Below are 54,840 nucleotides of genomic sequence, written 5' to 3' on the forward strand. Positions count from 1 at the left end.
CCTTGGTGGCGGCGGGCTTGCGGGCGGTCTTGGCGGCAGGCTTGGCCGCGGCCGCGGTGGTCTTGATGCTCGTCTTCTTGGCGGCAGGCTTGCCAGCCGGCTTGGCGGACTTGGTCGCGGCGGACTTCGTCGGCGCGGCCTTCGTCGCCGACTTCGCGGCGGCGGACTTCGTGCCGGTCGCGCGCGTCGGGGCCTTCTTGGACGCGGCGCCGATCGCCTCGCCGTCGACGGACTTGAGCTTGGTGGACTTCTTGTCGGCCTTCTCAGCCTTCTGGGCCTTCTTGTCGGCCTTCTTGTCCGCGCCCTTGTCAGCCTTGTCGGCCTTCTTGGCGGAGGACTTCTTCGCCTTCGGCGCGTCGTCCTCGTCGTCCATCGGCTCGGACGCCTTCACCAGCTTCGTGCCGCTGTTGCCCAGCTTGAGCTTCACCGGCTTGCCGCCCCAGATCTCTTCCAGGTGGTAGTACTGGCGGATCGCCGGCTGCATCAGGTGGACCACGGCGGCGCCGCAGTCGACGATGATCCATTCGCCGTTGTCCTCGCCCTCGGTGCGCATGACCTGCATGCCGCGCTTCTTGACCGTCTCGCGCACGCTGGAGGCCAGCGCCTTGGTCTGCCGGTTGCTCGTGCCCGAGGCGATGATCACGCGCTCGAACAGCGGCGACAGGCGCTCGGTGTCGAAGACCAGGATGTCCTGGCCCTTCACATCCTCAAGACCATCGACGATGGCACGTTCCAGTTTCTTGATGTCCATTCAGTTCTCACTGTAGAGACGGTGCCGGGCAATATAACCCGCCACCTCGTCGCCCACCACGGGCCCTACGTCAGCGCCCTCGGCCGCCAGTCGGCGGGCCTCGGTGGATGACCATTCCAGCGCCGGCATCGTCAGCCGGACCAGCCGATGCGGCCGTTCCAGCAGCGCCGCCGGCGCCTGTACCTTGTCCTGCGCGCGGGCCGCGACTGCCAGCCCCATGCGCTCGACCAGTTCCTCCCAGCCGTTCCAGCTTGGGAAGCCGGCCAACTGGTCCTGCCCGAGGATCAGCCAGAGCGCGTCGTCGGGGCGCTCCTGCTGATACTCGCGCACCGAGTCGAGCGTGTAGCTCGGCCCGGCGCGTGTCATCTCGCGATCGTCGAGGACGAAGCGGGGATCCCCCGCCCACCCCCCGCGATCGTCAACCGCACCATCTCGGCGCGGTCCGCGGCGTCCGCCATCTGGCGGCCCGACTTCTGCCACGGCCGCCCGGCGACGATCCAGCGGACCTCGTCCAGCGCCAACTGGTCGAGCGCCGCATGCGCCAGCGCCAGGTGCGCGCGGTGCACCGGATCGAAGGACCCGCCGAACCATCCGACCTGCCGTGCCCGGTCCGGGCGGTCCGGGTGGTTCAAGCCGTTCGAGGGCCCCTCGGCAGCGCTGTCGCTCACTCGCGTCCCTTCAGAACCACAGGTGCGTCGGCACTTCGTCCGCCCAGTCGCGGGGGCGGAGGAAGTCGCTGTAGAGCTTCGCCTCGGGCGAGCCTGCCTCCGGCTGCCAGTCGTAGCGCCAGCGCGCCACCGGCGGCATCGACATCAGGATGGACTCGGTGCGCCCGCCCGACTGCAGCCCGAACAGCGTGCCGCGGTCGAAGACCAGGTTGAACTCGACGTAACGTCCGCGCCGGTATTCCTGGAAGTCGCGCTCGCGTTCGCCGTAGGCCAGGCCGTGCCGACGATCGACGATCGGCTCGTAGGCGGGCAGGAACGCGTCGCCGACGGATTGGACCATGCCGAACGCCTTTTCGACGCCGCCCTCGGCGAAATCGTCGAAGAAGATGCCGCCGACGCCGCGCGGCTCGTTGCGATGCTTCAGGTGGAAGTACTCGTCGCACCACTGCTTGAAGCGCGGATAAAGCGCGTCGCCGTGCGGCTCCAGCGCCGCGCGGCAGGTGCGATGGAAGTGCTGCGCGTCGCGCTCGAAACCGTAGTACGGCGTCAGGTCCATGCCGCCGCCGAACCAGATGACCGGTTCGCGGTCGGGCGGCAGCGCCGCGAACATGCGCACGTTCATGTGGACCGTCGGCACGAACGGGTTGTGGGGGTGCAGCACCAGCGACACGCCCATCGCCTCGAACGGCGCGCCGGCGAGCTCGGGCCGATGCGCCGTCGCCGACGGCGGCAGCACGCGGCCGCGCACATGCGAGAAGTTGACGCCGCCGCGTTCGAACACGGCGCCGTTCTCGATCAGGCGCACCAGGCCGTCGCCTTCGAGGCGGCCGCCGGGCTCGCGCTGCCAGGCGTCGGTGATGAAGTCCTGACCGTCCAGACGCTCCAGCGTCGTGACGATCCGCTGCTGCAGACCGAGCAGGTAATCGCGCACCAATTGCGTATTCATCGGGGATCTCCGTCCTTGGCGGCTTCGGGGTGGAATGCGGGTGGGCGGCCGGGGGGGACGCCGGTCGGGGGTCAGTCTTCAACCGGATCGCTCCGGCGTTCCCGGGGTGCTTGCCCTGGCGGCCGCCCAGCACCTCGGCGAACAGCGCGAAGTCCTGCGCCGGATCGCCGCTGACCTCGACGAAGTCGGTGAACAGCACGCGCTTCGTCGCGAAGTCGAACGAGGCCAGCCCGACCGGCACGCCGGCCTGGACGGCGACGTGGTACGCGCCGGACTTCCAGTGATCGACATAGCCGCGCGTGCCCTCGGGCGCCACGATCAGCCAGAAGGAGTCGTCGCGCGCCTTGGCCTCGAGCATCTGCTGGACCGTGTCGGCGACCATGCCGTTGGCCGAGCGCCGGTTCACCGGCACGCCGCCGATCGCGCGCATCCAGCGGCCGACGACCGCCGGCTTGAACAGGCTGTCCTTGGCCCAGAACTTCAGCTGGAAGCCCAGGCTCCACTTCGTCAGCACGCCGACCGGGAAGTCCCAGTTCGACGTGTGCGGATAGACCATCACGACCCCCTGCTTCGCCGGCAGGCCGTCGCAGACGATGCGCCAGCCGAAGGCGCCCAGCACGGCGCGCGCCAGCGCGCTGCCGCCGGGCATCGGCGTCAGCGCGCCGGTCCATCGGCGGGGAGCGGAAGGGGCCACGTCAGGTCAGCGCTTGATGGCGCGATGGCCGATGTCCTGGCGGTACTGCTTGCCGTCGAACTGGATCGATTGCGCGGTCTGGTAGGCCAGCTGCTGCGCGTGGCGCACGGCTTCGCCCAGCGCCGTCACGCACAGCACGCGGCCGCCGCTGGTCACCAGCTGGCCGTCGTCCTGCATCGTGGTGCCGGCGTGGAAGACCATGGCCTCCTCGCCGTCCTCCGGAAGACCGGAGATCGCGTCGCCCTTGCGCGGCGACAGCGGATAACCGCTCGCGGCCATCACGACGCCCAGCGCGGCGCCGGCGGTCCCACTGCAGCTCGACCTGGTCGAGCGTGCCGTCGGTCGCGTGCATCAGCACCTCGAACAGGTCGCTCTTGAGCCGCATCATGATCGGCTGCGTCTCGGGGTCGCCCATGCGGGTGTTGAACTCGACGGTGCGCGGCTGGCCGTGCGCGTCGATCATCAGCCCGGCGTACAGGAAGCCGGTGAACGGGGCGCCGTCGCGGGCCATGCCCTGGATCGTCGGCATGATGATCTCGTGCATCGCCTTGGCGTGGACGTTGGGCGTCACGACCGGCGCGGGCGAGTACGCCCCCATGCCGCCGGTGTTCGGGCCCTGGTCGCCGTCGAGCAGGCGCTTATGGTCCTGGCTGGTGGCCAGCGGCAGGACGTTGCGGCCGTCGCACAGCACGATGAAGCTGGCTTCCTCGCCTTCGAGGAACTGCTCGATGACGACGCGCGCGCCGCCTTCGTTGTGCACGACACCGAGCTTGTTGTCCGCGAGGATCCAGTCGATCGCCTCATGCGCCTCGGCCAGCGTCATCGCGACGACCACGCCCTTGCCCGCCGCCAGGCCGTCGGCCTTGATGACGATCGGGGCACCCTGCGCGTCGACATAGGCATGCGCCTGGGTCGCGTCGCTGAAGGTCTCGTACGCGGCGGTCGGGATGCCGTGGCGCTTCATGAACTCCTTGGCGAAGGCCTTGGAGCTCTCCAGCTGCGCGGCGGCCTTGGTCGGGCCGAAGATGCGCAGGCCGCGGGCGCGGAACTCGTCGACGACGCCGGCGGCCAGGAAGGCTTCCGGGCCGACGACCGTCAGCGCGATCTTCTGCTCGATGGCGAAGTCGGCCAGCGCCTTCACGTCGGTGATCGGGACGTTCTTCAGCAGCGGGTCGCGCGCGGTGCCGCCGTTGCCGGGGGCCACGAAGACCTGGGTGACACGCTCGCCCTGCGCCAGCCGCCAGGCCAGCGCGTGTTCACGGCCACCATTGCCAAGGACCAGGACCTTCATTCGGACAGGCTCGCGTTGTTGTAGACGTCCTGGACGTCGTCCAGGTCCTCGATCACATCCAGCAGCTTCTGCATGCGGGCGGCATCTTCGCCGGTCAGCTCGATGGTGTTCTCGGCGCGCATCGTGACTTCGGCGATCTCCGGCTTCAGGCCGGCGGCCTCGAGCGCGTTCTTGACGGCTTCGTAGTCGGCGGGCGCGGTCAGCACCTCGATGGCGCCGTCGTCGTCGGTCAGGACGTCCTCGGCGCCGGCTTCCAGCGCGACTTCCATGACCTTGTCCTCCGACGTGCCCGGCGCGAACACCAGCTGGCCGCAGTGCTTGAACTGGAAGGCCACCGAGCCTTCGGTGCCCAGGTTGCCGCCGTACTTGCTGAACGCGTGGCGGACTTCGGCCACGGTGCGGACGCGGTTGTCGGTCATGCAGTCCACGATGATCGCGGCGCCGCCGATGCCGTAGCCCTCGTAGCGGATTTCCTCGTAGGTCACGCCGTCGAGATTGCCGGTGGCCTTGTCGACGTTGCGCTTGATGTTGTCGGCCGGCATGTTGGCGGCCTTGGCCTTCTCGATGGCCAGGCGCAGGCGGGGATTCATCGCCACGTCGGCACCGCCGGCGCGGGCCGAGACGATGATTTCACGCGTCAGACGGGTCCAGACCTTGCCGCGCTTCTCGTCCTGGCGGCCCTTGCGGTGCTGGATGTTCGCCCATTTGGAATGCCCTGCCATGTCCTCGTTCTCCTGTGACGCGGCCTGGAACAAATTCTCCGGGCCGGCGCGGTGGTTGCTTCGTTAGACTGCGATTTTAGCTTTTTTGCCTCTGGAGACTTCCGCATGGCCGACCCGATCCTGCTGGCCCGCCACGGCGACATCGAGTGCCAGTTGTTGCCCGCGCTGGCCAACCGCCACGGTCTCATCACCGGCGCGACCGGCACCGGCAAGACGATCAGTCTGCAGAAACTGGCCGAATCGTTCAGCCAACTGGGCGTTCCGGTCTTCATGGCGGACGTCAAGGGCGACCTGACCGGCATCTCGCAGGCCGGCGCGCCGTCGGCCAAGCTGCTGGCGGTGCTGAAGGAACGCGGCTTCGAACCGCCGGCGCCCATCGCCTGCCCGACGACGCTGTGGGACGTGTTCGGTGAACAGGGCCATCCGGTGCGCGCGACGGTCTCCGACATGGGACCGCTGCTGCTGTCGCGGATGCTGGGGCTCAACGAGACCCAGGGCGGCGTGCTCCAGATGGTGTTCAAGATCGCCGACGACCACGGCCTGGCGCTGCTGGACCTGAAGGACCTGCGCGCGATGCTGCAGCACGTGGGCGACAACGCCAGCGAGTTCACGACCCAGTACGGCAACGTCTCCGCGGCCAGCGTGGGCGCGATCCAGCGCGGGCTGCTGCAGATCGAGGCGCAGGGCGGCGACAAGTTCTTCGGCGAGCCGATGCTCGATATCCACGACTTCATGCAGACGTCGGATGGACTCGGGGTCATCAACATCCTGGCGGCCGACAAGCTGATGGCCGCGCCGCGGCTGTACGCGACCTTCCTGCTGTGGATGTTGTCGGAGCTGTTCGAGGCGCTGCCCGAGGTCGGCGACCTGGACAAGCCCAAGCTGGTGTTCTTCTTCGACGAGGCCCACCTGCTGTTCAAGGACGCGCCGGCGGCGCTGGTGGAGCGCATCGAGCTGGTGGTCCGGCTGGTGCGCTCGAAGGGCGTCGGCGTCTACTTCGTGACGCAGAACCCACTGGACATCCCCGACACGGTGCTGGGCCAGCTGGGCAACCGGGTGCAGCACGCGCTGCGCGCGTTCACGCCGCGCGACCAGAAGGCGGTCAAGGCGGCGGCGGACACGATGCGTCCGAAGCCGGGGCTGGACATCGCGACGGCGATCACCGAGCTGGGCGTCGGCGAGGCGCTGATCAGCCTGCTCGACGAGAAGGGCCGGCCCGCCATCACCGAGCGGGTGTTCGTGCTCCCGCCGGGCAGCCAGATCGGACCGATCACGCCGGAGCAGCGCAAGGCACTGATCGCCGGGTCGCTGGTCGCCGGCGTCTACGAGAAGCACGTCGACCGCGAGTCGGCGTATGAAAAGCTGACCGGCCGGGCCGCCACGTCCGCCGACGCGGCGCCGCAGCCGTCGCAGGCCGGCTCGCCGCGCGGTGGCGCCGGGGCCGGGTCGATGGCCGACGAGGCGGACCAGGCCTTGCGCCACGCGCCGACCACGGGCCGCGGCGGGTCGCCCGCCCCCGCACCCGCGCAGGACGACGGCGGCGGCCTGCTCGGCGGGCTGAAGGACGTGCTGTTCGGCAGCACCGGCCCGCGCGGCGGGCGTCACGAGGGGCTGGCGGAGACGGCGGCCAAGTCGGCGCTGCGCAGCATCGGTTCGTCGGTGGGTCGGGAGATCGTCCGGGGCGTGCTGGGCAGCCTGCTGGGCGGCGGGTCGACCAAGCGTCGACGCTGAGATCCCCGCTCCAGCGGTAGACCGCCCACCTGCCTCGAGCGGGGCGTAGGCCGCCGAGGTATGGGGCCCCCGCGGCCAGCGCGGAAACCCCACACCTCATCGTCCCCGACCACTGTCGCACTTCCCCGGATCTGCGACCGAGGACTTCGGGTGGCGACGTACGGAGGTCGTTCGCGCCGGTTTTCGGCGCTTCGTCGCCAGACGCTGGGCAAGGGAGCACCGTTTCGGGACAGTCGCGTCCATCGACAACGCCTGTTCCACCGGAGCCCGCCATGCACCCCACCCCGCTTCAGATCCTGTCCCACATCCCCGGCTTCGTCTGGGCGATCCTCGGGGTGATCCTGTACTTCGGCCTCAAGCAGAGCACCGCCACCGCGGTGCGCGCCAAGCGCCTGATCGTGCTGCCGGCGCTGTGGCTGGTGTTCGGCGCCTGGGGCGTGGAAAAGAGCTTCGGCCTGGACGGCCTGCCGGGCCTGGCCTGGCTGGGCGGCATCGTCGTCGGCGTGCTGGCGCTGCGCGCCCTGCGCTGGCCCGGCAACGTGCGCTACGACGCCACCAGCCGCCGCTTCCTCGTCCCCGGCAGCTGGGTGCCGATGGGGCTGATGCTGGGCATCTTCGTCCTGAAGTTCGCCTCCGGCATGAGCCTGGCGCTGCACCCCGACTACGCCCACAACACCGCCTATGCGATCGGGTTCAGCGCCGCCTTCGGCCTGTTCAGCGGCGCCTTCCTGGGCCGGGCGATCAACATCCTGGGCCACCGTCCCCAGACGTCGGACGCGGTCGCTGCCTGACTGCCGGCCTGAGTTCCGACCCTCGCCGCGATCGCCGACACTCCGACCCCATGAGCACCCTGCCCCTCTCCCCGCCCGTGCGCTGGATCGTCCGGCACGTGCTCATCGTGCTGACACTGACCCTGGTCATCTCCCTGGCGCTGACCATCGTGTTCAGCCAGCCCTTCGGCCCGACGCTGATCTACTGCTTCTTCATCTCGCTGTTCTGCGCCGCCAGCATCAACCTGCTGCGCTACGGCCTGGGCTGGATCCGCTGGCGGCTGCTGGACCGCCTCGGCCGCGCGCCGGCCGAGCCCTTCGACTGGCCGGGCTGGCCGCTGATGGTGCTGTGCCTGCTGCTGGGCACCGGCGTGGGCTACAGCTTGGGCGTGGAGGTCGGCAACATGGTGACCGGCCTGCAGGAGAAGAGTCTGCTCTCCAGCCCCTTGCGTCGCGTGCTGAGCGTGATGGTGATCGCGCTGATCCCCGGCTTCGGCGCGACGCTGTTCTTCCTGTCCCGCCATCGCATCGCCGCCGCCGAGGCACGCGCCGAGACGCTGCGCCGCCAGGCCGCCGAGACGCAGCTGCGGCTGCTCGAATCGCAGCTCGAGCCGCACATGCTGTTCAACACGCTGGCCAACCTGCGCGTGTTGATCGGGATGGACGCGGACCGGGCGCAGGCGATGCTGGACCACCTGATCGCCTTCCTGCGCGCGACGCTGTCGGCCTCCCGCGCCGAACGCCATCCGTTGAAGGACGAGTTCGCCCGCCTGGCCGACTACCTGGCGCTGATGCAGGTCCGGATGGGGTCGCGGCTGCGCTTCGAGTTCGACCTGCCCGAGGCCCTGCGCGAGGTGCCGGTGCCGCCGCTGCTGCTGCAGCCGCTGGTGGAGAACGCCATCAAGCACGGCCTGGAACCGCACGTCGGCGGCGGCACGCTGCGGGTGCGGGCGGCCGAGGTCGAGGGTCAGTTGTTGCTCGACGTCGAGGACGACGGCGCGGGCTTCGACGCCGCGGCGGCGCGGTCGCCGGAGGGCGGCTTCGGCACGGTGCAGGTGCGCGACCGGCTGGCCGTCGCCTGCGGGCCGCAGGCGCGGCTGGAGCTGTCGCGGCTGGACCTGTCCCGCCCGGCGGGCGGCGGCACGCGGGCGAGGATCCGCATGCCGCTGCCCTCGCCTACGCCCGCATCCGGGGCTGCATCCGGGTCCGCCTCGGAATCGGCGTCCAGGCCCAGCCCCTGCGTCACGCGCTGAATCGATCCGTCCCTTCTGGAGGAAAACATCCATGCCCACCGCCCTGATCGCCGAAGACGAGGAACTGCTGGCCGCGCACCTGCGGCAGGAATTGAAGGCGCTCTGGCCCGAGCTGGAGGTCGTCGCGATGGCCACGCACGGCGAGGAGGCCGTGACGCTGGCGCTGCGACACCGGCCGGAGGTCTGCTTCTTCGACATCCGCATGCCCGGCATGACCGGCCTGGAGGCGGCGGCGCAGCTCGCCGACGATTGGGACGACGAAGGACCCGGCGGCGCGGCGTTTCCGCTGCTGGTGTTCGTGACCGCCTACGACCAGTTCGCGCTTCAGGCGTTCGATCGCGCGGCGGTGGACTACGTCCTCAAGCCCGTGCAGCGCGAGCGGCTGGGGCAGACGGTCTCGCGATTGAAAGCGGCGCTCGCGCAGCGGCAACAGCCGCCCGCGGCGCTGGAGTCGGCCATCGAGCAACTGCGTGGGCTGCTGGGCGTCGGGGCGCCCTCGACGGCGGGCGGGGCGACGGCCTCCGCGCCGTCCGGCGCGCCTGCCGCGGCCGGGAGCGTGGCAGCGACGCTGCGCCACCTGCAGGTCGGTGTCGGCGAATCCATCGTGCTGGTGCCGGTCGACGACGTCGTCTACCTGGAGGCCGCGGACAAGTACGTCCGCGTGCTCACCGCCGATCAGGAATACCTGGTGCGGATCTCCCTGCGCGAGCTGCTCCCGCAGCTCGACGCGAACCGCTTCTGGCAGGTGCACCGCGGGCACATCGTGCACGTGGACGCCATCGAGCGCGTCCTCCGCGACGACACCGGCAAGCTCACCCTCCGGCTGCGCCGCCGGCCCGAGAAGCTGGCGGTGAGCCGGATGTACGGGCACCTGTTCCGGGCGATGTGAGACGCCGGACGGCGCTGACCCGTCCCCGGTGCGCGCCAGTCACTGGCCCGATGAGCGCTGAGGTCAGAGGACGAAGGTCGCTCCGGACGCCAGGTGGATCGTCAGGTCCGTGCCGTGGTTCGCCGTGACGAGGGTCCGCGAGTCGAAGCGGGTGGAGATGTCGTCCCCGGGATAGGGATAGGTCTGGCCCTTCCCGTCCTTGTCGATGCCATCGACACGCACCTCGACGTCCGCCCCCAGCAGGCGATCCATCGTCGCGTGCGGCGAATGCAATGCCAGTTCCGGCGTGGCGGGCAGCGGCCGGCCCCGGCGACTTGTCATCCATGTCCGGGATGGCATCGGACGTGGCGTCGGCCTTCCGATCCGGTGGGGATCGGGCGCCGACTCCGGCTTCGGCTCCGGCGTGGGATCGGGCTTCGGCCTGGGCAGCCGTTCCGGCCTCGGCTCCGGCGTCGGCTTTGGCATGGGCGGCGTCGGCCCCGATCCCCCGGCCAGGACTGTCGCGGAGCCCGCGGTCAACGCGGCACCCACCAGCCCGGCCACCAGGGCGGGAACGGCCTTGTCGATCGCGCCATCGGCGTTGCAGGCGGACCCTGACGCAGCCTCGCGATCGGCCTGTTCAGGCGCGTCGCCGGCGACTGGAGCGACGCGCTCCGGTTCCGTGCCTGCCGACGCCTCGGCTTCGGGCTCGTCGGAAGGCGCTGGGGCGGACGCGGACTCAGCCGGCTGGTCGACGACGCGGCGCTGGGGCGGATCCGGTGTTTGAAAGCGCAAGGAAGACGTCGGGGTCGCAGTTCTGGAAGCTCGCATCGGCGTGTGTTCAGGTTGTCGCATGAAGAACCTGGCAGTCTCAAAGAGATGCTGATCCGCCTCCATGACCCTCACCGCCCGTCGCCGGATACGCCGCCCGCTCATCGAAGGGTGTCACCGGCTTCGATGCGGCATCCGCCCCAGGCGAACGCCGGCAGCGACGCCGCTGATCGAACATCTGCCCATTGAGAGTGAGCGCGTCGGCCCCCACGTAGAATCCACGGCCTTCCTTGAGACTTCATCCACCGATGTCCAGCCACGACAAGACCGCCGGCGCTCCCGCGCCCGACAAGACGGACGCCGCCGTCAAGCCCAGCAACTTCCTGCGCGCCATCATCGAGCGCGACCTGGAACAGGGCTTCCAGCCGGCGCGCCACTTCGGCGGCAGCCCGGGCGACGCGGCGCATCACGCCGCCGGTCCGCTGGACCCGGCCAGGATCCGCACCCGCTTCCCGCCCGAGCCCAACGGCTACCTGCACATCGGCCACGCCAAGTCGATCTGCCTGAACTTCGGCCTCGCGCGCGACTACGGCGGCATCTGCCACCTGCGCTTCGACGACACCAACCCGGAGAAGGAAGAGCAGGAGTACGTCGACGCGATCAAGGAGATGGTCGCCTGGCTGGGCTGGCGCTGGGACGCCGCGGACGCCGGCGGCCACGAGACCAGCCACCTGTTCTACGCCAGCAACTACTTCGACCTGATGTACCGGGGCGCGGAGTACCTGGTGTCGCAAGGCCTGGCCTACGTGGACGAGCAGTCCCCCGAGGACATGCGCGCCAACCGCGGCGACTTCGGCACCCCGGGCAAGAACAGCCCCTTCCGTGACCGGACGCCCGAGCAACACCTGACCCGCCTGCGCGAGATGCGCGACGGCAAGCACCCCGACGGCTCGATGGTGCTGCGCGCCAAGATCGACATGGCGTCGCCCAACATCAACCTGCGCGATCCGGCGCTGTACCGCATCCGCCGCGCGACGCACCACAACACCGGCGACCAGTGGTGCATCTACCCGATGTACACCTACGCGCATCCGATCGAGGACGCGCTGGAGTGCATCACGCACAGCGTCTGCACGCTGGAGTTCGAAGACCAGCGCCCGTTCTACGACTGGCTGGTCGAGCACCTGGCCGAAGGCGGCCTGCTCGCCCGCCCGCTGCCGCACCAGTATGAATTCGGCCGGCTGAACCTGACCTACGTCGTCACCAGCAAGCGCAAGCTGCGCCAGCTGGTCGAAGAAGGCCACGTCGACGGCTGGGACGATCCGCGCATGCCCACGCTGGTCGGCATGCGCCGGCGCGGCTACACGCCCGAAGCGATCCGCGCGATGGTGGAGAGCACCGGCGCGTCCAAGACGAACGCCTGGATCGAGTACTCGGTGCTGGACGGCTACCTGCGCGCCGACCTCGAGGGCAAGGCCGCCCGCGCGATGGCGGTGCTGGATCCGGTCAAGCTCAAGCTCGAGAACTACGCGGAGATCTTCGGCTCGACCGATCACCGCGAGCCGTGCTCAGCCCCCGCCCATCCGCATGTGCCGGAACTCGGCACGCGCGCCTTCAGCCTCGGCCCCGAGCTCTGGATCGAGCGCGAGGACTTCATGGAGGTCCCGTCCAAGGGCTACCACCGCCTGTTCCCCGGCAACAAGGCGCGGCTGAAGTACGGCTACGTCATCGAGTGCACCGGCTGCGAGAAGGATGCCGACGGCACCATCACCGCGGTGCTCGCGAAGCTGGTGCCGGACACGAAGAGCGGCACGCCCGGTGCGGACGCGGTCAAGGTCAAGGGCGTGATCACCTGGGTCGGCGCGCATGAAGGCATCGCCACCGAGCTGCGCCTGTACGACCGCCTGTTCACCGAGGCCCAGCCGGACGCCGGCGACCGCAACTTCCTGGAGTTGCTGAACCCGGACGCCAAGCGCGTGACGCGCGGCTACCTGGAGCCCTCGCTGAAGGACGCCGCCCCGGACACCAAGGTCCAGTTCGAGCGGCACGGCTACTTCGTCGCCGATCGCGTCGACCATCGGGCCGACGCGCCGGTGTTCAACAAGATCACCGGGCTGCGGGACAGCTTCGGGAAGTAAAGGCGGCGCGCCGCGCCGCTCAGACCACCGGGTAGGCAGGGACGGCGAGCGTGTCCATCACGCCCGCCGTCACGCCACCCGCCGCCACATACGCGAGCTCCGCCGCCTTCTCGACGGCGTGCTCATGCTCGGCCGGTCGGCTCAGGGCCGGCTCCCCCTTGGACCGGCGGAACATGTCGGGCGTTTCCTTGACGAGGATCGGCGGCAGGGCCACCTCATTCACGTCGACGGCATCGACGCCCTTCGTCGAATGCTGCGCGCGCACCCAGGCGCCCAGCTGGCTCAGCGCCGAGGCGAAGGTTTCCAACGCCTGCTCCAGACGGGGAGCGCCCGCGGCGAAGCCATCCTGGCAGGCGCCGGATCGAAAGTCCAGGCCCGTGTAGGGACCGAAGTCCCAGGTGGTCGGCGTGTACGTCGACCCAGGCTCGTACCTGTTGAACCCGCATCCATGGGAGAACAGGACGGGCATGACCGGCGTGACCGGCGTGACCGGCGTGACCGGCATGAGCGGCATGAGCGGCATGAGCGGCATGAGCGGCACGAATGGGACGGGCGGTCCAAAGAAGAAGTTGTTGAACATGGCGATGCTCCATGCAGTGGGACAAGCCGCCAGTGTCCGGAGCGTTCCAGCGATGCGCCATCGCGCGAGCATGCCGCGCCCCGAGGGGCGGCTCCCATCGACGGGTCAGCCGATGCCCTGTCCGGGCCGCGGACGTTCGCGCGGACACACGACCTGTCCGGGTCTGTCCACCCAGCGTCCGCCGACTGTCCGCGGACACTGACGCGCGCCGGGTGCCGATCGACAACCTGTTGATTCCAAACGGGAATCCACGGGTCCGCCGTGTGGCACGCCCCTTGCGAACAAGTGCGGCATCGATCACACGGACCACCCTCGGACACCTTCATGATTCGCGACACCTCCGGACAGGACGTTCCCCTCGCCCGCCCCCAGGGACGCCGCCGCCTGTGGCTGGCGCTGGCCGGCGCGGGGCTGCTGATCGCCGCGGTCGCCGCCGCGCCCGCCGTGCAGCGGATGATGGGCAGCGGCAACTCGGTCAGCCTGCAGCGCCTGTCCGTCGCCCCCGTCGAGATCGGCCCGCTCGTGCGCGACGTGGCCGGCGAAGGCAAGGTCGTCGCCGCGATGAGCCCCACCGTCTACGCGCTGCACGGCGGCAACCTGGTGCTCAAGGTCAAGGCCGGCGACAAGGTCGCCAAGGACCAGTTGCTGGGCGTCATCGACAGCCCGGACCTGCGCGCCAAGCTCGCCCAGGAGCAGAGCAACGCCGACGCGCTGCGCACCGAGGCGCTGCGTGCCGAGGTCGACGGCCGCGAGCAGCGCGCCGCCCTGCGCTCCACGTATGAGAACGCCGCGATCGACCTGCAGACGGCCCGCAACGACCTCGACCGCCAGACCAAGGCCTACGAGGCCGGCGCCGTCGCCGGCATGCAGGTCGAGAAGGCCCGCGACGCGATGGAGAAGGCCCGCATCACCGCCGCCCACGCGCAGGCCGGCCTCGGTCTGAAGGACGACAGCCTGAAGTTCGAGCTCCAGTCCAAGCAGCAGGCGCTGCAGCGTCAGCAACTGCTGGTCAAGGACCTGGAACGCCAGGTCGCGGAACTCGAGCTGCACTCGCCGGTCGACGGCCAGGTCGGCCAGCTGCTGGTGGCCGAACGCGCCAACGTCGCCGCCGGCACGGGCCTGCTGTCCGTCGTCGACCTGAGCGCGCTGGAAGTGCAGATGCAGGTGCCCGAGAGCTTCGCCCGCGACCTCGCCATCGGCATGCCCGGCGAGATCTCCGGCAACGGCCGGCAGTGGAAGGGCCTGGTCAGCACGGTGTCGCCGGAGGTCGTCAACAACGAGGTCGCCGCGCGCCTGCGCTTCGACGGCGCCACGCCCGACCAGCTCCGCCAGAACCAACGCCTGTCGGTGCGCGTGCTGCTGGACCGCCGCGACAAGGTGCTCACCGTCGCACGCGGCAGCTTCGTCGAGGACGGCGGCGGCCGCTTCGTCTACGTCGTGCAGGACGGCCAGGCGGTCAAGCGCCCGATCCGCCTGGGCGCGCAGAGCCTGTCCAAGGTCGAGATCCTGGAAGGCCTCAAGCCCGGCGAGCAGGTCATCGTCTCCGGCACCCAGGCCTTCGAGGGCGCCGAGCGCGTGACGCTCAGCCCGTGATTCCCGAGGCATCGCCGCCCCGATCCCACGCCCCCTTTTCAACGATTTCCACCCATCACCGCCCGCGAGGAACCTCATGCTGAAGATGCAATCGCTCTCCAAGGTCTACCGCACCGAAATGATCGAGACCTACGCCCTGCGCGAGTTCAACCTGGACGTGCGCGAAGGCGAGTTCGTCGCGGTGACCGGGCCGTCGGGCTCGGGCAAGACGACCTTCCTGACCATCGCAGGCCTGCTGGAAGCGTTCACCGGCGGCCGCTACCAGCTCGACGGTATCGACGTCAGCGGCATGGACGACACGCAGCGCTCGCGCATGCGCAACGAGAAGATCGGCTTCATCTTCCAGGCCTTCAACCTGATCCCCGACCTCAACGTGCTGGACAACATCGAGGTCCCGCTGCGCTACCGCGGCATGAAGGCCGCCGAGCGCCAGCAGCGCGCCCGCGACGCGCTGGCCCGCGTGGGGCTGTCCGCGCGCGAGCGCCACTACCCCGCCGAGCTGTCCGGCGGCCAGCAGCAGCGCGTGGCCATCGCCCGCGCGCTGGCCGGCTCGCCGCGCCTGCTGCTGGCCGACGAGCCGACCGGCAACCTCGACAGCGCGATGGCGCGCAGCGTGATGGACCTGCTCGAGGAACTGCATCGCGACGGCGCCACCATCGTCATGGTCACGCACGATCCGCAGCTCGCCGCGCGCGCGCAGCGCAACGTGCATGTGATCGACGGCCAGGTCGTCGACATCGCCGCCGAGCTCCACATGGACCCCGAGCTGCTGCGCGCCGCCAAGCCCGTCACCCCGACCACGCCGACCTCGGCCTGAGCCTCAGCCTGACCATGAGACTGCCCATCCCTTCGAGGCGCGCGGTGCTGCCGGCGCTCGCGGCAGCCCTGCTCTGCGCGGGCTGCTGCCTGCCGGCCGCGGCCGAGGACCTGCTCGAGATCTACGCGCAGGCCCGCGCCGCCGACCCCGTGCTGGCCGGCGCCCGCGCCGTGCGCGGCGAGCAGCAGGAACTCGCCGTCCAGGCCCGCGCGCAGCTGCTGCCGCAGTGGTCCGCGCAGTTGAGCGAATCCCACACCCGCGACGACGGCCGCCAGCACCAGCTGACGCACAGCCTGAACCAGGTCCTGGTCGATCTGAGCCGTCTGCGCAGCTGGGATGCGGCCAAGACGCTGGTCACCGCCGAGGACGCCCGCGTGCGCGCCGCCGAGGCCGACCTGTGCGCCCGCGTCGCCCGCGCCTACTTCGGCGTGCTGAACGCGCAGGCCACGCTGCAGACGGCGCAGGCGATCGAGGACGTGTACGGCCAGCAGGTCGCGCAGGCGCAGTCGCGCTTCGATGCGCAGCTGTCCGCGTCGCTGGACGTCGAGCAGGGCCGCGCGTATTACGAGCTCGCGCGCGGCAACACGGCGTCGGTGCGAGAGGACCTCCTCGACGCGCGCCAGGCGCTGGCGCAGATCACCGGCCGCATGCCGGGCGAGCTCAAGCCGCTCGCGCCCGACCTCGCGATGCTGATGCCCGATCCGGCCGATCCCGAGGCCTGGGTGACGCAGGCGCTGCGCGACAACCCGTCGCTGCAGGCCGCCGCACTGGCGGTGAGCGCCGGCGACCAGCGCATCGCCGCCGCGCGTGCCGCGCACCTGCCGACACTGAGCGCCGGCCTGGACGGCCAGCGGCTGTCCGGCCCGGCCGTCGCGCCGCAGGATGCCGGCCGCTACACGACGACCGTGGGCCTGCGCCTGACGATCCCGCTCTTCGCCGGCGGCGCGACGGAGTCGCAGAAGCGCCAGGCGATCTTCCAGCGCGAGCAGTTGCGCGACGACCTCGAGAGCGCCCGCCGGGCCATGACGCGCGAGACGCAGGCGCAGTACCAGGCGGTGCTGTCCGCGCTGAGCCAGATGCGCACGGCCGGCGCCGCGGTGCAGGCCGCCGAGAAGGCGCTGGCCTCGACGCGCAGCGGCCTGGACCTGGGCCTGCGCACGATGACCGACCTGCTGCTGGCGATCCAGACGCAGAGCAACGCCCGCAACGCCTGGGAGCAGGCGCGCCACCGGTACGTGCTGTCCAAGCTGCTGCTGCAGCAGGCGGCCGGCGCGCTCGGCGAACCCGAGCTGGCGTCCGTGAACACGCTGCTGAATCCCGTGCCCGTCAAGCCGTGAGCTGAGAGAGGACCCCCATGCTGACCTACTACCTCGAACTCGCCCTGCGCGCCATGCGCAGCCACCGCGGCCTGACCGCGCTGATGCTGCTGTCGATCGCGATGGGCGTGGCCGCCTGCATGACGACGCTGACGGTGTTCCACGTCATGTCCGGCGATCCGATCCCGGACAAGAGCGGCCGGCTCTTCAACGTGCAGCTCGACGCCGAGACCAAGCGGGACTGGAAGCCCGGCGACGAACCGGTGCTTCAGCTGACCCGCTTCGACGCGGAATCGCTGCTGCGCGAGAAGCGCGGCGTGCATCAGGTGGTGATGACGGGCGCGTTCCTGGCGATCGACCCCGCCGGTTCCGGCGATGCGGCGCAACCGCCGTTCTTCACCGGGGCGCGATTCACCTCCGCCGACTTCTTCGCGATGTTCGAGACGCCCTTCAAGTTCGGCAACGGCTGGACGGCCGCGGACGACGGCGCCGAGGCGCGCGTGACGGTGATCTCGAGCGAGCTCAACGACAAGCTCTTCGGCGGCGCCGACAGCCGCGGCAAGATGCTGCGGCTGCGGGACAAGGACTTCACCATCGTCGGCGTGCTCAAGCCGTGGCGGCCCGCGCCGCATTTCTTCGACCTGACGCTGGGCGCCTACGCCAAGCCGGCGGACGCCTACATCCCGCTGTCCACCTCGCTGGGACTGCGCTTCGGCGGTGCCGGCAACATGAGCTGCTGGGGCGACACCAACGGCCAGGATCCCCGCGCGCTCAACACGCCCTGCGCTTGGCTGCAGTACTGGGTCCAGCTGGACACGCCGCAGCAGCTCGCGGACTACCGGACCTACCTGACGCAGTATTCCAACCAGCAGCGCGAGGCCGGCCGGTTCGAGCGGCCCGCCAATCCGAAACTGAGTTCGGTGATGGACTGGCTGAACCAGCGCAAGGTCGTGCCCAGCGACATCCGGCTGCAGGTGTGGCTGGCCTTCGGTTTCCTGGTCGTCTGCCTGACCAACACCGTGGGCCTGCTGCTGGCCAAGTGCCTGCGCCGCAGCGGCGAGATCGGCGTGCGTCGCGCGCTCGGCGCGCCGCGGCGGCAGATCTTCCTGCAGTTCCTCGTCGAGGCCGGCACGCTCGGCCTGGTGGGCGGCCTGCTGGGCCTGGCGCTGACCTGGGTCGGGCTGTGGGTGGTGCGGCAGAACCCATCGGACTACGCCCAGCTCGCGCAGCTGGACTGGGAGATGCTCGCGACCACGCTGGGCGTCTCGTTGGCGGCCAGCGTGATGGCCGGCCTGCTGCCCGCCTGGCGCGCGTGCCAGATCACGCCCGCCATCCAGCTCAAGACGCAATGACGCACTGACGGCGCCGCTGCACGGACGCGCCGCCGCACTACCGACGAGTCAAGGAGACCGCCCCATGGACATCCTGCCCATCCTCTCGACGCTGAAGCGTCACAAGACCGCCGCCGGGCTCATCGTGCTGCAGATCGCGCTGACCTGCGCGATCGTCTGCAACGCCCTGTTCCTGATCGCGCAGCGCATCGAACGCATCTATGCCCCCACCGGCATGGCGGAAGACGCGCTGGTGGTGCTCTCCCTCTCCAGCATGGCCCGGGTCGAGAACCCCGAGCCGCAGACGCAGGCCGACCTCGTCGCGCTGCGGCAGGTCCCGGGCGTGGTGTCGGCGAGCCTGACCAACCAGTACCCGTTCGGCCGCAACTCCAACAACTCCAGCGTGCGCCTGACCGCGGACCGCAACACCTCCAGCCGCGTGGTGGCCGGCCACTACACGGCCGGACCGGGCTTCCTCTCGACGATGGGGCTGCGCCTGGTGGAGGGACGCGATTTCCAGCCCGAGGAATTCGTGCTGGGCTCGACCCTGGACACCAACCCCGACCCGCGCGTGCCGGCGACGATCATCAACAAGCGCATGGCGGAACGGCTGTTCCCCGGCGAGTCGGCGCTGGGCAAGGCGATCTACGTCTACGGCAACGAGCCGCAACGCATCGTCGGCGTGGTGGAGAACCTGGCTTCGCCGAGCCCGGGCTCGCAGGACGAGAACGCACTGCACACGATGCTGATGCCGGTGCAACCGAGTTTCCGCGGCGGCACCTTCATGATCCGTGTCGCGCCCGGCGCCAACCCCGAGGCCGTGCTGAAGGCGGCGGGCGAGAAGCTGCTCGGCAACAGCCCGGGCCTGCGTCGCGTCATCCGCGAGCAGGAGACCTTCATCAAGCAGCGCAACGACTACTACCGCCAGGACCGCTCGATGATCCAGCTGCTGGCCGGCGTCTGTATCGGACTGCTGGTGGTGACCGCCTTCGGCATCGTCGGCCTGGCCAGCTTCTGGGTGCAGCAGCGCACGCGGATGATCGGCACGCGGCGCGCGCTGGGCGCCACGCGCGGCCAGATCCTGCGCTACTTCCAGACCGAGAACCTGCTGCTGTCCACCGTCGGCATCGTGCTGGGCATGATCGGCGCGTACGGCATCAGCCTGCTGCTGATGCGCAGCTACGAGCTGCCGCGCCTGCCGCTCGTCTACCTGCCGCTCGGGGCGGTGGTGCTGTGGGCGCTCGGGCAGATCGCGGTGTTCGCGCCGGCGCGTCGGGCCGCGGCACTGCCGCCGGTGGCCGCGCTGCGCGGAGGCTGACGACCGACGGCCCGCACGCGGCCGTTCCGCTTCCCTCGCTCAGCGCGGGAACCTCACCGGCGCGAGGCCCTTCGCGCCGGTTTCCACTTGATATGCTGCGCCTCCAATGAGAACCGTCCTGATCATCGATGACCACGCCGGTGTCGGCGAGGCGCTGTCGCTGCTGCTCTCGCTGCACGACATCGAGGCGCTCTACGCGGCCTCGCCGGCCGAGGGGCTGGCGCTGCTGGCGCAGCGCCGCGTCGACCTGGTGATCCAGGACATGAACTTCAGCGCCGACACGACCTCGGGCGAGGAAGGCCGCGAGCTCTTCCAGCAGCTGCGCGGACGCCATCCCGACCTGCCCATCATCCTGCTGACCGCCTGGACGCAACTGGAGCAGGCGGTGGCGCTGGTGAAGGCCGGCGCGGCGGACTATCTCGCCAAGCCCTGGGACGATGCCAAGCTCCTGGCCACGGTGGAGAACCTGCTGGAGCTGGCCGAGAACGGCCGCGCGCTGCGCGAGAGCCGGCACGAGCAGCGCCAGCGTCGCGACGAGCTGCGCCGCCGCTACCGGCTCGACGGCCTGGTCTTCGAGTCGTCGGCGCTGCTGCGCTGCCTGGAGCTCGCCTGCCAAGTCGCGCGCTCGGCGGCGCCGGTGCTGGTCACCGGCCCGAACGGCAGCGGCAAGGAACGCGTCGCGGCCATCGTGCATGCCAACTCGGCGGTGGCCGACGGGCCCTTCGTCGCCATCAATTGCGGCGCGCTCCCGGGCGAGCTGATCGAGGCCGAACTCTTCGGCGCCGAGAGCGGCGCCTACACCGGCGCGGCGCGCGCCCGCGAGGGCCGCTTCGAGACCGCCGACGGCGGCACGCTGTTCCTTGACGAGATTGGCAACCTGCCGCTGGCCGGCCAGGTGAAGCTGCTGCGCGTGCTGGAGACGGGGCGCTTCGAACGCCTCGGCTCGAGCCGCACGCGGCAGACGACGGTGCGCGTGATCTCCGCGACCAACGCGGACCTGCGCGCGATGGTGCGCGCCGGCACCTTCCGCGAAGACCTCTACTACCGGCTCAACGTGATCGAGGTCGCCCTGCCGGGACTGGCCGAGCGCGTGGCCGACATCCTGCCGCTGGCGGAACACTTCCTGGCCGGCCGCGCGACGCTCAGCGACGGCGCGCGGGAGGCGCTGATGGCGCATCCCTGGCCGGGCAACGTCCGCGAGCTGAAGAACGCCATCGAGCGCGCCGCGCTGCTGGCGCCGGGCCGCGTCATCGGAGAGCAAGACCTGGCACTGCCGGCCCTCTCGCCGCTGACCTCGCCGCTGGCCTCGCGCAACCTCGACGAGCCCAGCCGCGAGGCCGTGGTGGCCGCGCTGGCCTCGGCGTCGGGCGTGGTCAGCCGCGCGGCGCAGTCGCTGGGGTTGTCGCGCCAGGCGCTGTACCGGCGCATGGAACGCTACGGGCTGGACGCCGGATGAAGGAGGCGCCGCCGGGCCCGACCGGGCACGCCACGGCGCGCGCCAACCGGCACGCGAGTTGGCATCGCTCGCTGCACATGCGGCTGGCGCTGTGCCTGATCGCCGCGGCCGTCGCGGCGGTCTCCATCCACCTGACCCTGACGCTGTGGCCGGTGCCTCAACTGCTGCGGTCCCTGGGCCACGAAGCCCCGGCGACCTGGAGCGCCGCCGCGGTCGGACTCACCTTCCTGCTGATGCTCCCCATCGTCTGGGGCCTGGCGAGCCTGCTGCTGATGCCGTTGGCGCGGCTGCTGCGGGCGCTGGAGAGCACGGTGCTCAGCTACCGCGACGGCGAGTTCGGCAGCGGCATTGCCGCCGATCCTCCCGGCGGGTTGGCGGAGCTCTCCACCCTCACGCGGCTGCACAGCGAGCTGGGCCTGGCCCTGCGCGAGCAGCGGCGCCACCTTGCGCAGCGCGAGCTGCTGCTGGACACGGTGGTGCAGAACACGCCGGTGGCGCTGCTGCTGACCGACGCGAACGAGCGCATCGCCTACGCCAACATCGCCGCGCGCCAGTTGATGGACCAGGGCCGCAGCCTGGCGGGTCGCGGGCTCGACGAACTGCTGGTCGACGCGCCCGAAGACCTCCGCCTGGCCTTCGCCGGCGCGCAGGACGGGCTGTTCAGCGTCATGCAGGATGGGCAGGAGGAACGCTACCACCTGTCGATGCGCGACTTCCGGCTGCAAGGGCAGCCGCACCGCCTGCGCCTGCTGCGCCGCATGACGAAGGAGCTGTCGCGGCAGGAGGTGGCGAGCTGGAAGCGCGTGATCCGCGTGATCAGCCACGAGCTGAACAACTCGCTGGCGCCGATCTCGTCGCTGGCGCACAGCGGTGCGGAGCTGTCGCGGCGCGGCATGCACGAGCGCGTGCCCGGCGTCTTCGCCAGCATCGGCGACCGCGCGAAACACCTGCACCAGTTCCTGGCCGGCTACGCGAGCTTCGCGAAGCTGCCGGCGCCCGTGCTGGCGCCGGTCGAGTGGTCGCCCTTCATCGAATCGCTGGGCGCGCACTACCCGTTCGCGCTGATCGGCGGGCTGCCTGCGGTGCCGGGGCGCTTCGACGCGGCGCAGATGGAGCAGGCGCTGATCAACCTGCTGAAGAACGCGCACGAGTCCGGCAGCGCGCCGGAGGGCGTGAGCCTGAGCGTCGGCGCGGCGCGCGAGGACTGGCGCATCGAGGTCGGCGACCGCGGCCCCGGGATGACCGAGGCGCAGCTGTCGCAGGCGCTGATGCCGTTCTACTCGACCAAGCGCAGCGGGAGCGGGCTCGGCCTGGCGCTCGCGCGCGAGATCGCCGAGGCGCACGGTGGCCGCATCGCGATGGGCAACCGCGAGGGCGGCGGCCTGTGGGTGGCGATCAGCTGGCCGAGAAGCTGATCGTCACTTGTAGAACGCTTCGACCTTGCCCTTGAGCTTGATCATCATCGGCTGACCCTTGCGGTCCAGCGTGCGTCCGGCGGGAACGCGGATCCAGCCTTCGGAGACGCAGTATTCCTCGACGTCCTTGCGTTCCTTGCCGTTGAAGAGGATGCCGATGTCGTGCTCGAACACGGCGGCGACGTGATGCGGGCTGCGCGGGTCGATGGACAGGTGGTCGGGCAGTTCGGGGCGGGTGGTGTCGCTCATGGTGTCGCTCATCACGGGGGCGTTCTAAGGGAATCGGAAAACGCGGCATTGTCCCGCAGACCGACGCCCTAATATCGCCGGCATGACAGCCAACGCCATGCCCTCCTCATCCCTCGCTCCATCCGGCGTCACTTCCCGCGCCTCATCCGGCGCCTTATCCCGCTCCGCCGTCGACGCCGTCACGCTGGACGCGCTGGCGGCCTTCCCCGCGCAACTGGCGGCGCACTTCGCGCTCTTCCCGGTTGAAGCGCGGCACTGGGCGCCGCCTTCGTGGGACGGCGTGCCGAGCGAACCGCTCACCGCGATCGAACAGGTCTGCCATGTGCGGGACATCGAGATCGACGGCTACCAGCAGCGCATCCGCCGCACGCTGGGCGAAGACGACCCGCTGCTGCCCTCGCTGGACACGGAGGCGTTGGCACGCGAGCGCCGCTACGGGGAGGACGATCCGGCGGCCGCTCTGGCCGCCTTCGCGGCGGCGCGCCAGGAGACGCTGGCGCTGCTGGCGTCGATCACGCCGGAGCAGTTGGCGCGTCGCGCGCGCTTCGAAGGGTATGGTCCGCTGACCTTCAAGTCGCTGATCCACTACCTGTGCAGCCACGACCAGCAGCACCTGGCGGGCCTGCAATGGGTGCTGGGGCAGTACGACGCGGCGCAGCTCAGGGCGCGTTGACCGCCGGGCCGACCGAGCGCATCGAACGCACCGGGCGCACTGAGCGCATCGAGCGCGTCGACGTCGGTCAAGGACTCAGTCGTCGCAGCGCTGGACCACCGGCGTCGCGTACTCGTGGCCGACGACGGCGCGGGCGAAGAGGTAGTTCTCGCGGGCCTGCTCGCTGAGCTGGTCGAGTGCGACCTGGCCGCGCTCGTCGCACGGGAAGGACAGGCCGCGGCCGGAGTGGAACAGCGACTCGAAGCGCAGCAGGTAGCGGCCATGGCCGTGACCATGGACGTGGGCGTGATTGCTGCGGGAGCCTGACTCGCGCTGGAGCGCACCGAACTGGGAAGGACTCATGGACGGTCTCCGCGGCCCACGGGGAGGTGGTGCCGGACGAGACAACATTAGGACGCCGCCTCCAGCACCGCGCGTGCAAACGTCGCAAGTCGCGCGACTGTTTCCAACCCACCCCCTCACTCGCGTGACGCTATGCGCCCAAGGTCCTGCTTCAGGTATCGCCTGACGTCTGCCTGACGTCCGCCCGACGCCCTGCCCGACGCTCGCGCGGAGCTGCGGCATCATGGATCCATGGACCCTCGCACCGACGACTTCTACCGGCGCTACGCCGGGCGCCTCGCCTCGCAGCCCGAGTCGCGACGCAGCGCGATGCTGCCCGTCGTCGAGGCGGCGCTGCCGCGCGGCAGCCGCGTGCTCGACGTCGGCGCCGGCGCGGGGCGCGATGTCGCCGGCATGCTGGCGGCGGGATTGGACGCTTATGGCGTCGAGCCGAGCTCAGAGATGCGCGAACGCGCGCTCGTGCAGTTCCCGGAACTGGCGGGCCGACTGCGCGACGGCGCCCTGCCCGACCTGGGACGCCCCTTCGGCGATGTGGCTCCGGACGGATTCGATGGCGTCGTGTGCAGCGCGGTGCTCATGCACGTCGGCGCGGATGACCTCCCTGGCGCGCTGTCCGCGTTGGCCGCCATGTTGCGGCGCTCAGCCGACGGGCAGCAAGCCGCGGAGGGCGCGGTGATGCTGCTGGCGCTGCCCGAGCAACGCGACGGCACGTTGGCCGAGGGCCGCGACGTCGACGGCCGCAGCTTCGCGAATCACGCGCCGGCGTGCGTGGCGGCGCTGCTGGCGACCATAGGTTTCTCACTCGCCGCGCACACGGTGAGCGACGCGGTGCTGAACGCGACAGGGACGCGCTGGCACACGCTGACACTCCGCGCAGCCGATCGCGCTTGAATCCGACGTCAATATTTCGCATACTAGCCTTATTTACTCGTGACGAAATAAGGGCAAAAAACGAAATATGGCTTCACTTCGACCGTCGAACCGCAGTCGCGCTCAGCTCGTCGCGCTCGGCGAAGCGCTTGGCAAGCTGCCGCATGTGTCGCACGTGAAACCCAGCGCTACGGCTCACGCCATGGGGCACGACGCCTCGATCGATCTCCATGTGGCTGGGCGGAGGTTGACCTTGCTGGTCGACGTGAAATCGAAGGTCTATCCCCAACAAGCCCGGGATCTCATCGTCCGGCGCGAAAAGGGGCAGCACGTCGTCGTGGTCGCAGATCTCATCTCGCCAGGCGCTCGGGAGCTGCTGCTCGAGTCGGGGACCGGCAGCTTCTCAGCCGATGGGAAGTTGCGGCTCCCGTTTGAGGACATCTACGTCATCGTCGATCTCGACCCCAGCCCGGTCCTCGGCGCCGTTCGACCCTCTCGATTCAAGCTGTTCTCCTCCGCGCGCACGCCCGTGCTCCATGCCTTGTTGCTCGCGCCGGATCGATGGTGCTCCGTGAACGAGCTGGCCACGGCCAGCGGCATCTCGCCGGCGAGCGTGTCCAAGCTGCTGGCGCACCTGGAGTCAGACGAGTGGGTCGACACGCAGGGCAGCGGTCCGACCAAGGTTCGCAAGTTGGCAAAGGCGCCCGCGTTGCTCGACGCCTGGGTGACACAGGAGCAGGACCAACTGGGTCATCGGCGCGTCCATCGATTCTTCGTAGCCGGGCAGAAAGGCGAGGATCTGCTGCGTTTCGCCGCGAGCGCTTTCGCCGGGGACGCCGACTCCACCGATGGCTATGCGATCACGAGCGAAGCGGCGGCGCAGATCTATGCGCCCTACCTGACCCAATGGAGCGTGGCGACTCTGCGCGCGACCCCTGCGGCGCTGGAGCGGGCCATCGCACGATGCGGCTTGCGGGAAGTGCAGCAGGGCTCCAACCTGAATGTGATCGAAGTCGAACCATCCGGACTGCGCTTCGTACAGCGGAGGGACGAAGTCCTTCTCGCCTCGCCCGTGCAGACCTATGTCGATCTGATGGTCGCCCCGGGTCGCGCACCCGATGCCGGCCGATTCTTGCGGGAGCAGGTGCTGGGCTTCTGAACGAAGGAGCCTCCACCGTGAACAAACCTCAGACGGCCGACGCCTATGCGGCCGATCTCACCCTCGATTGCGAGCGCCTGCTCGTCACCCTCATGCGCGGACTTGGACCTTGGGCCGATTCCGTCGTCCTGGTCGGCGGGCTGACGCCGCGCTACCTCGTCAAGCGCAATCCACCGGAGGTCCCGGAACACGCCGGCACGCAGGATGTCGACGTCGTCGTCGAGACCGCCTTGCTTGCAACGGTCGACGCCTACCGCTCACTCGAGGACAACCTCAAGAAGCTCGGCTTCGAACGAGGACTGAACGAGCGGCAACAGCGCATCAACTGGCGGTGGGAGGTCCGGACAGGCCGCACGCTACTGCGGCTGGAGTTCCTGGCCGACATGCCCGGGCAAAAGCGTGTCGAGGCGCTGCCCACCGAGGGCAACATCAGCGCGCTCAACGTGCCGCATTCATCGATCGTCTTCGACCACTTCGAGACAGCGACGATCACAGCCGAGACGCTGGGCGGGAACGGCATCGTGACGCAACGCTTCAAGCACGCGGACCTGGTGGCATTCACGACGCTCAAGGCATTCGCGTTCCACCAGCGCTGGGAGCGCAAGGATGCGCACGATCTGGTGTTCTGCCTTGAACACGCCCGTCCGCTCCAAGTCGCGGCCGACGCATTCATGCGCGCGCTGGCGGGCAGGCACGCAGCGGCCATTGAGGAGGCGCTGCAGCTACTGGCGCGGCATTTCGCGGACGACCTCGGCGTCGAGGGTTACCTCAAGGACGGTCCGGTCGGGGCGGCCCGTTTCGAGTTGGGCGACGGGCCGGACGACGAGGAAATCCGCCTGCTGCGGCAGCGGGAGGCGAGCCACATCGTGTCCGAACTCCTGAAGGCGATCGCGACCCGGCGTGCCGGTGGATCAGGCTCGGACAGCAGCAACTGAAGCCTCAGCCCCCCGCCTTCTTCGGCGCGAATCCCGCCGTCGTCAGCCAGGCCATCACCTTGTCCAGGTGATCGCCCTGGATCTCGATCGTGCCGTCCTTGACGGTGCCGCCGCTGCCGCAGGCGGCCTTCAGCTTCTTGGCCGTCTCCGTGAGCTCCGCCGCCGTCATCGGCAGCCCGAGCACCACCGTCACGCCCTTGCCCTTGCGGCCCGCCGTCTCGCGGCGCACCCGCACCTTGCCGTCGCCCAGCACCGCGTTCGCCGCCTGCGCCTTGCAGCGGCAATCGGCCTGCGCCTGCCGGCAGTCCGGGCACACGCGCCCGCCGTTCGTCGAATACACCAGCGCCATCGCTCCGCTCCTGTCTCGTGAGGCCCGCGCTCAGCGCGCCAGCGTGCGCGCGAAGAAGGCGTCGATCGTCCGGTACAGGTGCAGCTTCGCGCTGCGCCCCGCGATGCCGTGCGCCTTGCCCGGGTAGATCATCAGCTCGAACGGCCGCGCCTCGTTCTGCAGCGCCTCGGTCAGGCGCAGCGTGTGCTCGAACAGCACGTTGTCGTCCGCCGTGCCGTGCACGATCAGCAGCGGCTTGGTCAGCAGCTTCGCGCGCATCACCAGGTTGGACTGGCGGTAGGCGTCGCTTTGGCCGTCCTTGCCGCCCTGCGGCATGCCGAGATAGCGCTCGGTGTAGGCCGTGTCGTAGAGCGTCCAGTCCGTCGGCGGAGCGACCGCCACCGCCGACGCCAGCGGCGTGTCGGCGTCCAGCATCGCGCGTTCCGCCAGGAAGCCGCCATAGGACCAGCCGAAGAAGCCGATCCGCGTCGGGTCCACGCCCGCCACCTGCTTCGGCAGCTGACGCACCGCGGCGAACAGGTCGTTCACGTCGACCGCGCCGAAGGCCAGGCGATGCGCGCGCGTGAACTCGCGGTCGCGGTTCTGCATGCCGCGCGTGTCCAGCGTGAACACGCCGTAGCCGCGCCGCTGCCAGTAGGCGATCAGCGCCGTGTCGCGGCTCCAGTTCCAATTGGTCGTCGAGGTGCCCGGCCCGCCGTAGGCCATCGTGATCACCGGATGCGGACCGGCCTTGCCGTCCAGCGGCGCGAAGTACAGCGCGTTCAGCGGCGTGCGGCCGTCGGCGGCGGTGACGTCGACCACCGCCGGCTTCGGCACGATGCGCGCCAGCAGCGCGTCAGGCGCATCGCCCGGCAGCGACAACGGCTTCGCGCCGGCCTTCACCGACTGCAGCGACAGCGCGGGCGGCTCGCCCCACGCGCCGCGCGTGACCAGCACCCGCGCGCAGTCTCCGTCGCCGCGGGCGTCCCGCCACTGACGCGGCTGCGCGCCGTCCAGCGGCCGGCTCGTGCCGTTCAGGTCGATCGCGAACAGCTCGCGCGAGCGGCCGCGATCGCGCGCCGCCGCGTAGACCACCGTCTTGCCGTCGCTGCACACGCGGTGCGCGACCGGCTCGGGCTCGTTCGTCAGCGGCCGGCGCTCGCCAGTGCGGCGGTCCACCAGCACCAGCTGCCGGCGGCCCGAGGACTCGCTCGACCACAGCAGCGCCGGCTGGCCCGACAGGGTCAGCCCGTCGATCTCCTGCAGGTCGTCGTGCACTTCGACCCAGGCCGGATCGCGTTCATCGATCACGGTGCGGCCCGGACCGGCGCCGTTCGCGTATTCGGTCAGCGCCAGCTTGTGCTGGTCGCGCGTCAGCGTCTGCAGCCACGGCGTGCCGTCGCCGAACCAGCCGGCGCGGGCAATGTATTCGGCGTCCGAAGGCAGCGGCAGCGGCGTCATGCGGCCGTCCGCCACCTGCAGCGTCCACGCGGTGACTCGGGCGTTGTTCTCGCCGGCGCCCGGGTAGCGCTGCTGCGTCATCGTCGTGCGGTCGGAGAAGATCTGCGCCCGCGTCTTCACCGGCACATCGCGCTCGTCGACGTTCAGCGCCAGCAGTTGTTTGCCGTCCGGAGACCACCAGTAGCCGCGCTGTCGACTGAGTTCCTCCGCCGCGATGAATTCAGCCAGGCCCCAGAAACGCGTCTCCGTCGCGCCCTTCGTCACGCGCGCGCGCGGCGCCGCCACCGTCCAGCGCCTGCACCCACAGCTCGCCGCCCTTCACGTAGGCGATGCGGCTGCCGTCGGGCGAGCAGGTCGGATCCTGCTCCGGCACCTGCTCGTCGTTGGTGAGGCGCTGCGCCGTCGGCCCCTGGTCGCCGAGACGCACCAGGTACAGGTCGCCCGACAGCGGGAACAGCAGCGCCTTGCCCGACGGACCGCACCACTGATAGCCGGTGATGCCGCCCTGCGAGATCCGCTTGCGCTCCAGCGCCATGCGCTCGGCCTCGGTCAGTTGCTGGCTGCGACCGCCGAGCACGTCCGCCGCCGAGACCAGCTTGCGCGGCGCGCCGCCGGCCGCCGGCTGCGCCCAGAGTTCGAGCTGCTCGCTGTCGGTCTCCGACGGGCGCAGGTAGCTGACCCACGCGCCGTCCGGCGAGATCTCGGCCTGGCGCACCAGACGCCCCTGCAACGGCGGATCGCCGAAGACGCGTTCCAGCGTCAGCGGGACGATGTCCTTGGCGGAGGAAGAAACGGTCGGGGCGGCCGTCGCGGCCCCGGCGAACACCGGCGCCAATGCGGCGGCGAGCGCCAGCAGGCGCGAGGTCAGACGGTAAGCGGTCATGCGGCGATCAGCGAGTCGCTGTCTTGTTGTTGATCGGGATCGGAGAGGTCTGCGGCGCGCTCGTCCGGAGCGCGCTCATCCGCCTCGCAGGCGCTGAAGGCGTCGACGAGGTCGTCGTCCTCCGCATCGGGCGGCGGCGCCGTCGGATCGAGCGGACGGCCGAACAGCGTCATGGCCAGCACGTCCGGCGCGTTGATCGTGCGCACGCGCTGGTAGGTGTCTTCCGCCTCGGGATAACGGCGGCGCAGGTAATGCAGCCACTGCTTGAGGCGGCCGGCCTGGTGGCGCGTTGCCACGTTGCGGCGCACCTGGGCGAAGAAGCTCTCCATCAGCGGGATCACGTCCGCCCAGGGCAGCGCGGCGGCGCCGGACGCGTGGCCGAGCGCCGCGCGCACCGCGAGCGCCAGTCCGGGATCGGCCACCATGCCGCGTCCCAGCATCAGCGAGGTGCAGCCGGACTCCTCCAGGCAGCGCAGCGCGTCCTCGACGGTCCACACCTCGCCGTTGGCGACGACCTCGATGCCGACGGCTTCGCGCAGCACGGCGATCTGGTCCCAGTAGGCCGGCGGCTTGTAGCCGTCGCGCTTGGTGCGGCCGTGCACGACCAGCTCCGACGCGCCGGCCGCCTCGATCGCGCGGGCGCACTCGAGCATGCGGCCGCGATCCTCGTTGCCGAGCCGCATCTTGGCCGACACCGGCAGATGCGCCGGCACCGCGCGGCGCACGGCGGCGACGATCTCGCCGACCAGCTCCGGCTCGTCGAGCAGCACCGCGCCGCCGCGATGCCGGTTCACCGTCTTGGCCGGGCAGCCGAAGTTCAGGTCGATGCCTTCGGGGTCGAGCTCCGCGAGCCGCGCGGCGTTCTCCGCCAGGCATTGGGGGTCCGAGCCGAGCAACTGCGCCCGCACCGGCACGCCAGCGTGCGTGCGTCCGCCGTGGAGCAGCTCCGGCACGATGCGCGTGAACACGCGGCGCGGCAGCAGCCGGTCGGTGATGCGGATGAACTCGGAGACACAGCGGTCCACGCCGCCGACACGGGTCAACGTGTCGCGCAGCATGTGGTCCAGCAGGCCCTCCATGGGCGCCAGCAGAATCATTGGAGGCAGGAAGCCCGCCGCGCTCGTGGCGCCGCGGGTCGGCGGTCTGGAAAGACCGGGAGCATAGCGGAAGCGCCTATTCCAGGGACTTCCCGGACTGTTCGGCCGGCTCGGCGCCCGCACCCGCACCCGCACCCGCACCCGCGACCGGAGCCGTGCCGGCCTTCGCCAGCTTCTCCTCGCGATCGCGCACGCTCAGCCACAGGCGCACGTCGAACTCCAGCTGCGAGTAGGCCGGCTCCATGTGGTGGCACAGCGAATAGAACGCCTTGTCGTGCTCCAGCTCCTTCAGATGCGCGAGCTCATGCACGACGATCATCTTCAGGAACTCCGCCGGCGCCTCGCGGAACAGCGTCGCGACGCGGATCTCGCGCCGCGTCTTGAGCCGGTTGCCGTGCACCACGGCCTGCCGCGTGTGCGTGCCCAGCGCGTGCTGGATGACCTTGAGCTTGGCGTCGTAGGCGACGAGCGCCAGCGGCCCCGCATTGCGCATGAAGCGCTGCTTCAGGTCCTGGGTGTAGTCGAACAGCGCCTTGTCGCTGCGGACCTCGTGCGGCTCCGGGTACTTGCGCGCCAGCAGCGGGCCGAGTTCGCCCGCGTCCAGCATCTGCTGCGCCTGCGCGACCAGCGCCGGCGAATAGCCCTGCAGGTACTTCACGACGCGGTCAGTGCACGGCGGCGGCTGGCGCCGGCGGCGTCGCGTAGTTCGCGCTGATCCAGTGCTCGAAGCGCTCGAACATCGCCTGCTCCGCCGACGCGCCGCCGTCGCCGTTGTCGGCCAGCAGTTCCGCGCCATGGACCACGCGGACATGCGCGTCCAGCGGCGGGCCCTCGTCGGCGCGCTCGCCGCGGCGCTCGGACGCGGCCAGCAGGTCCTGCGCCTTCGCCCAGGCCTGCTCGACGGTCTCGTCGCAGGCCTCGGCCAGGTAGCGGGCAGAGAAGCCCTCGCCGGTCAGCCGGCGTAGCGTCGCGTCGTGGGACAGGCTGTTGCCCGGCGCCCAGTAGGCCTGCGCGAGCGCCGGCCCGATCGCCGGGTTGTCGGTGAGATAACCGTCGCGCTGCAGGAAGAAGGCCCGCGTCTGGTAGACCGCCATGTGCGCGAGCAGGTAGCCCTGATACGACGCCGCCGACTCCTGGTTCAGCAGGTGCGGAATCGCGAGGATCGGCCGCGGCGCGCGATCGACGCCCTGGATGCGGCGCTCCATCGTCCGGGCCAGCGCGAGCACGGCCTCGGGCGTGCGCTCCTCGTCGGACATCGCGTACAGCGACGCCTCGAAGTACGGCACCACGGCGATCGCGCGTTCGTCGAAGGCGCGCATCGGCTGCGCCGAGGCGATGCGATCGTGGATCAGCTCGTCGGGAATCGCCTGCCCGTCGACGGTGCGCGCGTAGCGCTTGAGCCAGTCCGCGTCGCCGAGCAGACTGTCGCAGAACATCGACTGCGTCTCCGCATAGGCCATCGAGGTCGGCGCGAACTCCTGCGAGAAGCACGGCGAGTTCTGCGTCACGTTGGCGAAGTGGGCCGCGTGGCCGCCTTCGTGGAACAGCGTCAGCATCGCCCGCGCGCCGCTGCCGACCTGGTCGGGCTTGGCCTCGGCGGTGAAGTTGATCTCGCCGGCGTGCCAGCGGCCCTGCTCGTCGAACCATGTCGGCAGCGGGCCGTGGCAGAAGCCGTTCTGGTACTTGCCGGGGCGCTGCAGCAGGTCCAGGCGCATCGTCGCGCCGCGGTACTGGATGCCCAGCCGGCGGAAGCTCCGCACCCAGCGCCGCAGCGCCGGACCGAAGGGCATGTACGGGTCCATCCGGCGGGTCACGTCGCCGGCGCTGTGGAAGCGCAGGTTCCAGGGCGCCAGCGCGTCCGGGCCATGCTTCGCGACGAGCGCGTCATGCGCGCGCTTCTGCGCGGCCTCGGTGCGGGCGACGAAGTCGTCGAGCACGCCGAAGAGCTCCGCCTTCGTCATGCGCTCGTTCTTGCGCAGCTTCATCTCGAAGTAGTCCGGGAAGCCCAGCGCCCGCGCCAGCCGGTTGCGCAGCGCGACGATCTCCAGGAAGCCGTTCTCCAGCACCCAGCGCTCAAGGCCGTGCAGCGCCTCGTAGGAACTGCGGCGACGCGATTCGTCCGGGTTGGTGGCCGCATTGGTCGACAGCATCGTCAGCGTGGCGGCCTCGGTCTCGCCGCGGTCGTTGACGTGCGTCGGCGCGAAGTCCTTGCGCTTGGCGAAGAGCAGGCGCTCGGCCTCGATCAGCTCGGCCATCAGGCGTCGGCCTTCGTCGTTGTCGACGATGTTGGCCTCGAACAGACCCAGCCAACCGCGCAGGCCGTGGGCCAGCGCCTGACGCGCCTCCGCATCGGGGCCCGAGGCAGAGCCGCCCGGCGCGGCTTCCAACGTGGCCTCGACGGCGGTCAGGTGCGCGCGCGTCGCGCCCAGCTTCTCCGGATCGGAGATGAAGGCCTTGTAGTCGGTCTCGGCGCGGCCGAAGCCCTCATGGTCGTCGCTGGTGGCCATGTAGGTGGCCCAGAACAGGTCTTCCTTGCGCTTGTGGACCGCGACGTAATCGCGGTTGAGCTGGTCGAAGAAGGCCTGGGCGGCTGGGACGGCCTGGGCGGCCTGGGCGGTGGGCCCGCCGTCCACCGGGGTGGAAGTCGTGACGTGAGGCATCGGGCAAGCTTAGCGCACGGCATGATGGCGACCATGGATCACGCCCATGACGCCGCCGAGGACTCCGGCGCGCCCTCCCCGCCCTCGCACGCCCCGTCCGCCTCGGCCTCGGCCTCGCCGGCCGTCCACGCCGTCGAGCTCCATCCCCAGGGCTGGCGCTTCGACGCGCCCGAGGACCAGACGCTGCTGCTGGCGGCGCTCGACCATGGCCTGCGCCTGCCGCATTCCTGCCGCAACGGCACCTGCCGCGCCTGCATCGCGAAGCTGGCGTCGGGCCGCGTCGAGTACCGCATCGAGTGGCCCGGCCTGTCCCGGGAGGAGAAGGACGAGGGCTGGATCCTGCCCTGCGTCGCCTGCGCGCGCTCGGACCTGGTGATGGATCAGCCGCAGACGATCAACCTCTTCGATGTCCCGCCGCCGCCCGGGCCGGGTCCTCGGCGCTGAACGCATTTCGCACAAGCTGCGGCGATTCACCCACACGCGGGTTCACGACATCGCCTTCCGCGCTTTTGTTCACGGGCCACCCCGCTAATCCATCGATCAGTTTTCACCCCCAGCAGGCAGCATCGCGCCATCTGTCAAACCTGTCGGCAACGACACGACGACCTTCCCGGGGGACGTCGGGGCGAACAAGAAGGACTGTGGGAATGTTGAACCTGAATCGTTGGCGGCTGCGCAGCCGCGTGCTGGCCGGCTTCGCGCTGGTGATCGTGCTGATGGCGGTGGCCTCGGCGGTGGGCGTGATCCGGGTGTCGATGCTGCACCAGCGCATCGAGCGCCTGGTCGAGGTCGACATGCACACGCTGGAGATCTCGCGCCAGTGGTCGGGCCTGACCGAGGGCAACATCCAGCGCCGCATCGTGCAGCTGGTCGTCGACGACGAGAACTTCGTCAAGGCCTTCACCTCGCGCTCGAAGGAGCTGTCGGCGCGGATCGACAAGATCCAGAAGGAGCTGGATGACAGCATCACCGAGAAGGAAGGCGCGCGGCTGATCGACGAGATCGGCGCGGCCCGCAAGAAGTACCAGGACGCCCGCGAGGCGGCCATCAAGGTCAAGGAAGGCGGCGGCGATGTGAAGCCGATCGCCGCGTCGCAGCTGATCCCGGCGATGAACGACTACCTGGCCGCGATCGACAAGTTCGCCGAGCACACCCGCGACCTGCTGCAGGCCGCGCGCAAGGAAGCGCAGGCCGAGGCCGAAAGCACCCGCAACCTGGTCATCGCGCTGATGACGGTGGCGATCGTGCTGGGCGTGGGCATCGCGCTGGTGATCACGCGCTCGGTGACCGAGCCGCTGGCCGAGGCGCAGTCGCTGAGCCGGGCCATCGCCGAAGGCGACCTGAGCCGCCGCGGCCCCGACGTGGACGGCACCGACGAGGTCGCCGCATTGCGCCGCTCGCTGCAGGAGATGCAGCAGCGCCTGGCCAGCACCATCGCCAGCGTGCGCTCGTCCGCCGACCAGGTCCGCCACGCGTCCTCCGAGATCGCCACCGGCAACGCCGACCTGTCCAACCGGACCGAGCAGGCCGCGAGCAGCCTGGAAGAAACCGGCGCCGCGATGGCGCAGCTTGGCGAAGGTGTGAAGCTCAACGCCGAATCGGCGCGTGAAGCCGATGCCCTGGCGCAGACGGCCTCGCAGGTCGCCGGCCGCGGCGGCGCGATGGTCGAGCAGGTCGTCGCGACGATGAACGAGATCCAGCAGTCGTCCAACAAGATCGCCGACATCATCGGCGTGATCGACGGGATCGCGTTCCAGACCAACATCCTCGCCCTGAACGCCGCCGTGGAAGCGGCCCGCGCCGGCGAACAGGGCCGCGGTTTCGCGGTCGTGGCGAGCGAAGTGCGCTCGCTGGCGCAGCGCAGCGCGGAGGCCGCCAAGGAGATCAAGTCGCTGATCTCGGCATCGGTCGAACGCGTGGACGGCGGCTCCCGCCTGGTCGGCGAAACCGGCGCCACCATGCGCGAGATCGTCACCAGCGTCGAACGCGTCACCCGCGTCATCGGCGAGATCTCCGCGTCCAGCGCGGCGCAGTCGCTGACCCTCGGGGAAATCGGGCAAGCCGTGCGCCAGCTCGACCAGATGACGCAGCAGAACGCGGCATTGGTCGAGGAATCGGCCGCCGCCGCGGAGTCGCTCAAGGATCAGTCGGCGCAGCTCGTCGATACCGTCTCGAGCTTCAAGCTCGGCTGACACTCTTGAGAACCTGCGCTTAGCCAAGCGCGGGCTCTCCGCGGCGCAGGGGGCGCCCCTCCAGGGACCCCCAGCACCACTCCGGCCCCAGTGAGACCCCTCACTGCGGGCCATTTCGCTTTCTGGGGCCTCATCCTCCTCGGTACCCCGTGGGCCGCAGGGCCATGGAGGGGTCGGTAAACTGGCGCAATGAATGCGCCTCTCAACGCGGCCCTCCACGCGGACTTCCCAGGCGCCGAGCCTGAACGCTGGACCCATCGCTTCGCGACACTCGGTCCCGACTTCTTCACCGAACTCCCCGGCACCGGACTGCCCGACCCGCATTGGGTCGCGACCAGCCCCGATTGCGCCGCCCTGCTCGGCTGGCCCGAAGACTGGTGGACCCGCCCCGCCGCGCTCGACGCCTTCAGCGGCAACGCCCGCCTCGCCGGCATGAAACCACTGGCCACCGTGTACAGCGGCCATCAGTTCGGCGTCTGGGCCGGCCAACTCGGCGACGGACGCGCGCTGCTGCTGGGCGGCGTCGACGGCCCGAACGGGCATTTCGAGTTGCAGCTCAAGGGCGCGGGGCTGACGCCCTATTCGCGTCGCGGCGATGGCCGCGCGGTGCTGCGCTCGTCGATCCGCGAGTTCCTCTGCTCCGAAGCGATGGCCGCGCTGGGCATTCCGACGACACGCGCACTCGCGATCACGGGCTCGACCTCGCTGAAGGTGCAGCGCGAACGCGTCGAGACCGGCGCCATCGTGACGCGCGTCGCGCCGAGCTTCCTGCGCTTCGGCCACTTCGAGCACTTCACCCATCACGGCATGGAAGCCCGCACACGCGAGCTGTTCGACTTCTTCGTCCGCCACCACGCGCCGGAATGCGCCGACGCACCGAATCCGGTGACCGCCGCGCTGGCCAAGGTCGCCGCGCAGACGGCGGAACTCGTCGCGCAGTGGCAGGCCGTGGGCTTCATGCACGGCGTGATGAACACCGACAACATGTCGATGCTGGGCCTGACCATCGACTACGGTCCGTTCGGTTTCATGGACGGCTTCGATCCGGGCCACATCTGCAACCACTCGGACCATCAGGGCCGCTACGCCTTCGCGCGGCAGCCGCAGGTGGCGTTCTGGAACCTGCATGCGCTGGCCCAGGCGCTGCTGCCGTTGATGCCCAACATCGAGACGGATGCGGAAGCCGCCGGCGACGAGCTGATCGAGGCGCTCGAGATCTACCGCGAACGCTTCGGCGCCGCGCTGCTCGGCGCGATGCGCGCGAAGCTCGGCCTCTCCGCCGAGGTCGACGAGCGCGGCGAGGACGGCCCGCTGATCGACGACTGGCTGCGGCTGCTGGCCGCCCATCACACCGACTACACGATCGCGCACCGCCGGCTGGCCGGTTTCGATCCGGCCCAGCCCCTGGATGCGGCGGCGAATGCCGGCATCCGGGACCTGTTCCTGGACCGCACCGGGTTCGACGCCTGGGCGTCCCGGTACGCGGCGCGCTTGAAGATCGAGCCGATGGACGCACTTGGGACCCGTGCCCGACGGATGAACGCGGTCAACCCGGCGGTGGTGCTTCGGAACCATCTGGCCGAGACGGCGATCCAGCGGGCCGAGGCCGGCGACTTCAACGAAGTGCGCCGGCTGCTCGATGTGCTGCGCCGTCCGTTCGACGAGCCCGCGCTGGCGTCCGACGCCGGTTTCCCGCCCGACTGGGCGCAAACGCTGGAGGTTTCCTGTTCATCATGAGCCGCTACGACAAGTTCATCCAAGACGCCACCGATCAGGACCGCGACCGCGACACCGCCTACCCCGTCAAGAAGACGGACGCCGAGTGGCGCGAACAGCTGGATCCGACCCAGTATCAGGTCGCCCGCCATGCCGCGACCGAGCGCGCCTTCACCGGCAAGTACTGGGACCACTGGGAAGCCGGGAACTACAACTGCGTCGGCTGCGGCACGCCGCTGTTCAAGGCGGACACCAAGTTCGACGCCGGCTGCGGCTGGCCCAGCTACTACGAGCCGATCAACGCCGAGGTGGTCGAGCGCGTCGTCGACTCGACGCACGGCATGGTCCGCGTCGAGGTGCGCTGCAACCACTGCGGCACGCACCTGGGCCACGTCTTTCCCGATGGTCCGGAACCGACGGGCGAGCGCTTCTGCATCAATTCCGCCGCGATAGACTTCGAGCCCCAGCGCTGAGCGCGCCGTACTGATTCCCGACCGAATGAAGCTCCTGCTCGATTTCCTGCCGCTCCTGCTGTTCTTCGTGACGTTCAAGTACGCCGACGGACAGCCGGACTGGGCAGCGGCCTTCGCCACCGAGCATCTCGGTTTCCTGGTCTCCGGCGGCAAGGTCGGCCCGACCGAGGCGCCCGTGCTGCTCGCCACCATCGTCGTGATGCTGGCGACCATCTCCCAGGTGCTCTTCCTGAAGCTGCGCGGCCGCAAGGTCGACCTGATGCTGTGGATCAGCTTGGGGCTGGTCGCCACGCTCGGCGCGGCGACCGTCTACTTCCATAACCAGACCTTCATCATGTGGAAGCCGACGCTGCTCTATTGGGCGATCTCCACGGTGTTCCTCGTCAGCCGATTCCTGCTCGGCCGCGACCTGTTGCGCAAGATGCTCGGCCCTCAGGTGGATCTGCCCGATGCGGTCTGGACGCGGCTCACGCTGGCCTGGATCGTCTTCTTCCTGGCCCTCGGTTTTGCGAATCTTTACGTCGCTTACTCGTTCACGACCGAGGCTTGGGCCAACTTCAAGGTGTTCGGCGTGACCGGACTGATCGTGCTGTTCACGCTCGGCCAGGGCGTCTACATGAGCCGCCATCTGCCGCACGAAACCGAGACGCCCGCCGAGGAACCCAAGCCATGAGCGGCGGCGACGACACCCGGAATCCCTCGTCGGCATCGAGGGCGGCGCCCAATCCCGTGGCGACGCCCTCGGTCGAGATCGAGGCCCGCCTGAGGGCCGCGCTGGCGCCCGATCTGCTGCGTCTGCGGGACGACAGCGCGCACCACGCGGGGCACGCCGGAGCGCGCGAAGGCGGCCATTACTACCTCGAAATCGTGAGCGCGCGCTTTGCCGGTTTACCCAGGGTGGCTCGGCATCGGCTCGTATATGATGCCCTCGCCGATCTGATGCAGAAGGGCATTCACGCGCTGGCCATCGAGGCTCGCGCGCCCGACGAACAGCAGAAACCAGGTCCTCAGTAGCGCCGCGTGTCGGCGCTTTGTTTTGGAGCGTTCACGCTCACCCGAGAGTCGAAAGGCCCTTTACCCATCATGAAGAAGTTTGTGCTCGCCGCCACCGTGGCGGTCATCGGCGCCGTGGCCCTGCCGGCCCTCGCCCAGAACATCGCGATCGTGAACGGCAAGCCCGTGCCGAAGGCCCGCGCCGACGTGCTGATCAGCCAGATCACCAAGGGTGGCCAGCCGCGCAGCCCGGAGATGGAAGCCAAGGTCAAGGAAGAGGTCGTCCTGCGCGAGATCTTCCTGCAGGAAGCCGAGAAGCGCGGCCTGAACAAGACCGACGACTACAAGAACCAGATGGAACTGGCGCGCCAGTCGCTGCTGATCCGTGAGCTCTTCGCCGACTACGCGAAGAAGAACCCGATCACCGACGCCGACGCCAAGACCGAATACGACAAGTTCAAGGCGCAGGCCTCGGGCACTGAATTCCACGCCCGCCACATCCTGGTGGAGAAGGAAGAAGACGCCAAGGCGCTGGTCAAGCAGCTCAACGGCGGCGCCAAGTTCGAAGACCTGGCCACCAAGAACTCCAAGGACACCGGTTCCGCCCAGAACGGCGGCGACCTGGGCTGGTCCGCGCCGGACGCCTACGTGCCTGAGTTCAGCGCTGCCCTGGGCAAGCTGAAGGCCGGCGAGATGACGCAGGAGCCGGTGAAGTCGCAGTTCGGCTATCACATCATCAAGCTGGAAGAGACGCGCCAGGCGCAGTTCCCGGCCTTCGACGACGTCAAGGGCCAGATCATCCAGCGCATGCAGCAGCAGAAGGTCGCGGAGTTCCAGGAGGAACTGCGTACCAAGGCCAAGACCGACTTCAAGTTCTCCGCGAACTGATCGCCGATCCGAACAGTCTTTGCTGTACTGTTCAGAGCCCGCGCCGCTGCAGGTCAGCCGCGCGGGCTTTTCACATCTGAAGCATCCCCGATGCCCACTCTGACGCCCCAATGACGGCTTCCCGACTTGCCCGCCGACTGCTGCCTTCGCCCGAGTCCCTGGAACAGACCAAGGGACTGAAGTGGCTCGGCCTCTACCTCAAGGAGCGCCCCTGGCTGTGGGTGGCGCACCGGCGGCGGGTCGCGCTGGGCGCGGGATTGGGACTGGCCGTGGGGGTCATCCCCTTGCCGACGCAGATGCTGCTGGCGGCGGTGGTCGCGATCGTGTGCCGGGCCAACGTCGCCGCGGCGATCGCCGCGACCTGGCTGACGAATCCGTTGACGCTGGTGCCGATCTGGACTTTGGCGATCTTCCTGGGCCGCCAGGTGCTGGGCATTCACGGCCCGATTTCCGCACCGAAGGAACTGGCGCTGAACTGGAGCGATCCTTCGAGCTGGTGGCACGCCTTGAGCCAATGGCTCTCCGAGCTGGGCACGCCGCTGCTGGTGGGCCTGCCGCTCGCGGGCGTGCTGCTGGGTCTGTGCCTCTACGTGATCGTCTACATCGGCTGGTGGGCCGTGATCCGCTACGAGCGCAGAAGGCGGCTGCGCGAGCGCGCGATGCGGACCTGACGCTCAGGCAGGCAGATCCGCCATCGTGATGTCCTGCAGATGGCCTGCCGAGATTTTCAACTGCCGCTCGCAGCGTGCCGCGATGCTCTGGTCGTGGGTGACCATGACCAGCGTCGTTCCGAGTTCGCGGTTGAGTTCGAACATCAACGCCATGACCTGCTCCCCGGTGGCGTAGTCGAGGCTGCCGGTCGGTTCATCGGCCAGCAGCAACGCGGGCTGCTGCACGAACGCGCGGGCGAGCGCGACGCGCTGCTGCTCGCCGCCCGACAGCACGCGCGGGTAGTGCGACAGCCGCTGCCCCAGCCCCACCCGTTCCAGCATGGCCTTGGCCTGCGACCGCGCATCGCGTTCGCCGCGGAGCTCCAGCGGGAGCATGACGTTCTCCAGCGCCGTCAGGTGCGACAGCAGCTGGAAGCTCTGGAACACGAAGCCCAGATGCGCCCCGCGCAGCGCGGCCCGGCCGTCCTCGTCGAGGACGAACATGTCCTGCCCCTGCAGACGCACGGTGCCTTCTGTGGGCGTATCCAGCCCCGCGAGGATGGACAGCAGCGTGCTCTTGCCCGAGCCCGAGGCGCCGACGATGGCGACGGACTCCCGCGCCTGCAGCTGGAAATTGATGTCATGCAGAATGGTCAGCACGCCGTCGGCATCCTGGACCGACTTGCTGACGTGATCGACTTCGAGGATGTTCTGAACCATGAATCAACCGCAGATGCGCCGCCGTGAATGGATGTTGCACTGTAGCGCCTGTGTCGCGACCCTCGTCGCGACGGGGGTCCTGGCCGGGCCTGTCGCGGCGCAAGGCCGCACCGAAGCGGGCACTGTGGCCGGAGCGACTGGCGGGGCATCGCGCCGCATCGTCGTGCTGGGCGACAGTCTCTCCGCCGAGTATGGCCTGGCCCGCGGCAGCGGCTGGGTGGCGCTGCTGGAGCAGCGGCTGAAGGCGCAGAAGCTGGACGCCGAGGTGATCAACGCCAGCATCAGCGGCGACACGACCTCGGGCGGACGCTCGCGGCTGCCCGCGGTGCTGAAGCAGCATCGTCCGACGCACCTGATCATCGAGCTCGGCGGCAACGACGCGCTGCGCGGCCTGCCGCTGAAGATGACCCGCGAGAACCTGAAGGCGATGGTGCAGGCCGGCAAGGACGCCGGCGCGAAGGTGCTGCTGATCGGCATGCAGATCCCGCCCAACATGGGCGCGAGCTACGCGCGGGACTTCGAGGGCAGCTTCAAGACCGTCGCGCAGGAGGAGAAGGTGCCGCTGCAGCCCTTCCTGCTGGCCGGCGTGGCCGATCGGCCGGACATGGCCGAGTGGTTCCAGGGCGACCGCATCCACCCGCTGGCCAAGGCGCATCCGGTGATGCTGGACAACGTCTGGAAGGTCTTGAGGCCGATGTTGTGAACGGGCACCTAGACTGCGCGCCTTCGCCGCTTCCGTCGACCTGATGTCCGCTTCGATTCCCGGACGCCCCGCGCTGCTGCGCTGGGGCGCCCTGAGCCTGCTCGCGCTCGCCTGCGCCGGCGCCGTGCTGGCCGGCCACGACAGCCGCCGCGCGGCGCAGGTCGGGTTGCTCGTCCTCCCCGTGCTGCTGTGGCTGCTGTGGCCGATCGAGCGCCTCGTCTGGCGCCGGGTGCGCTGGGTCACGGCCTTCATCGTGATCTCGGCCTTCCTCGTCGACGGCGCGGTGCGCGCCTTCCTGCAGAACCAGTATCAGGCGGCGCCGGACAGCTCGCTCGTGCTCGCCGCGGCGGCGAACACGACTGCGCGCGAGTCGATCGAGTACCTCGTCTCGCAGGTGCCCGCGATGGCGATGGCCGTCGCCGCGTTGATCGGGATGCTCGCGCTCAGCGGCGTCGCGATCACGCTCGCGACCCGCGCGACCGGCGTGACTGGCGCGAGCGGCAATCGGGCGGTGCTCTCGCGCCGCGCCCGCATCGCGCTGCTCGTCGTGCTGGCCGTCTGCGCCCTCGCCCACCTGAGCAAGCCCTGGCGCCGGCATCATCCGCTGCTGTTCTGGCCGGCCTGGACGCAGCAGGTCGCCGACCTGCGCGCCAACTGGGCGGACCAGCAGGTCCAGCGCGAGCAGTTGATGCGCAATGCCCGAGCCGCGTCGCCGGCGATGGCGACAAGCAGCCCGTCGACCGTGGTGCTCGTGCTGGGCGAGAGCGTGAACCGCGACAACATGAGCCTCTACGGCTACGCACGCCCCACGACGCCCGAACTGATCGCGCTGCGCGACGAGGAGCGCGCCCGGCTGCTGACGCTGCGCCACGCGTGGTCGACGCAGGCGACGACGGTCGCGTCGTTGAGCGGCCTCTTCAGCTTCGGCGAGCGCGACGAGGACGATCCCGCCGGCCGCACGCAGCATCTGATCGCGCTGGCGAAGAGCGCCGGCTACAAGGTCTGGTGGGTGAGCAACCATGACGACGTCGCCGTCGACCAGCAGCATGCGCGGCTGGCCGACGTGGTGGAGATGATCAACCGGCAGCCGGGACGCTCGTCGGGCTCGCTCGACGAGGACCTGCTGGACGAGGTCGAACAGGCGCTGGCCGATCCCGCGCCGCGCAAGCTGGTGGTGGTGCACCTGCTGGGCGCGCACCCGCACTACCGGCTGCGCATGCCGCCGGGCGAGCATCCGTTCGACGACCAGGACGGCGACGCCGTGGACGTCGCGATGGCACGCGACGGCCGCGCCGCCTGGGTGCGCGAGTTCCGGCAGGACTACGACTCGGCCATCCACTATCACGACCGCATCGTCGCGCGGACGCTGCGGCTCACGCGCAGCCACCTGCCGGCGGGCGGACGCGGGGCCTGGATGTTCCTGTCCGACCACGGCCAGGAGGTCGGCCACAGCCTCGACCACGCCGGCCACAGCCCGGGCACGGCTTCGGGCTACCGCATCCCCGCGCTGCTGTGGCGCAGTGAATCGAGCTTCGAGGCGTCGACGGCCTCGCGGCCGTTCCGCGCCGACTGGGCCGGCTGGACGCTCGCGGAGTTGATGCAGCTCCGCTGGCCGGACATGCGCGACGAGTGCAATGTGCTCCATCCCGCTTACGCGTGGGAAGCGCCGACGCTGCCGGTGAAGGACGTCCGCTTCGAGCAATAGCCGGCGGGCGCTGCGCGGGGCGTGCTTGAGCGTTGCTCGGGCATCGTGCGGACCTCGTGCGGGCCTCGTGCAGGCATTGCGCTTGCCTGTGCCTCGGCAACCCAGGAGCCAGGCATGGATCGAATCGACAGTGACGCGGCGGCTCACGCGGAGAAGGCGACCGTCGGCGCGCCCTGGTGGAGCAAGCTCGGCCCCGGCCTGATCACCGGCGCCGCCGACGACGACCCGAGCGGCATCGCCACCTATTCGCAGGCAGGCGCGCAGTACGGCTACAGCGTCGGCTGGACCATCCTCGTGACCTTCCCGCTGATGGTCGGCATCCAGCTCGCCAGCGCGCGGATCGGCCGCATCACCGGCAAGGGGCTCACCGAGAACTTCTCCAAGCTCTGCCCGCGCTGGCTGGTCGTCGGGCTGGTGTCGCTGCTGGTCGTGGCCAACGTCATCAACCTCGGCGCCGACCTCAGCGCGATGGGCGATGCGATGCACCTGGCCGTCGGCGGTCCGCCGGGAGCGTTCGTCGTCGTCATGGCCTTGCTCTCCCTGCTGCTGCAGATCTGGCTGCCGTATGAGCGCTACGTGAAGCTGCTGAAATGGCTGACGCTGACGCTCCTCGCCTACGTCGGCGTCGGCTTCGCGGCCCAGGCGGACTGGGTGCTCGCGCTGAAGTCGCTGGTGCTGCCGTCGCTGCACTGGGACCGCGACTACGCGACCACCGTCGTCGCGATCCTCGGCACGACGATCAGCCCCTACCTCTTCTTCTGGCAGGCCAGCCAGGAAGCCGAGGAGATCCGTCGCATCGACGCCGACCGTCCGCTCGCCGTCGCGCCGGAGCAGGCGGCCAGCCAGTTCCGCCGGCTGCGCACGGACACGCTGGTCGGCATGGGGTTCTCCAACACGATCGCGTTCTTCATGATCGTCGCGACCGCCGCCGCGCTGCATGCCCACGGCGTGCGCGACATCGAGACCACCGCGCAGGCCGCGCAGGCGCTCAAGCCGATCGCCGGGAACTTCGCGTTCGTGCTGTTCGCGGCCGGCATCGTGGGCACGGGCTTCCTCGCGCTGCCGGTGCTCGCCGGATCAGCGGCGTACGCGGTCGCCACGCTCGCGGGCGTGCGGCGCGGGCTCGACCGTCCGGCGCACTCGGCCAAGGTCTTCTACGCGATCCTCAGCGGGGCCATGCTCCTCGGACTCGCGCTCAGCCTGTCGGGGTTCAATCCGATCAAGGCGCTGTACTGGTCGGCCGTCGTGAACGCGCTGATCTCGGTGCCGATCATGGTCGCCGTGATGATCGCGGCCTCGCACCGGAAGATCGTCGGCGAACTGCGCATGCCGCCGCTGTGGCGCGTGCTGGGATGGCTCGCGACCGGCGCGATGGCGCTGGCCACCGTGACGATGATCGTGCTGCAGACTTCCAGCATGGTCGGAGGCAGTCGCTAGACTGCCCCGATGACCGCACCCGATCCGCTCCACGACGACTGGTCCCTGCGCATCGACGATGTCTGGCGGCGCGCACCGGATCTCACCGGCGCGCAGATCGTCGAGGCGATCGATGCACTCGCCGCCGAACGTCCCGTGGGCGATGCGCGAGCCCTCTTCGAGCGCGCCTGCGCACGCGACACGGCCGGTCTCGAAGCGGAGGCCGAGCCGCTCTATCGCGCGGCGCTCGAGACCGGCGCGCTCGACCCATACCGCCGCACGCGGGCGGTCATCCAGCTCGGCAGCACGCTGCGCTGGCTGAAGCGTCTCGACGAGAGCGAAGCGCTGCTCGTCGCCGAGCTGGCTGATCACCTGCAGCCCGGCCACGACCGCCCGCTGCATGACGAGGCGCGCGCGATCCTGGCGCTCACCTATGCGGCGCAGGGCCGCGGCAACGAGGCGGCCGGACTGGCGCTGGCGACGCTCGCGCCCCGGCTGTCGCGCTACAACCGCTCGATGCTGGCCTGCGCGAAGCAGCTCGCCGGCGAGGTCTGGGACGACGGGGCCGTCGTCGCGCCGGGCACGCCGGGCGTCGAACTGATCGAAGGTCGCTTCGTGCTGCGGCCCTACCGCCCCGCCGACCTGCCGGACTTCGTCACCGCGGTCCGCGAGTCGCATGCGTCCATCGGCCGATGGATGAAATGGGCGCACGCGGATTTCTCCGCCGCTGATGGCGCCGAGTGGCTCGCCCACTGCGCCCGCGGCTGGCAGAGCGGCACCGCCTACGAGTTCGGCATCTTCGACCGCGACAGCGGCGACTTCGTCGGCGGCGGCGGACTCAACTCGCTGCATGCGGTGCATCCGTTCTGCAACCTCGGCTACTGGGTGCGTTCGTCCCGGGAGGGCCAGGGCGCGGCCTCATCGGCGGTGCGCGCGCTCAGCCGGCATGCGTTCGGCAAGCTCCAGCTGATGCGCGTGGAGATCGTCGTCGCCGACGGCAACGAACCCAGCCTCGCCGTGGCGCGGCGCTGCGGCGCGCACTACGAGGGCCTGCTGCGCAACCGGATCCGCGGCGTCGACGGCCAGGCGTGGGATGCGCACCTGTTTTCGCTGGTGCCGGGCTCGTCATGAGGCGCTGATGCCCGCCATGTCACTGGCACCGAGGGCCTGGCCGAACAAGCAGGCCCGACCGAATCGATTGACAGGCCGATCGGACTTGGGGATGTCATCCGATGCCCTCAACTGACAGACTCTTCCACCGCGTTGAAAGGGGCTGGCGATGAGTGCGCATGGACTTCTGGATCAATTGCTGAGATCGGGGCGCGACCTGCTGGCAGGCGGCGGCGCGCCGGGCCGAAGTGGCCCGGGTGGGCTTGGCGGCCTCGGTGGACTGGGCGGGCTGGGCAACCTCGGCAATCTGGGGAATCTGGGGAATCTCGGCAACCTGGGAGGACTCGGACAGATCGGCGCAGGCGCTGGCGTCGCCGGCGTCCTGGGCGCCCTGCTCGGCAGCAGGCGCGGACGCAGCTACGGCGGCAAGGCGCTGAAGTACGGCAGCATCGCGGCGCTCGGGTTGATGGCCTACAAGGCCTATACCGCATGGCAGGCGCAGCAGCAGGCGCAAGGCCAAGGGCAGGCGCAGGGTCAGTCGTCTACGCCCGGCTCGACGTCGTCGTCGCAGGCCAGCCTCACGGCGGAACCACGCACGCTGGACCGGGTGCCTCAGGACGAAGCGGAGGAACACAGCCGCGCCGTGCTGCTGGCGATGATCGCCGCCGCCAAGGCCGACGGTCATCTGGACGACCGCGAGCGCGAACTGATCGAGCAGGCGCTCAGCCGCGTCGAGGACGATCCCGAGTTGCGCCGCTGGCAGGAGGACGTCCTGCGTCGTCCGCTCGATCCGGCCGCGGTGGCACAGGCTGCCACGACGCCGGAGATCGCCTCCGAGATGTACCTCGCCAGCCTGCTGATGGTCGACGAGACCAGCTACATGGAACGCGCCTACCTCGACGAGCTGGCCCGGCAGCTGAAGCTGCCGGAGGGCCTCAAGTCACAACTCGAGGCCCAGGCGCTCGCGCAAGGCTGAAGCGTCCGCGCTGACCCGTCAGCGCGCCGGGTTGGCGTTCACGATGCCCTTGAAGTCGTAAGGGACGACGATCGTCTGCACCTTGCCGGCGGCGACGCCTTCGGCGATCTTCAGCTGGGCCTGCGCGTTCATGTACTCGATCGCCTTGCTGTTGGTGTTCAGCGCGGCGATCCGTTCGGCCTCCTTCTTGGCCGTCTCGACCTCGATCTCCTTGGCGCGCAGCGCGTTCTGCGCCGTCACCACGGCGTTGGCGGACGCGATGATGTCGTCCGCCGGCATCACCGTGCGCACCTGCACCAGCGAGACCGACAGCGCCGTCCCCAGCCCTTCCGACGCCAGCGTCTCCGTCACGATGCGCTTGATCTCGGACTCGATCTTCTGGCGGTTGTCCGCGACGGCCAGGGCCTTGTATTCGCGCACGGCCTTGTAGGCCGCGTTGTTGGCCACCGTGGTCATGTAGCCATGCATCAGGATCCAGTCGCGGTCGTCGCGGCTGAAGGCATGGAAGGTGCGGCTCTTGGTGGTCCAGAGGTCCGACACCGCCGAAGGATTGATCGAGTAGACCAGGGTCATGTCGAAATCCTTGAGCGTGCTGTTGTCGGACGTCAGCGGCTGCTTGTTCTCCAGCGTGACCGCGATGTCGCGGACCGGGAAGGTCAGCACGTCGCCGAACAGCGTCTGGTTGAAGCTGCCGGGCAACAGCTCGGCGCCGCTGATCTGCTTGTCGACGCCGACGCGCAGGCCGACCTCGCCGGTCTCGATGCGGGTGCAGCCGCCGAGCAGCGCCGCCACGGCCAGCATGCCGAGCGACAGGCGCGACGAACGCGCGCGATGGGTGGTGTTCATTTCTTCTTCTCCTCAGAACAGATAGATGGTGAGTGCCGCGAGCGCCAACGCGAGTACCGCGCCGCCGACGGCCCAACGCGCGAGCTGGAACCAGGCCAACGCCTGTCTGCGCGTCATCGAACGCACCCAGACCACCAGGCCCAGACAGGCCAGCCACAACACGATGAGCACCAACCAGGCGCGAATGAGAGCCATGCTTTTTCTCCTCGGCGTGCATTGTGGACGGCGCACCGCGATCGCGCTCGACTCCGTCGGGGGGACACCCCTCGGAGGGAGGACCCCGCGGCGGGGACGCCACATCGGCACCATCACCTTCGGTCCGCCGGTCGGTGGTGCCAGGACTTGCCTGCTTGCAGCGGAGGCTCCCGCGTGCCGCTGTTCCGCGTTGGCGCGCCGCAACGCGAAATCGCTCCGCAGACGAATCGCACTTGCGCGTCCGCGCCGCAATGCGCATCATCCGCGCCCAACTGCTGAAGGCGCCCACGACAGCGCCCGCATGACGGAGATCCCTCTTATGTCCTCCTTGTTCACCTCGACGATCGACTGAACACGGTTCCCGAGCCCCGGCTGAACCGTGTCTGTTCACAGATACGGCCTCAGACCGCGCGGCAAGCAAAGCCCCGCCGCCATTGAGCCGGGGCTTTTGCTTTTCGGAAACCGAATGAGTGCACAACTCCGTTCCCGCGCCCTCCAGGAGGGGCGGGTCAAGGCCCTGCGCCGCATGAAACAAGCCATGACGCTGGTGCTCGAGACGAGCCCCGGTGCGCGCAACCCCGTGGCGCGCGCGATGGCCCAGCGTGGACTGCGTGGCGCAGGCCAACACATCCAGAGCCGCGGCGCGCAACGCCGCGCCGACCGCGTGGCGCTGCAGGCGCTGCTGCGACGAGAGGATTGGGATGAATGAATCCACCGACCTGCGCGCGCAGCTGGCGCAGAGAAACCAGCAGCTGCAAGACGTCGCCGCCCGGCTCAAGACCGAGCTGTTCGGCATCGACGCCATCATCGACCGCGTCATCGATTCGGTGCGGGCCTGGTACGTGCTGCCCGAGCTCGTCTCGCGGCCCGTCATCGTCTGTATCTGGGGCCTGACGGGCACCGGCAAGACGCAGCTCGTGCGCCGTCTGGCGCAGCTGCTGGGCTTCTACGACCGCTTCGTCGAAGTGCAGATGGACGGCTTCTCCAACGGCGCGGGCATGCGCGGCGCGCAGAGCATCTCGGGCATGCTGGCCCAATCCGGCCTGCGCGAGGGCGAGCCGGGCATCCTCGCGCTCGACGAGTTCCAGCGTTTCCGCACCATCGACGCCAAGCGCGGCGAGATGCGCGTCGAACGCTACCAGGACGTCTGGGCCCTGCTCTCCGACGGCCGGCTGCCGCCGGCGCTGTCGCTGCTGGTCGACATCGAGTCGTCCATCGCCGAGGCCGCCTTCGACGCCGAACGCGCCGAGGCGTCGGACGCGAAGCTGCGCTTCAAGCTGCGCAGCTGGGAGGCGCAGGAGCTGCAGCGCACCCTCAAGCTCGACGAACCGCTGATGGAGATCATGGCCTGGACGCCGGACCAGGTGCAGGCGCGTCTGCGTGAATTCCGCGAGCGCGGCCAGCAGCACTGGGAGACCGACTACAGCCGGCTGCTCGTCTTCGTCTGCGGCAACCTCGACGAGATGTACGAGGACCTCGCCACCAGCGTGGACGACTGCGACAGCGATGCCGACATCTTCCATGCGCTGACCGGCAAGCTCAGCGTGATCGACGTCAAGCAGGCGCTCAATCAGCGCTTCAAGCCGGAGCAGGTGGCGCGGCTGGGCAACGAGCATGTGATCTACCCCTCGCTGTCGCGGCGCGCGTACGAGCAGGTGATCGCGCAGGGCTGTGCGCGATATGTCCGCGAATCGGAGGCGCGCTGCGGCCTGCGCTTCGAGCTGGCCGACAGCGTGCGCGCGCAGATCTACGCGAACGCGGTGTTCCCGGCGCAGGGCACGCGGCCGCTGTTCTCGTCGCTGCACGCGATCCTCGGGACCGGGCTGGCCAAGGCGGCGCTGTGGGCGATCGAGCGCGGTGCCGCGCCTGGCGATGGCGTGAGCCTCAGCGCCGACGGCCGTTGCCTGATCGCGCATTGGCGCGGCGAGTCGGGCACCGTCGCAGAGCCTTTCGAGATCAACCGCCTGCGCCAGCGCACCAACGCCGATTTCCGGGCGCTGCTCGCGGTGCACGAGGCCGGCCACGGCCTGGTCCATGCGCTGCTGTTCGGCATGGCGCCGCGGGAGATCAAGATCCATGTGGCGAGCTTCGAGGGCGGCTACAACTCGTACACCTCCCGCAAGGTGTGGTCGCGCCGGAACCTGCTCGATGCCATCTGCACGAGCCTGGCCGGCCGCGCGGCGGAGCTGCTGGTCTTCGGCGCCGACCTGAGTTCCAGCGGCGCCTCGAGCGACCTGCGCAAGGCCACGCGGACGGCCGCGCGCATGCTCCGCTACCTGGGTCACGGCGACCGCATCGGCCGCGTCGACGTGTCGACGGACAGCGAAGAGCACGTTTGCACCGACGTCGAATCCACCAACGCGGCGATCGAAGCCCTGCTGCGCTCCGAGCACGCGCGCGCCACGGCGCTGATCGATTCGCATCGCGAGGCGCTGCTGGCGCTCGTGGACGAGCTGATCGCCGAGGGACAGGTGACGCCCGAACGCTTCGCGGTCGTGGCGGGTCTGCCGCTCGGCAGGACGGAGGATGCGCTGGATCCCTATGCGGAGAGCCTGGCGGCGTTCCGGGTGGCGGGGCGGATGCCGCCGCGGCATCTCCCCGCCGAGGCAAGACACGAGCAGGCCCTTCCAGCCTTCGCTCTGCCGGCTGCGCAACCGGGATGACCATGGCCCTGGATCTCTACGCTGTCGCAGCGTCGCGAGCCCATCGAGCCGCGGGACGAATGGCTGCTGACGGCATAGACTGCGCCGAGCTTGAACTTCGAGATCCGTCCGTCATGAAAGTCCACGGTTCCTGCCACTGCGGCGCCATCCGATTCACCGGCGACGTCGATCCGACGCAAGTCGTCGTGTGCCATTGCGACGACTGCCAGATCCTGTCCGGCGCGCCGTACCGGGCGGTCATCTCGGCACCGATGGAGACCTTCGAGATCTCCGGCTCGCCGAAGACCTACGTGAAGGTAGCGCAGAGCGGGAACCGGCGCGCGCAAGTGTTCTGCCCCGATTGCGGAACGGCGCTGTATGGCGCCGCGGCGGAGAACCCGACGCATGCGGTGCTTCGGCTCGGTTGCCTGGAAGAGCGCGACCAGCTGCGGCCGTCGCGGCAGATCTGGACGCACTCCGCCGTGGGGTGGACGGGCGCACTCGGCGAGGTGCCGGCTTCGCCGCAGCAGTGACTTGCGCGCTCGCCAGCGAGGTGTGACTGATGTGGGAGGACCAACTCTCCGAAGCGCAGAGGCAGCACCTTGAGCAGCTGCGAAGCAGTACCACCGGAAGAGGCGTATCCGGGCGGGCCGAAGTGGCGGGACTCGCAGCGGAAGATCCTCGACAGGCTCTGCGCGTGGCTCGGCTGATCGAGCATCCCTGGTATCGATGCCAGGCCATCACCTCAGTCGTGGAAGCCAATCCGTCGCACCCCAGGGCGGAAGACCTGCTGCGGGAAGCTCTCGCCGCGGCAGCCAGCCAAAATGAGCCAAACCGAGTCGCCTCGGTTGCGCGTTGGCCCCTACGCCTGCTCGTTGACAGAGGCTCGATCAACGCCGCTGACTGGACGCGAGAGTTGCTTCAAGTCATCGCCACAGAACGGCATGGCCTGCGCAGACTGGACGGCTTGAGTGCGATCCTCTTCGCAGTCGCGCCTTCAGAGGAGTTGCGCGCACTCGTTCTGGAACCATTCATGCTTGCAGCATCGGCAAGCCACGGTTGGCGGACTGAACGAATCATCGATTTCATCGCCACGATACTCATTCCAATCGATAAGAAGGCCGCCGCGAAGCTACTTGACGCCCGCCCGCCGAGCCGGCATACGAAGCGAAGTCGGACCTCGCTCTAGAGGTCGCCGGGAGCCTCGAGGGCGAACGCTTGCCAGCGGCGATTCCTTCACGGCATGCCCGCGAAGTAGAGCCGTCGCGCCCGCCTCGCAGTCGTGTCGGCAGGATTGAACGCATCCTTCGTCCAGTCGTCCTCTTCAATCAGGAACCCCTGTCTCATGTCACTTGGCTTTGCATTCGGATTCTTCCGGAGAAAGATCGCGACCGCTTCGCGAAACGCGTAGTGCGAGTACAGCCTCATGTACTCACCCAGGTAGATGTCCGCCACCCGCGTGTTGCCTTTGATCACCAGCATGTTCTCGTCGTTGGTCGTGGTGCTGGCTTGACTGAAGTTCGCGGATCCCGCGACGACGGTCGGGGAGTTCGACAGCGGATCGATCAGCATGAACTTCAGATGTATCCACAACACATGCGCGCTGGGTTCGATCCTTTCCAACTCACCTAGCCACTGGTCGAAGCCATTGAGCGGGATTCTGTTGCCGATGGCGATCACGACGTTGGGCAACGCCTGGATCTCCCGGATGGCGGCGATCTGCTCTTCCTTCTTCGCCCCGTTCCATTCCTTCTCCATCAGACCGATACGCAGCACGTCGTCGGCTTGGCTGTAGACCTTGCGAAAGACATCGTTCATGCCGAACGCGAAGGTCATGAACAACGCATCCTTCGCCGCCCCGGCCAACTCGCCGTACCAACCGAGCGCGTCGGAATTCGCGCGAGGCGAGAACACCGGCGCCATGCCGTCGACGAACTCCTCCGCTGGTGCCGGGGTCTGCTCAATGGTCCATCGCTTGTAGGTGCTGCCCTTGGTGGTCTCGGGATCGGTGTGGAGCTTCAGGTAGAAATCCAGGTATCGGGCCGCGATGTCCGCGTTCTCGACCACATGCGTGCAGTTGGCATGGCCGAACAGGCCATTCAAGGTCAGATTGGTGGATCCGAACAGAACGGCAATGGGCGCACCATCCTTTGTCAGCACTAGGAACTTGTTGTGCATCAGCGTGCCGTTGCGACGAGGCTTCGTCAAGGACTTGATCTTCGCGGTCGTGATCGCGGCCTCGTTGCGCGCGTGCGGTCCAGAGGCGTTGTCGATGTCGTCGAAAACGATGCCCACGTCTGCGCCGCGTCCCTTGGCCTTGCGCAACTCATAGAGGACATCCTTCCACTGGAATTCGTAGAAGCAGCCTTTGAGGCCGTAATCCGGCCCCGTCGCGCGCTGGATGAACTCGATGATTCCTTCGAAGAGTCCGCGAGAGAGCCAGTCGAGCGCCGCCTGACCGGCGCTTGGGCCGCCTTCCTTGACTGGCAGCGGCGGAAGATTCTGGAAACGTCGAGCGTACTCCTGCGTGGCCACCGATCCACGGTTGAAGCGGATCACGTGTTCCTCGTCTTCGATACGCTCAGTCATCAGCGAGACCTCGACGCTCACCCCGTCGATTAAGGCATCGACCGGGCCGTACATCGCAACGACCTTGTAGGTGTAGGAGTAGCCAGGCTTGGCGCTGTAGTCGGACCACTGAAACCCCTGGATCGGGTGAATGTGGCTTGAATACTGTCCACCGGGAGCGGGATGCGGCTCGACGCTTTCAAATGTCTTCGTGCCATACATCCAATAGCTCTCGTCCTCGGTATGGTCCGTGCGCCGGATCGCAAAGCCGCGCAGGCCTTTGCGTTTGGCTTCGGTGACGTTGAACCCCAACACCACCACGTGGGAACCGGCGATGGCGTTGACGGTCAACCCGCCTTGAGAGACGCGTTTGCGCATAACGATCCTCCTCCACCCTTTCCAGAGGCGTGCGCAACTATAGGCAGCGCATTCACCGCCATGAGGGGAGGTGGCGTATCGCCCGTCCCCAAGGTTGATGAGATGCTCCTCGTTATCCGGGAAAGCGCCCGCCAATCTCCCGCATCAGCGCCGTTGCAGCGCCGGTGAGTCCGCGCGCGACGGCACCGTCCCACGCCGCATCGAACGCCCCCGACGGCCCGATCGCCGTCAGCGCCAGCGCCATCTGCGCATCGCTGTCGAAGACCGGCACGGCCAGCGCGCCGACGCCCTCGACGATCCCGCCCACCGAGCGGTGCATCACTCGGCCGCGGATCTCCGCCAGGGTCGCTGAGAACGCCGGCCACGTCGGCAGCTCGCGCGGCCGATCGTGCGGACCGACGCGGGCGAGGTCCGCGGGTCCCTTGCGGCGCGCTTCCGCGAGCATCGCCTTGATCTCCGCCTCCGGCCGGTAGGCCGCGAACAGCGGACCCGACGCGGTGTCCGACAGCGACACCACCGTCCCGTGCCGCATCGTCACGTGCACCGCCGCCGGCGATGCCGCCGTGCGCACGATCGTCGCGCCCTGCGAGCCCCACACCGCGATCGCCACCGTGTGGCCGATCTCCTCGGCCAGCGCCTCCAGCCGCGCCGTCGCCAGTCGGATCGGGTCGATCTGCTGCATGCCGATCAGGCCCATCTCCATCGCCAGCGGGCCCAGGCCGTAGTACCCCGTCGCCGCGTCCTGCCGCATCAGCCCGAGCTTGCAGAAGCTGACCAGGTAGGGATGCGCCTTCGCCGGGCTCATCTCCGCCGCCTGCGACAGCGCCTTCAGCGGCAAAGGCTGGCCGCGCGCCGCCGCAGCCTTCAACAGGCGGCCGCCCACCTCGATGCTCTGGATGCCGCGCCGGTCCTCGCGGTCGTCACGATCCTCGCGATCCTCGCGATCCTCCCGGTCGTCACGGTCGTTGGCGTCCGGCCCGTCGCCGGCAATGTCTGGCATGGTCATTTCGCTATTGTTGAACGAATTCAGCGACACAGCTATATTTGCATCCAACAAACGAATTCCGTTTTGTTGAATTTCATCGTGCTTCGACGACCATCGAAGCGCTCCCCGCCTTCCCCCTCAGCCAACGCCCGGGACACGCCATGACCAAGCAGTTCGCCAGCCACGCCGACGTCGAGGAGAAGCAGGTCTCCTTCGTCAAGCTCAGCGACAACGCCTACGCCTACACCGCCGAGGGCGACCCCAACACCGGGATCATCATCGGCGACGACGCAGTGATGGTCATCGACACCCAGGCCACGCCCGTGATGGCCCAGGACGTGATCCGCCGCATCCGCGAGGTCACCGACAAGCCCATCAAGTACGTCGTGATGAGTCACTACCACGCGGTGCGCGTGCTGGGTGCGTCGGCGTATGAGCCCGAGCACATCATTGCCAGCCGCGACACCTACGACCTCATCGTCGAGCGCGGCGAGCAGGACAAGGCCAGCGAGATCGGCCGCTTCCCGCGGCTGTTCCGCAATGTCGAATCGGTGCCGGCCGGCCTCACCTGGCCCACGATCACCTTCCAGGGCGCGAT

Annotated in this window: 54 protein-coding genes and 2 pseudogenes (2 of these 56 cut by a window edge); 34 read left to right on the forward strand and 22 right to left on the reverse strand. The window is 69.3% G+C overall.

Features of this window, described 5'->3' with window-relative positions:
- The 7 genes and pseudogenes from rsfS to ACFJIX_RS30345 form a co-directional block, all read right to left on the reverse strand.
- Positions 1-751: the 5' portion of a ribosome silencing factor gene (gene rsfS / locus ACFJIX_RS30315; RefSeq protein ID WP_377156641.1), read on the reverse strand. 191 nt of this gene lie to the left of the window's left edge; only the first 751 of its 942 coding nucleotides appear in the window; the start codon lies at positions 749-751; its stop codon lies beyond the left edge, outside the window.
- Complete coding sequence (locus ACFJIX_RS30320; protein ID WP_377156643.1) at positions 752-1,117, reverse strand: nicotinate-nicotinamide nucleotide adenylyltransferase; 366 nt, start codon at positions 1,115-1,117, stop codon at positions 752-754.
- A complete protein-coding gene (locus ACFJIX_RS30325) occupies positions 1,114-1,419 on the reverse strand; it encodes an adenylyltransferase/cytidyltransferase family protein (RefSeq protein ID WP_377156645.1) in 306 nt (101 codons plus the stop codon). The genes ACFJIX_RS30320 and ACFJIX_RS30325 overlap by 4 nt, the downstream gene beginning before the upstream one ends.
- A gap of 10 nt (positions 1,420-1,429) precedes the next feature.
- Positions 1,430-2,365 carry an oxygen-dependent coproporphyrinogen oxidase gene (gene hemF, locus ACFJIX_RS30330; RefSeq protein ID WP_377156646.1) on the reverse strand — a complete coding sequence of 312 codons (936 nt, stop codon included), beginning with the start codon at positions 2,363-2,365 and terminating at the stop codon, positions 1,430-1,432.
- Positions 2,366-2,657: 292 nt separating this feature from the next.
- Positions 2,658-3,014: pseudogene (locus ACFJIX_RS30335) on the reverse strand (1-acyl-sn-glycerol-3-phosphate acyltransferase); the annotation flags it as partial.
- Between the two features lie 51 nt (positions 3,015-3,065).
- Positions 3,066-4,350, reverse strand: a pseudogene (gene purD, locus ACFJIX_RS30340) (phosphoribosylamine--glycine ligase).
- The gene (locus ACFJIX_RS30345) at positions 4,347-5,072 is read right to left on the reverse strand and encodes a YebC/PmpR family DNA-binding transcriptional regulator (RefSeq protein ID WP_377156647.1); all 726 of its coding nucleotides are present in this window, start codon (positions 5,070-5,072) and stop codon (positions 4,347-4,349) included. Before ACFJIX_RS30345 ends, purD begins: the two are co-directional and overlap by 4 nt.
- 105 nt (positions 5,073-5,177) lie before the next feature.
- Here ACFJIX_RS30345 and ACFJIX_RS30350 point away from each other — a divergent pair, with 105 nt between their 5' ends.
- The 4 genes from ACFJIX_RS30350 (at position 5,178) to ACFJIX_RS30365 (ending at position 9,715) form a co-directional block, all read left to right on the forward strand.
- Positions 5,178-6,803 carry a helicase HerA-like C-terminal domain-containing protein gene (locus ACFJIX_RS30350; protein ID WP_377156648.1) on the forward strand — a complete coding sequence of 542 codons (1,626 nt, stop codon included), beginning with the start codon at positions 5,178-5,180 and terminating at the stop codon, positions 6,801-6,803.
- A gap of 272 nt (positions 6,804-7,075) precedes the next feature.
- Positions 7,076-7,594 (forward strand): DUF6622 family protein, encoded by a 519-nt coding sequence (locus tag ACFJIX_RS30355; RefSeq protein ID WP_377156650.1) that lies wholly within the window; start codon positions 7,076-7,078, stop codon positions 7,592-7,594.
- A 50-nt stretch (positions 7,595-7,644) separates the two neighbouring features.
- Positions 7,645-8,826, forward strand: a complete 1,182-nt coding sequence (locus tag ACFJIX_RS30360) for a sensor histidine kinase (RefSeq protein WP_377156651.1) — start codon at positions 7,645-7,647, stop codon at positions 8,824-8,826.
- Positions 8,827-8,857: 31 nt separating this feature from the next.
- Positions 8,858-9,715, forward strand: coding sequence for a LytR/AlgR family response regulator transcription factor (locus ACFJIX_RS30365; RefSeq protein ID WP_377156652.1), 858 nt, complete (start codon positions 8,858-8,860; stop codon positions 9,713-9,715).
- A 63-nt stretch (positions 9,716-9,778) separates the two neighbouring features.
- Here the strand turns inward: ACFJIX_RS30365 and ACFJIX_RS30370 are convergent, their stop codons facing one another.
- A complete protein-coding gene (locus ACFJIX_RS30370) occupies positions 9,779-10,036 on the reverse strand; it encodes a hypothetical protein (RefSeq protein WP_377156653.1) in 258 nt (85 codons plus the stop codon).
- A 737-nt stretch (positions 10,037-10,773) separates the two neighbouring features.
- Here ACFJIX_RS30370 and ACFJIX_RS30375 point away from each other — a divergent pair.
- The gene (locus ACFJIX_RS30375) at positions 10,774-12,603 is read left to right on the forward strand and encodes a glutamine--tRNA ligase/YqeY domain fusion protein (protein ID WP_377156655.1); all 1,830 of its coding nucleotides are present in this window, start codon (positions 10,774-10,776) and stop codon (positions 12,601-12,603) included.
- Between the two features lie 19 nt (positions 12,604-12,622).
- Here the strand turns inward: ACFJIX_RS30375 and ACFJIX_RS30380 are convergent, their stop codons facing one another.
- On the reverse strand, positions 12,623-13,183 hold the full coding sequence (locus ACFJIX_RS30380) for a hypothetical protein (protein ID WP_377156656.1): 561 nt from the start codon (positions 13,181-13,183) through the stop codon (positions 12,623-12,625).
- A gap of 324 nt (positions 13,184-13,507) precedes the next feature.
- Here ACFJIX_RS30380 and ACFJIX_RS30385 point away from each other — a divergent pair, with 324 nt between their 5' ends.
- From ACFJIX_RS30385 to ACFJIX_RS30415, 7 genes are all read left to right on the forward strand, one after another.
- On the forward strand, positions 13,508-14,776 hold the full coding sequence (locus ACFJIX_RS30385; protein ID WP_377156657.1) for an efflux RND transporter periplasmic adaptor subunit: 1,269 nt from the start codon (positions 13,508-13,510) through the stop codon (positions 14,774-14,776).
- A 76-nt stretch (positions 14,777-14,852) separates the two neighbouring features.
- A complete protein-coding gene (locus tag ACFJIX_RS30390; protein WP_377156658.1) occupies positions 14,853-15,593 on the forward strand; it encodes an ABC transporter ATP-binding protein in 741 nt (246 codons plus the stop codon).
- A 14-nt stretch (positions 15,594-15,607) separates the two neighbouring features.
- Positions 15,608-16,930, forward strand: coding sequence for a TolC family outer membrane protein (locus tag ACFJIX_RS30395; RefSeq protein WP_377156660.1), 1,323 nt, complete (start codon positions 15,608-15,610; stop codon positions 16,928-16,930).
- A gap of 17 nt (positions 16,931-16,947) precedes the next feature.
- Positions 16,948-18,261 carry an ABC transporter permease gene (locus ACFJIX_RS30400; protein ID WP_377156661.1) on the forward strand — a complete coding sequence of 438 codons (1,314 nt, stop codon included), beginning with the start codon at positions 16,948-16,950 and terminating at the stop codon, positions 18,259-18,261.
- A 64-nt stretch (positions 18,262-18,325) separates the two neighbouring features.
- Positions 18,326-19,558, forward strand: a complete 1,233-nt coding sequence (locus tag ACFJIX_RS30405; protein WP_377156663.1) for an ABC transporter permease — start codon at positions 18,326-18,328, stop codon at positions 19,556-19,558.
- 106 nt (positions 19,559-19,664) lie between these two features.
- Positions 19,665-21,014, forward strand: a complete 1,350-nt coding sequence (locus ACFJIX_RS30410; RefSeq protein ID WP_377156664.1) for a sigma-54-dependent transcriptional regulator — start codon at positions 19,665-19,667, stop codon at positions 21,012-21,014.
- Complete coding sequence (locus tag ACFJIX_RS30415; protein ID WP_377156665.1) at positions 21,011-22,429, forward strand: sensor histidine kinase; 1,419 nt, start codon at positions 21,011-21,013, stop codon at positions 22,427-22,429. The genes ACFJIX_RS30410 and ACFJIX_RS30415 overlap by 4 nt, the downstream gene beginning before the upstream one ends.
- 3 nt (positions 22,430-22,432) lie before the next feature.
- On the opposite strand, the gene ACFJIX_RS30420 is transcribed toward ACFJIX_RS30415, so the two are convergent.
- Positions 22,433-22,678: a DUF3297 family protein gene (locus ACFJIX_RS30420; protein WP_377156667.1), complete on the reverse strand. Its 246-nt coding sequence runs from the start codon at positions 22,676-22,678 to the stop codon at positions 22,433-22,435.
- Positions 22,679-22,775: 97 nt separating this feature from the next.
- On the opposite strand from ACFJIX_RS30420, the gene ACFJIX_RS30425 reads away from it, so the two are divergent.
- Entirely contained in the window at positions 22,776-23,351 is a 576-nt protein-coding gene (locus ACFJIX_RS30425; protein WP_377156669.1) for a DinB family protein, read from the forward strand.
- Between the two features lie 75 nt (positions 23,352-23,426).
- On the opposite strand, the gene ACFJIX_RS30430 is transcribed toward ACFJIX_RS30425, so the two are convergent.
- The gene (locus ACFJIX_RS30430) at positions 23,427-23,693 is read right to left on the reverse strand and encodes a hypothetical protein (protein ID WP_377156671.1); all 267 of its coding nucleotides are present in this window, start codon (positions 23,691-23,693) and stop codon (positions 23,427-23,429) included.
- Positions 23,694-23,924: 231 nt separating this feature from the next.
- Between ACFJIX_RS30430 and ACFJIX_RS30435 the strand changes: the two genes are divergently transcribed.
- The 3 genes from ACFJIX_RS30435 (at position 23,925) to ACFJIX_RS30445 (ending at position 26,657) form a co-directional block, all read left to right on the forward strand.
- Positions 23,925-24,584, forward strand: a complete 660-nt coding sequence (locus tag ACFJIX_RS30435) for a class I SAM-dependent methyltransferase (protein ID WP_377156673.1) — start codon at positions 23,925-23,927, stop codon at positions 24,582-24,584.
- A 232-nt stretch (positions 24,585-24,816) separates the two neighbouring features.
- On the forward strand, positions 24,817-25,722 hold the full coding sequence (locus tag ACFJIX_RS30440; RefSeq protein WP_377156674.1) for a type IV toxin-antitoxin system AbiEi family antitoxin: 906 nt from the start codon (positions 24,817-24,819) through the stop codon (positions 25,720-25,722).
- Between the two features lie 17 nt (positions 25,723-25,739).
- Positions 25,740-26,657: an antitoxin gene (locus ACFJIX_RS30445; protein ID WP_377156675.1), complete on the forward strand. Its 918-nt coding sequence runs from the start codon at positions 25,740-25,742 to the stop codon at positions 26,655-26,657.
- Positions 26,658-26,661: 4 nt separating this feature from the next.
- Here the strand turns inward: ACFJIX_RS30445 and ACFJIX_RS30450 are convergent, their stop codons facing one another.
- The 6 genes from ACFJIX_RS30450 to ACFJIX_RS30475 all read right to left on the reverse strand — a co-directional run bounded on the left by ACFJIX_RS30450 (position 26,662) and on the right by ACFJIX_RS30475 (position 33,086).
- Positions 26,662-27,006, reverse strand: coding sequence for a translation initiation factor Sui1 (locus ACFJIX_RS30450; RefSeq protein ID WP_297532068.1), 345 nt, complete (start codon positions 27,004-27,006; stop codon positions 26,662-26,664).
- A 30-nt stretch (positions 27,007-27,036) separates the two neighbouring features.
- Positions 27,037-28,731: an alpha/beta fold hydrolase gene (locus tag ACFJIX_RS30455; protein ID WP_377156677.1), complete on the reverse strand. Its 1,695-nt coding sequence runs from the start codon at positions 28,729-28,731 to the stop codon at positions 27,037-27,039.
- Positions 28,667-29,329: a hypothetical protein gene (locus ACFJIX_RS30460; RefSeq protein ID WP_377156678.1), complete on the reverse strand. Its 663-nt coding sequence runs from the start codon at positions 29,327-29,329 to the stop codon at positions 28,667-28,669. Before ACFJIX_RS30460 ends, ACFJIX_RS30455 begins: the two co-directional genes overlap by 65 nt.
- The gene (locus ACFJIX_RS30465) at positions 29,326-30,426 is read right to left on the reverse strand and encodes a tRNA dihydrouridine synthase (RefSeq protein ID WP_377156679.1); all 1,101 of its coding nucleotides are present in this window, start codon (positions 30,424-30,426) and stop codon (positions 29,326-29,328) included. The genes ACFJIX_RS30460 and ACFJIX_RS30465 overlap by 4 nt, the downstream gene beginning before the upstream one ends.
- Positions 30,427-30,502: 76 nt before the next feature.
- Positions 30,503-31,084 (reverse strand): YgjP-like metallopeptidase domain-containing protein, encoded by a 582-nt coding sequence (locus ACFJIX_RS30470; RefSeq protein ID WP_377156681.1) that lies wholly within the window; start codon positions 31,082-31,084, stop codon positions 30,503-30,505.
- Positions 31,085-31,091: 7 nt separating this feature from the next.
- Positions 31,092-33,086 (reverse strand): M3 family metallopeptidase, encoded by a 1,995-nt coding sequence (locus ACFJIX_RS30475; RefSeq protein ID WP_377156682.1) that lies wholly within the window; start codon positions 33,084-33,086, stop codon positions 31,092-31,094.
- Between the two features lie 33 nt (positions 33,087-33,119).
- On the opposite strand from ACFJIX_RS30475, the gene ACFJIX_RS30480 reads away from it, so the two are divergent.
- From ACFJIX_RS30480 to ACFJIX_RS30515, 8 genes are all read left to right on the forward strand, one after another.
- Positions 33,120-33,530 (forward strand): 2Fe-2S iron-sulfur cluster-binding protein, encoded by a 411-nt coding sequence (locus tag ACFJIX_RS30480; protein WP_377156683.1) that lies wholly within the window; start codon positions 33,120-33,122, stop codon positions 33,528-33,530.
- A 203-nt stretch (positions 33,531-33,733) separates the two neighbouring features.
- Positions 33,734-35,278, forward strand: a complete 1,545-nt coding sequence (locus tag ACFJIX_RS30485) for a methyl-accepting chemotaxis protein (RefSeq protein WP_377156685.1) — start codon at positions 33,734-33,736, stop codon at positions 35,276-35,278.
- Between the two features lie 189 nt (positions 35,279-35,467).
- Positions 35,468-37,015, forward strand: a complete 1,548-nt coding sequence (locus tag ACFJIX_RS30490; RefSeq protein WP_377156687.1) for a YdiU family protein — start codon at positions 35,468-35,470, stop codon at positions 37,013-37,015.
- The gene (gene msrB / locus ACFJIX_RS30495; RefSeq protein ID WP_088409021.1) at positions 37,012-37,467 is read left to right on the forward strand and encodes a peptide-methionine (R)-S-oxide reductase MsrB; all 456 of its coding nucleotides are present in this window, start codon (positions 37,012-37,014) and stop codon (positions 37,465-37,467) included. The genes ACFJIX_RS30490 and msrB overlap by 4 nt, the downstream gene beginning before the upstream one ends.
- A 25-nt stretch (positions 37,468-37,492) precedes the next feature.
- Positions 37,493-38,140 carry a septation protein A gene (locus ACFJIX_RS30500; protein ID WP_377156689.1) on the forward strand — a complete coding sequence of 216 codons (648 nt, stop codon included), beginning with the start codon at positions 37,493-37,495 and terminating at the stop codon, positions 38,138-38,140.
- A complete protein-coding gene (locus ACFJIX_RS30505) occupies positions 38,137-38,481 on the forward strand; it encodes a BolA family protein (protein ID WP_377156691.1) in 345 nt (114 codons plus the stop codon). The genes ACFJIX_RS30500 and ACFJIX_RS30505 overlap by 4 nt, the downstream gene beginning before the upstream one ends.
- 69 nt (positions 38,482-38,550) lie before the next feature.
- A complete protein-coding gene (locus tag ACFJIX_RS30510; protein WP_377156693.1) occupies positions 38,551-39,348 on the forward strand; it encodes a peptidylprolyl isomerase in 798 nt (265 codons plus the stop codon).
- A 110-nt stretch (positions 39,349-39,458) separates the two neighbouring features.
- Positions 39,459-40,019: a DUF2062 domain-containing protein gene (locus tag ACFJIX_RS30515; protein WP_377156694.1), complete on the forward strand. Its 561-nt coding sequence runs from the start codon at positions 39,459-39,461 to the stop codon at positions 40,017-40,019.
- A 3-nt stretch (positions 40,020-40,022) separates the two neighbouring features.
- On the opposite strand, the gene ACFJIX_RS30520 is transcribed toward ACFJIX_RS30515, so the two are convergent.
- On the reverse strand, positions 40,023-40,718 hold the full coding sequence (locus ACFJIX_RS30520) for an ABC transporter ATP-binding protein (RefSeq protein WP_377156695.1): 696 nt from the start codon (positions 40,716-40,718) through the stop codon (positions 40,023-40,025).
- On the opposite strand from ACFJIX_RS30520, the gene ACFJIX_RS30525 reads away from it, so the two are divergent.
- The 5 genes from ACFJIX_RS30525 (at position 40,717) to ACFJIX_RS30545 (ending at position 46,628) form a co-directional block, all read left to right on the forward strand.
- Complete coding sequence (locus ACFJIX_RS30525; RefSeq protein ID WP_377156696.1) at positions 40,717-41,421, forward strand: arylesterase; 705 nt, start codon at positions 40,717-40,719, stop codon at positions 41,419-41,421. The genes ACFJIX_RS30520 and ACFJIX_RS30525 overlap by 2 nt on opposite strands.
- 43 nt (positions 41,422-41,464) lie before the next feature.
- Positions 41,465-43,126, forward strand: coding sequence for a phosphoethanolamine transferase (locus ACFJIX_RS30530; protein ID WP_377156697.1), 1,662 nt, complete (start codon positions 41,465-41,467; stop codon positions 43,124-43,126).
- Between the two features lie 114 nt (positions 43,127-43,240).
- On the forward strand, positions 43,241-44,563 hold the full coding sequence (locus tag ACFJIX_RS30535) for an Nramp family divalent metal transporter (RefSeq protein ID WP_377156698.1): 1,323 nt from the start codon (positions 43,241-43,243) through the stop codon (positions 44,561-44,563).
- A gap of 9 nt (positions 44,564-44,572) precedes the next feature.
- A complete protein-coding gene (locus tag ACFJIX_RS30540; protein WP_377156699.1) occupies positions 44,573-45,673 on the forward strand; it encodes a tetratricopeptide repeat protein in 1,101 nt (366 codons plus the stop codon).
- 148 nt (positions 45,674-45,821) lie between these two features.
- A complete protein-coding gene (locus ACFJIX_RS30545; RefSeq protein WP_377156701.1) occupies positions 45,822-46,628 on the forward strand; it encodes a tellurite resistance TerB family protein in 807 nt (268 codons plus the stop codon).
- Positions 46,629-46,646: 18 nt separating this feature from the next.
- On the opposite strand, the gene ACFJIX_RS30550 is transcribed toward ACFJIX_RS30545, so the two are convergent.
- Both ACFJIX_RS30550 and ACFJIX_RS30555 read right to left on the reverse strand, forming a co-directional pair.
- Complete coding sequence (locus ACFJIX_RS30550; protein WP_377156703.1) at positions 46,647-47,474, reverse strand: SPFH domain-containing protein; 828 nt, start codon at positions 47,472-47,474, stop codon at positions 46,647-46,649.
- 12 nt (positions 47,475-47,486) lie between these two features.
- Positions 47,487-47,669, reverse strand: a complete 183-nt coding sequence (locus ACFJIX_RS30555; RefSeq protein WP_377156706.1) for a hypothetical protein — start codon at positions 47,667-47,669, stop codon at positions 47,487-47,489.
- A gap of 526 nt (positions 47,670-48,195) precedes the next feature.
- On the opposite strand from ACFJIX_RS30555, the gene ACFJIX_RS30560 reads away from it, so the two are divergent.
- From ACFJIX_RS30560 to ACFJIX_RS30575, 4 genes are all read left to right on the forward strand, one after another.
- Positions 48,196-48,378 carry a hypothetical protein gene (locus ACFJIX_RS30560; RefSeq protein ID WP_377156708.1) on the forward strand — a complete coding sequence of 61 codons (183 nt, stop codon included), beginning with the start codon at positions 48,196-48,198 and terminating at the stop codon, positions 48,376-48,378.
- Positions 48,371-50,332 (forward strand): AAA family ATPase, encoded by a 1,962-nt coding sequence (locus ACFJIX_RS30565; protein WP_377156710.1) that lies wholly within the window; start codon positions 48,371-48,373, stop codon positions 50,330-50,332. The genes ACFJIX_RS30560 and ACFJIX_RS30565 overlap by 8 nt, the downstream gene beginning before the upstream one ends.
- A gap of 113 nt (positions 50,333-50,445) precedes the next feature.
- A complete protein-coding gene (locus tag ACFJIX_RS30570) occupies positions 50,446-50,844 on the forward strand; it encodes a GFA family protein (RefSeq protein ID WP_377156711.1) in 399 nt (132 codons plus the stop codon).
- A gap of 164 nt (positions 50,845-51,008) precedes the next feature.
- The gene (locus tag ACFJIX_RS30575) at positions 51,009-51,500 is read left to right on the forward strand and encodes a hypothetical protein (RefSeq protein WP_377156713.1); all 492 of its coding nucleotides are present in this window, start codon (positions 51,009-51,011) and stop codon (positions 51,498-51,500) included.
- Between the two features lie 47 nt (positions 51,501-51,547).
- Here ACFJIX_RS30575 and ACFJIX_RS30580 read toward each other — a convergent pair whose 3' ends face one another.
- Positions 51,548-53,257 carry a phospholipase D-like domain-containing protein gene (locus tag ACFJIX_RS30580; protein ID WP_377156715.1) on the reverse strand — a complete coding sequence of 570 codons (1,710 nt, stop codon included), beginning with the start codon at positions 53,255-53,257 and terminating at the stop codon, positions 51,548-51,550.
- Positions 53,258-53,369: 112 nt separating this feature from the next.
- Entirely contained in the window at positions 53,370-54,263 is an 894-nt protein-coding gene (locus tag ACFJIX_RS30585) for an IclR family transcriptional regulator (protein ID WP_377156717.1), read from the reverse strand.
- Positions 54,264-54,403: 140 nt separating this feature from the next.
- On the opposite strand from ACFJIX_RS30585, the gene ACFJIX_RS30590 reads away from it, so the two are divergent.
- Positions 54,404-54,840, forward strand: the 5' end (the start) of a protein-coding gene (locus tag ACFJIX_RS30590; protein WP_377156719.1) for an MBL fold metallo-hydrolase. 517 nt of this gene lie beyond the right edge of the window; only the first 437 of its 954 coding nucleotides appear in the window; it begins with the start codon at positions 54,404-54,406; its stop codon lies off the right edge, out of view.

The sequence above is a fragment of the Roseateles sp. UC29_93 genome, assembly GCF_042695725.1.
GTDB classification, from domain to species: Bacteria; Pseudomonadota; Gammaproteobacteria; order Burkholderiales; family Burkholderiaceae_C; genus Roseateles; species Roseateles noduli_A.

What these genes read in the sequence shown, in the direction of transcription:
- ACFJIX_RS30320 (WP_377156643.1), bottom strand. Translation starts at nt 1,117, where the DNA reads ATGACACGCGCCGGGCCGAGCTACACGCTCGACTCGGTGCGCGAGTAT.
- hemF (WP_377156646.1), bottom strand. Translation starts at nt 2,365, where the DNA reads ATGAATACGCAATTGGTGCGCGATTACCTGCTCGGTCTGCAGCAGCGG.
- ACFJIX_RS30345 (WP_377156647.1), bottom strand. Translation starts at nt 5,072, where the DNA reads ATGGCAGGGCATTCCAAATGGGCGAACATCCAGCACCGCAAGGGCCGC.
- ACFJIX_RS30350 (WP_377156648.1), top strand. Translation starts at nt 5,178, where the DNA reads ATGGCCGACCCGATCCTGCTGGCCCGCCACGGCGACATCGAGTGCCAG.
- ACFJIX_RS30355 (WP_377156650.1), top strand. Translation starts at nt 7,076, where the DNA reads ATGCACCCCACCCCGCTTCAGATCCTGTCCCACATCCCCGGCTTCGTC.
- ACFJIX_RS30360 (WP_377156651.1), top strand. Translation starts at nt 7,645, where the DNA reads ATGAGCACCCTGCCCCTCTCCCCGCCCGTGCGCTGGATCGTCCGGCAC.
- ACFJIX_RS30365 (WP_377156652.1), top strand. Translation starts at nt 8,858, where the DNA reads ATGCCCACCGCCCTGATCGCCGAAGACGAGGAACTGCTGGCCGCGCAC.
- ACFJIX_RS30370 (WP_377156653.1), bottom strand. Translation starts at nt 10,036, where the DNA reads ATGACAAGTCGCCGGGGCCGGCCGCTGCCCGCCACGCCGGAACTGGCA.
- ACFJIX_RS30375 (WP_377156655.1), top strand. Translation starts at nt 10,774, where the DNA reads ATGTCCAGCCACGACAAGACCGCCGGCGCTCCCGCGCCCGACAAGACG.
- ACFJIX_RS30380 (WP_377156656.1), bottom strand. Translation starts at nt 13,183, where the DNA reads ATGTTCAACAACTTCTTCTTTGGACCGCCCGTCCCATTCGTGCCGCTC.
- ACFJIX_RS30385 (WP_377156657.1), top strand. Translation starts at nt 13,508, where the DNA reads ATGATTCGCGACACCTCCGGACAGGACGTTCCCCTCGCCCGCCCCCAG.
- ACFJIX_RS30390 (WP_377156658.1), top strand. Translation starts at nt 14,853, where the DNA reads ATGCTGAAGATGCAATCGCTCTCCAAGGTCTACCGCACCGAAATGATC.
- ACFJIX_RS30395 (WP_377156660.1), top strand. Translation starts at nt 15,608, where the DNA reads ATGAGACTGCCCATCCCTTCGAGGCGCGCGGTGCTGCCGGCGCTCGCG.
- ACFJIX_RS30400 (WP_377156661.1), top strand. Translation starts at nt 16,948, where the DNA reads ATGCTGACCTACTACCTCGAACTCGCCCTGCGCGCCATGCGCAGCCAC.
- ACFJIX_RS30405 (WP_377156663.1), top strand. Translation starts at nt 18,326, where the DNA reads ATGGACATCCTGCCCATCCTCTCGACGCTGAAGCGTCACAAGACCGCC.
- ACFJIX_RS30410 (WP_377156664.1), top strand. Translation starts at nt 19,665, where the DNA reads ATGAGAACCGTCCTGATCATCGATGACCACGCCGGTGTCGGCGAGGCG.
- ACFJIX_RS30415 (WP_377156665.1), top strand. Translation starts at nt 21,011, where the DNA reads ATGAAGGAGGCGCCGCCGGGCCCGACCGGGCACGCCACGGCGCGCGCC.
- ACFJIX_RS30420 (WP_377156667.1), bottom strand. Translation starts at nt 22,678, where the DNA reads ATGAGCGACACCACCCGCCCCGAACTGCCCGACCACCTGTCCATCGAC.
- ACFJIX_RS30425 (WP_377156669.1), top strand. Translation starts at nt 22,776, where the DNA reads ATGCCCTCCTCATCCCTCGCTCCATCCGGCGTCACTTCCCGCGCCTCA.
- ACFJIX_RS30430 (WP_377156671.1), bottom strand. Translation starts at nt 23,693, where the DNA reads ATGAGTCCTTCCCAGTTCGGTGCGCTCCAGCGCGAGTCAGGCTCCCGC.
- ACFJIX_RS30435 (WP_377156673.1), top strand. Translation starts at nt 23,925, where the DNA reads ATGGACCCTCGCACCGACGACTTCTACCGGCGCTACGCCGGGCGCCTC.
- ACFJIX_RS30450 (WP_297532068.1), bottom strand. Translation starts at nt 27,006, where the DNA reads ATGGCGCTGGTGTATTCGACGAACGGCGGGCGCGTGTGCCCGGACTGC.
- ACFJIX_RS30460 (WP_377156678.1), bottom strand. Translation starts at nt 29,329, where the DNA reads ATGACCGCTTACCGTCTGACCTCGCGCCTGCTGGCGCTCGCCGCCGCA.
- ACFJIX_RS30465 (WP_377156679.1), bottom strand. Translation starts at nt 30,426, where the DNA reads ATGATTCTGCTGGCGCCCATGGAGGGCCTGCTGGACCACATGCTGCGC.
- ACFJIX_RS30475 (WP_377156682.1), bottom strand. Translation starts at nt 33,086, where the DNA reads ATGCCTCACGTCACGACTTCCACCCCGGTGGACGGCGGGCCCACCGCC.
- ACFJIX_RS30480 (WP_377156683.1), top strand. Translation starts at nt 33,120, where the DNA reads ATGGATCACGCCCATGACGCCGCCGAGGACTCCGGCGCGCCCTCCCCG.
- ACFJIX_RS30485 (WP_377156685.1), top strand. Translation starts at nt 33,734, where the DNA reads ATGTTGAACCTGAATCGTTGGCGGCTGCGCAGCCGCGTGCTGGCCGGC.
- ACFJIX_RS30490 (WP_377156687.1), top strand. Translation starts at nt 35,468, where the DNA reads ATGAATGCGCCTCTCAACGCGGCCCTCCACGCGGACTTCCCAGGCGCC.
- msrB (WP_088409021.1), top strand. Translation starts at nt 37,012, where the DNA reads ATGAGCCGCTACGACAAGTTCATCCAAGACGCCACCGATCAGGACCGC.
- ACFJIX_RS30500 (WP_377156689.1), top strand. Translation starts at nt 37,493, where the DNA reads ATGAAGCTCCTGCTCGATTTCCTGCCGCTCCTGCTGTTCTTCGTGACG.
- ACFJIX_RS30505 (WP_377156691.1), top strand. Translation starts at nt 38,137, where the DNA reads ATGAGCGGCGGCGACGACACCCGGAATCCCTCGTCGGCATCGAGGGCG.
- ACFJIX_RS30510 (WP_377156693.1), top strand. Translation starts at nt 38,551, where the DNA reads ATGAAGAAGTTTGTGCTCGCCGCCACCGTGGCGGTCATCGGCGCCGTG.
- ACFJIX_RS30515 (WP_377156694.1), top strand. Translation starts at nt 39,459, where the DNA reads ATGACGGCTTCCCGACTTGCCCGCCGACTGCTGCCTTCGCCCGAGTCC.
- ACFJIX_RS30525 (WP_377156696.1), top strand. Translation starts at nt 40,717, where the DNA reads ATGAATCAACCGCAGATGCGCCGCCGTGAATGGATGTTGCACTGTAGC.
- ACFJIX_RS30520 (WP_377156695.1), bottom strand. Translation starts at nt 40,718, where the DNA reads ATGGTTCAGAACATCCTCGAAGTCGATCACGTCAGCAAGTCGGTCCAG.
- ACFJIX_RS30530 (WP_377156697.1), top strand. Translation starts at nt 41,465, where the DNA reads ATGTCCGCTTCGATTCCCGGACGCCCCGCGCTGCTGCGCTGGGGCGCC.
- ACFJIX_RS30535 (WP_377156698.1), top strand. Translation starts at nt 43,241, where the DNA reads ATGGATCGAATCGACAGTGACGCGGCGGCTCACGCGGAGAAGGCGACC.
- ACFJIX_RS30540 (WP_377156699.1), top strand. Translation starts at nt 44,573, where the DNA reads ATGACCGCACCCGATCCGCTCCACGACGACTGGTCCCTGCGCATCGAC.
- ACFJIX_RS30545 (WP_377156701.1), top strand. Translation starts at nt 45,822, where the DNA reads ATGAGTGCGCATGGACTTCTGGATCAATTGCTGAGATCGGGGCGCGAC.
- ACFJIX_RS30550 (WP_377156703.1), bottom strand. Translation starts at nt 47,474, where the DNA reads ATGAACACCACCCATCGCGCGCGTTCGTCGCGCCTGTCGCTCGGCATG.
- ACFJIX_RS30555 (WP_377156706.1), bottom strand. Translation starts at nt 47,669, where the DNA reads ATGGCTCTCATTCGCGCCTGGTTGGTGCTCATCGTGTTGTGGCTGGCC.
- ACFJIX_RS30560 (WP_377156708.1), top strand. Translation starts at nt 48,196, where the DNA reads ATGAAACAAGCCATGACGCTGGTGCTCGAGACGAGCCCCGGTGCGCGC.
- ACFJIX_RS30565 (WP_377156710.1), top strand. Translation starts at nt 48,371, where the DNA reads ATGAATGAATCCACCGACCTGCGCGCGCAGCTGGCGCAGAGAAACCAG.
- ACFJIX_RS30570 (WP_377156711.1), top strand. Translation starts at nt 50,446, where the DNA reads ATGAAAGTCCACGGTTCCTGCCACTGCGGCGCCATCCGATTCACCGGC.
- ACFJIX_RS30580 (WP_377156715.1), bottom strand. Translation starts at nt 53,257, where the DNA reads ATGCGCAAACGCGTCTCTCAAGGCGGGTTGACCGTCAACGCCATCGCC.
- ACFJIX_RS30585 (WP_377156717.1), bottom strand. Translation starts at nt 54,263, where the DNA reads ATGACCATGCCAGACATTGCCGGCGACGGGCCGGACGCCAACGACCGT.